The sequence below is a fragment of the Candidatus Cloacimonadota bacterium genome (genome assembly GCA_019429305.1).
Lineage (GTDB): Bacteria > Cloacimonadota > Cloacimonadia > Cloacimonadales > JAJBBL01 > JAHYIR01.
In genome coordinates, this window is the sequence record JAHYIR010000001.1 from 115343 (window position 1) to 173013 (window position 57671).

Annotated in this window: 50 protein-coding genes (2 of these 50 running past the window's edge); 16 read left to right on the forward strand and 34 right to left on the reverse strand. The window is 36.7% G+C overall.

Annotated elements, in window-relative coordinates; all coding sequences use genetic code 11:
* From gyrA to K0B81_00535, 8 genes are all read right to left on the reverse strand, one after another.
* Nucleotides 1–56: the beginning of a DNA gyrase subunit A gene (gyrA, locus tag K0B81_00500; protein ID MBW6515078.1), read on the reverse strand. The gene continues 2536 nt to the left of window position 1, outside the view; the window shows 56 of its 2592 coding nt (coding positions 1–56); it begins with the start codon at nucleotides 54–56; its stop codon lies beyond the left edge, outside the window.
* A 33-nt stretch (nucleotides 57–89) separates the two neighbouring features.
* Complete coding sequence (gene gyrB / locus K0B81_00505) at nucleotides 90–1991, reverse strand: DNA topoisomerase (ATP-hydrolyzing) subunit B (GenBank protein ID MBW6515079.1); 1902 nt, start codon at nucleotides 1989–1991, stop codon at nucleotides 90–92.
* Nucleotides 1992–2043: 52 nt separating this feature from the next.
* Nucleotides 2044–2625 carry a PASTA domain-containing protein gene (locus tag K0B81_00510; GenBank protein ID MBW6515080.1) on the reverse strand — a complete coding sequence of 194 codons (582 nt, stop codon included), beginning with the start codon at nucleotides 2623–2625 and terminating at the stop codon, nucleotides 2044–2046.
* Nucleotides 2626–2631: 6 nt separating this feature from the next.
* Entirely contained in the window at nucleotides 2632–3948 is a 1317-nt protein-coding gene (gene rsmB / locus K0B81_00515) for a 16S rRNA (cytosine(967)-C(5))-methyltransferase RsmB (GenBank protein MBW6515081.1), read from the reverse strand.
* Nucleotides 3948–4577: a Holliday junction branch migration protein RuvA gene (gene ruvA / locus K0B81_00520; GenBank protein MBW6515082.1), complete on the reverse strand. Its 630-nt coding sequence runs from the start codon at nucleotides 4575–4577 to the stop codon at nucleotides 3948–3950. Before ruvA ends, rsmB begins: the two co-directional genes overlap by 1 nt.
* A 3-nt stretch (nucleotides 4578–4580) precedes the next feature.
* Entirely contained in the window at nucleotides 4581–5060 is a 480-nt protein-coding gene (gene ruvC / locus K0B81_00525) for a crossover junction endodeoxyribonuclease RuvC (protein MBW6515083.1), read from the reverse strand.
* Complete coding sequence (locus tag K0B81_00530; protein MBW6515084.1) at nucleotides 5057–5806, reverse strand: YebC/PmpR family DNA-binding transcriptional regulator; 750 nt, start codon at nucleotides 5804–5806, stop codon at nucleotides 5057–5059. The genes ruvC and K0B81_00530 overlap by 4 nt, the downstream gene beginning before the upstream one ends.
* Before the next feature lie 91 nt (nucleotides 5807–5897).
* A complete protein-coding gene (locus K0B81_00535; protein MBW6515085.1) occupies nucleotides 5898–7952 on the reverse strand; it encodes an elongation factor G in 2055 nt (684 codons plus the stop codon).
* Nucleotides 7953–8386: 434 nt separating this feature from the next.
* On the opposite strand from K0B81_00535, the gene K0B81_00540 reads away from it, so the two are divergent.
* The 4 genes from K0B81_00540 (at nucleotide 8387) to K0B81_00555 (ending at nucleotide 10106) form a co-directional block, all read left to right on the forward strand.
* Nucleotides 8387–8821: an Hsp20/alpha crystallin family protein gene (locus tag K0B81_00540; protein ID MBW6515086.1), complete on the forward strand. Its 435-nt coding sequence runs from the start codon at nucleotides 8387–8389 to the stop codon at nucleotides 8819–8821.
* 52 nt (nucleotides 8822–8873) lie between these two features.
* The gene (locus K0B81_00545) at nucleotides 8874–9302 is read left to right on the forward strand and encodes an Hsp20/alpha crystallin family protein (protein MBW6515087.1); all 429 of its coding nucleotides are present in this window, start codon (nucleotides 8874–8876) and stop codon (nucleotides 9300–9302) included.
* A gap of 66 nt (nucleotides 9303–9368) precedes the next feature.
* Nucleotides 9369–9755 carry an Hsp20/alpha crystallin family protein gene (locus tag K0B81_00550; protein MBW6515088.1) on the forward strand — a complete coding sequence of 129 codons (387 nt, stop codon included), beginning with the start codon at nucleotides 9369–9371 and terminating at the stop codon, nucleotides 9753–9755.
* 123 nt (nucleotides 9756–9878) lie between these two features.
* Nucleotides 9879–10106: a NifU family protein gene (locus K0B81_00555; GenBank protein ID MBW6515089.1), complete on the forward strand. Its 228-nt coding sequence runs from the start codon at nucleotides 9879–9881 to the stop codon at nucleotides 10104–10106.
* A gap of 195 nt (nucleotides 10107–10301) precedes the next feature.
* Here the strand turns inward: K0B81_00555 and K0B81_00560 are convergent, their stop codons facing one another.
* From K0B81_00560 to K0B81_00580, 5 genes are read right to left on the reverse strand one after another with little or no spacing between them, the layout of a single operon-like run.
* On the reverse strand, nucleotides 10302–12059 hold the full coding sequence (locus K0B81_00560) for a hypothetical protein (protein ID MBW6515090.1): 1758 nt from the start codon (nucleotides 12057–12059) through the stop codon (nucleotides 10302–10304).
* A 9-nt stretch (nucleotides 12060–12068) separates the two neighbouring features.
* Entirely contained in the window at nucleotides 12069–15317 is a 3249-nt protein-coding gene (locus K0B81_00565; GenBank protein MBW6515091.1) for a hypothetical protein, read from the reverse strand.
* Nucleotides 15318–15342: 25 nt separating this feature from the next.
* On the reverse strand, nucleotides 15343–16308 hold the full coding sequence (locus K0B81_00570) for a TIGR01212 family radical SAM protein (protein MBW6515092.1): 966 nt from the start codon (nucleotides 16306–16308) through the stop codon (nucleotides 15343–15345).
* A complete protein-coding gene (locus K0B81_00575) occupies nucleotides 16308–17405 on the reverse strand; it encodes an NAD(P)-dependent glycerol-3-phosphate dehydrogenase (protein MBW6515093.1) in 1098 nt (365 codons plus the stop codon). The genes K0B81_00570 and K0B81_00575 overlap by 1 nt, the downstream gene beginning before the upstream one ends.
* Complete coding sequence (locus K0B81_00580) at nucleotides 17386–18273, reverse strand: hypothetical protein (GenBank protein ID MBW6515094.1); 888 nt, start codon at nucleotides 18271–18273, stop codon at nucleotides 17386–17388. Before K0B81_00580 ends, K0B81_00575 begins: the two co-directional genes overlap by 20 nt.
* A gap of 211 nt (nucleotides 18274–18484) precedes the next feature.
* Between K0B81_00580 and K0B81_00585 the strand changes: the two genes are divergently transcribed.
* From K0B81_00585 to K0B81_00595, 3 genes are read left to right on the forward strand one after another with little or no spacing between them, the layout of a single operon-like run.
* Entirely contained in the window at nucleotides 18485–19036 is a 552-nt protein-coding gene (locus K0B81_00585; protein MBW6515095.1) for an epoxyqueuosine reductase QueH, read from the forward strand.
* A gap of 35 nt (nucleotides 19037–19071) precedes the next feature.
* Nucleotides 19072–20025, forward strand: a complete 954-nt coding sequence (locus tag K0B81_00590; protein ID MBW6515096.1) for a hypothetical protein — start codon at nucleotides 19072–19074, stop codon at nucleotides 20023–20025.
* Nucleotides 20018–20467, forward strand: coding sequence for a hypothetical protein (locus tag K0B81_00595; protein ID MBW6515097.1), 450 nt, complete (start codon nucleotides 20018–20020; stop codon nucleotides 20465–20467). Before K0B81_00590 ends, K0B81_00595 begins: the two co-directional genes overlap by 8 nt.
* 5 nt (nucleotides 20468–20472) lie before the next feature.
* Here the strand turns inward: K0B81_00595 and K0B81_00600 are convergent, their stop codons facing one another.
* Nucleotides 20473–22224, reverse strand: coding sequence for a SurA N-terminal domain-containing protein (locus K0B81_00600; GenBank protein ID MBW6515098.1), 1752 nt, complete (start codon nucleotides 22222–22224; stop codon nucleotides 20473–20475).
* 283 nt (nucleotides 22225–22507) lie between these two features.
* Between K0B81_00600 and K0B81_00605 the strand changes: the two genes are divergently transcribed.
* Complete coding sequence (locus tag K0B81_00605) at nucleotides 22508–25114, forward strand: T9SS type A sorting domain-containing protein (protein ID MBW6515099.1); 2607 nt, start codon at nucleotides 22508–22510, stop codon at nucleotides 25112–25114.
* 102 nt (nucleotides 25115–25216) lie between these two features.
* Here the strand turns inward: K0B81_00605 and K0B81_00610 are convergent, their stop codons facing one another.
* Both K0B81_00610 and K0B81_00615 read right to left on the reverse strand, forming a co-directional pair.
* Nucleotides 25217–25501, reverse strand: coding sequence for a hypothetical protein (locus K0B81_00610; GenBank protein MBW6515100.1), 285 nt, complete (start codon nucleotides 25499–25501; stop codon nucleotides 25217–25219).
* Between the two features lie 61 nt (nucleotides 25502–25562).
* Complete coding sequence (locus tag K0B81_00615) at nucleotides 25563–25940, reverse strand: GNAT family N-acetyltransferase (protein ID MBW6515101.1); 378 nt, start codon at nucleotides 25938–25940, stop codon at nucleotides 25563–25565.
* Between the two features lie 298 nt (nucleotides 25941–26238).
* Between K0B81_00615 and trxA the strand changes: the two genes are divergently transcribed.
* Nucleotides 26239–26550, forward strand: a complete 312-nt coding sequence (gene trxA / locus K0B81_00620) for a thioredoxin (protein ID MBW6515102.1) — start codon at nucleotides 26239–26241, stop codon at nucleotides 26548–26550.
* 69 nt (nucleotides 26551–26619) lie between these two features.
* On the opposite strand, the gene K0B81_00625 is transcribed toward trxA, so the two are convergent.
* From K0B81_00625 to K0B81_00660, 8 genes are all read right to left on the reverse strand, one after another.
* Nucleotides 26620–27222 carry an IMPACT family protein gene (locus tag K0B81_00625; protein MBW6515103.1) on the reverse strand — a complete coding sequence of 201 codons (603 nt, stop codon included), beginning with the start codon at nucleotides 27220–27222 and terminating at the stop codon, nucleotides 26620–26622.
* 16 nt (nucleotides 27223–27238) lie between these two features.
* On the reverse strand, nucleotides 27239–30655 hold the full coding sequence (locus K0B81_00630) for an FAD-dependent oxidoreductase (protein MBW6515104.1): 3417 nt from the start codon (nucleotides 30653–30655) through the stop codon (nucleotides 27239–27241).
* A gap of 20 nt (nucleotides 30656–30675) precedes the next feature.
* Nucleotides 30676–32445 carry an NADH-quinone oxidoreductase subunit NuoF gene (nuoF, locus tag K0B81_00635; protein MBW6515105.1) on the reverse strand — a complete coding sequence of 590 codons (1770 nt, stop codon included), beginning with the start codon at nucleotides 32443–32445 and terminating at the stop codon, nucleotides 30676–30678.
* 13 nt (nucleotides 32446–32458) lie between these two features.
* Entirely contained in the window at nucleotides 32459–32914 is a 456-nt protein-coding gene (gene nuoE / locus K0B81_00640; GenBank protein MBW6515106.1) for an NADH-quinone oxidoreductase subunit NuoE, read from the reverse strand.
* A gap of 35 nt (nucleotides 32915–32949) precedes the next feature.
* Nucleotides 32950–34848: an ABC-F family ATP-binding cassette domain-containing protein gene (locus K0B81_00645; GenBank protein ID MBW6515107.1), complete on the reverse strand. Its 1899-nt coding sequence runs from the start codon at nucleotides 34846–34848 to the stop codon at nucleotides 32950–32952.
* A 211-nt stretch (nucleotides 34849–35059) separates the two neighbouring features.
* Nucleotides 35060–35695 (reverse strand): radical SAM protein, encoded by a 636-nt coding sequence (locus K0B81_00650; protein MBW6515108.1) that lies wholly within the window; start codon nucleotides 35693–35695, stop codon nucleotides 35060–35062.
* Nucleotides 35692–36909 (reverse strand): amidohydrolase family protein, encoded by a 1218-nt coding sequence (locus tag K0B81_00655; GenBank protein ID MBW6515109.1) that lies wholly within the window; start codon nucleotides 36907–36909, stop codon nucleotides 35692–35694. The genes K0B81_00650 and K0B81_00655 overlap by 4 nt, the downstream gene beginning before the upstream one ends.
* Nucleotides 36910–36915: 6 nt before the next feature.
* A complete protein-coding gene (locus K0B81_00660) occupies nucleotides 36916–38103 on the reverse strand; it encodes an electron transfer flavoprotein subunit alpha (protein MBW6515110.1) in 1188 nt (395 codons plus the stop codon).
* 498 nt (nucleotides 38104–38601) lie between these two features.
* Here K0B81_00660 and K0B81_00665 point away from each other — a divergent pair, with 498 nt between their 5' ends.
* The 4 genes from K0B81_00665 (at nucleotide 38602) to K0B81_00680 (ending at nucleotide 41473) form a co-directional block, all read left to right on the forward strand.
* The gene (locus K0B81_00665) at nucleotides 38602–39207 is read left to right on the forward strand and encodes a GNAT family N-acetyltransferase (protein MBW6515111.1); all 606 of its coding nucleotides are present in this window, start codon (nucleotides 38602–38604) and stop codon (nucleotides 39205–39207) included.
* A 32-nt stretch (nucleotides 39208–39239) separates the two neighbouring features.
* On the forward strand, nucleotides 39240–40358 hold the full coding sequence (locus K0B81_00670) for a DNA polymerase III subunit delta' (protein MBW6515112.1): 1119 nt from the start codon (nucleotides 39240–39242) through the stop codon (nucleotides 40356–40358).
* A 20-nt stretch (nucleotides 40359–40378) separates the two neighbouring features.
* Nucleotides 40379–40711, forward strand: a complete 333-nt coding sequence (locus tag K0B81_00675) for a hypothetical protein (protein ID MBW6515113.1) — start codon at nucleotides 40379–40381, stop codon at nucleotides 40709–40711.
* A gap of 63 nt (nucleotides 40712–40774) precedes the next feature.
* Entirely contained in the window at nucleotides 40775–41473 is a 699-nt protein-coding gene (locus K0B81_00680; protein ID MBW6515114.1) for an outer membrane protein assembly factor, read from the forward strand.
* On the opposite strand, the gene K0B81_00685 is transcribed toward K0B81_00680, so the two are convergent.
* A complete protein-coding gene (locus K0B81_00685) occupies nucleotides 41470–42996 on the reverse strand; it encodes a tetratricopeptide repeat protein (GenBank protein ID MBW6515115.1) in 1527 nt (508 codons plus the stop codon). The genes K0B81_00680 and K0B81_00685 overlap by 4 nt on opposite strands.
* A gap of 641 nt (nucleotides 42997–43637) precedes the next feature.
* Here K0B81_00685 and K0B81_00690 point away from each other — a divergent pair.
* The 3 genes from K0B81_00690 to K0B81_00700 all read left to right on the forward strand — a co-directional run bounded on the left by K0B81_00690 (nucleotide 43638) and on the right by K0B81_00700 (nucleotide 46959).
* Nucleotides 43638–45737, forward strand: a complete 2100-nt coding sequence (locus tag K0B81_00690; GenBank protein ID MBW6515116.1) for a ribonucleoside triphosphate reductase — start codon at nucleotides 43638–43640, stop codon at nucleotides 45735–45737.
* A complete protein-coding gene (locus tag K0B81_00695) occupies nucleotides 45734–46423 on the forward strand; it encodes an anaerobic ribonucleoside-triphosphate reductase activating protein (GenBank protein ID MBW6515117.1) in 690 nt (229 codons plus the stop codon). The genes K0B81_00690 and K0B81_00695 overlap by 4 nt, the downstream gene beginning before the upstream one ends.
* 146 nt (nucleotides 46424–46569) lie before the next feature.
* Nucleotides 46570–46959 (forward strand): YraN family protein, encoded by a 390-nt coding sequence (locus K0B81_00700; GenBank protein ID MBW6515118.1) that lies wholly within the window; start codon nucleotides 46570–46572, stop codon nucleotides 46957–46959.
* An 11-nt stretch (nucleotides 46960–46970) separates the two neighbouring features.
* On the opposite strand, the gene K0B81_00705 is transcribed toward K0B81_00700, so the two are convergent.
* From K0B81_00705 to K0B81_00745, 9 genes are all read right to left on the reverse strand, one after another.
* Nucleotides 46971–47615 carry a hypothetical protein gene (locus tag K0B81_00705; GenBank protein MBW6515119.1) on the reverse strand — a complete coding sequence of 215 codons (645 nt, stop codon included), beginning with the start codon at nucleotides 47613–47615 and terminating at the stop codon, nucleotides 46971–46973.
* 89 nt (nucleotides 47616–47704) lie between these two features.
* A complete protein-coding gene (gene sppA / locus K0B81_00710) occupies nucleotides 47705–49522 on the reverse strand; it encodes a signal peptide peptidase SppA (GenBank protein ID MBW6515120.1) in 1818 nt (605 codons plus the stop codon).
* A 79-nt stretch (nucleotides 49523–49601) separates the two neighbouring features.
* The gene (locus K0B81_00715; GenBank protein ID MBW6515121.1) at nucleotides 49602–50975 is read right to left on the reverse strand and encodes a sigma-54 dependent transcriptional regulator; all 1374 of its coding nucleotides are present in this window, start codon (nucleotides 50973–50975) and stop codon (nucleotides 49602–49604) included.
* Nucleotides 50972–52123 (reverse strand): HAMP domain-containing histidine kinase, encoded by a 1152-nt coding sequence (locus tag K0B81_00720; protein MBW6515122.1) that lies wholly within the window; start codon nucleotides 52121–52123, stop codon nucleotides 50972–50974. The genes K0B81_00715 and K0B81_00720 overlap by 4 nt, the downstream gene beginning before the upstream one ends.
* A complete protein-coding gene (locus tag K0B81_00725; GenBank protein ID MBW6515123.1) occupies nucleotides 52113–52661 on the reverse strand; it encodes a hypothetical protein in 549 nt (182 codons plus the stop codon). Before K0B81_00725 ends, K0B81_00720 begins: the two co-directional genes overlap by 11 nt.
* Before the next feature lie 140 nt (nucleotides 52662–52801).
* Nucleotides 52802–54151 carry a PDZ domain-containing protein gene (locus K0B81_00730; GenBank protein MBW6515124.1) on the reverse strand — a complete coding sequence of 450 codons (1350 nt, stop codon included), beginning with the start codon at nucleotides 54149–54151 and terminating at the stop codon, nucleotides 52802–52804.
* Between the two features lie 280 nt (nucleotides 54152–54431).
* Nucleotides 54432–55841 (reverse strand): PQQ-like beta-propeller repeat protein, encoded by a 1410-nt coding sequence (locus K0B81_00735; protein MBW6515125.1) that lies wholly within the window; start codon nucleotides 55839–55841, stop codon nucleotides 54432–54434.
* 7 nt (nucleotides 55842–55848) lie between these two features.
* A complete protein-coding gene (locus K0B81_00740) occupies nucleotides 55849–56925 on the reverse strand; it encodes a radical SAM protein (protein ID MBW6515126.1) in 1077 nt (358 codons plus the stop codon).
* A gap of 11 nt (nucleotides 56926–56936) precedes the next feature.
* Nucleotides 56937–57671 carry the 3' portion of a glycosyltransferase gene (locus K0B81_00745; GenBank protein ID MBW6515127.1) on the reverse strand. The gene runs 156 nt beyond the window's last position, so the window shows 735 of its 891 coding nt (coding positions 157–891); its start codon lies beyond the right edge, outside the window; it ends in the stop codon at nucleotides 56937–56939.

The following is a 57671-nucleotide window of genomic DNA, read 5'->3' on the forward strand; positions in this document are numbered from 1 at the left end:
CGTTTTAATTCATCTTCTATTTCGATGGATATTATTCTGGATCTGTCAATTGTCATTTATCCTCCATTTTTTTTCAATTCTCGTTTCTATTAGATGATATCAAGATTCTGCACATAATGAGCATTGGTCTGGATAAAGTTTCTTCTCGGCTCCACTTCGTCTCCCATTAGAATAGTGAACATTCTGTCTGCTTCGATAGCATCGTCAATCTTTACTGAAACTAGTATCCTCTTACTGGGGTCTAATGTAGTTTCCCATAGCTGTTCAGGGTTCATTTCTCCCAAACCTTTATATCTTTGGATCGCTACCCCTTTTCTATCAATTTCAGTCAATACTTCATCTCGTTCTTTGTCTGAATAGACATACTTTTTCATCTTTCCTTTGCGGATCATATATAGAGGGGGTTTAGCAATATAAATATGTCCTTTCTCTACTAAAGGTCTCATATAGCGGAAGAAGAACGTCAGTAAAAGGGTTGAGATGTGTGCACCATCAACATCAGCATCCGCCATAATGATGATTCTATTATATCGCAGTTTGGAGATATCAAAGTCATCACCAATACCTGCACCCAGAGCAAGTATTATTGGTTGTATTTTATCATTATTGAGTACTCTGTCTATTCTAGCTTTTTCAGTATTCAGCATTTTACCCCAAAGAGGTAAGACCGCTTGAAATGTCCTGTCACGACCCTGTTTTGCCGAACCACCTGCAGAATCTCCCTCCACCAGCAAAATCTCTGTTTTTTCAGGGTCTCGTGAACTACAGTCGGCAAGCTTACCAGGCAAGTTTCCGCTTTCTAATACGGTCTTACGCCTTGTTAGTTCTCTTGCTTTTCTGGCTGCTTCACGAGATCTAGCTCCAAGAATTGCCTTCATGGCAATACTCTTAGCTTCATTAGGATGTTCTTCAAAATACTCCAGCAGTTTCTCTCCTACAATGGAGTTAATAAGTCCATCGACCTCTGAATTCTGTAATTTGGTTTTGGTCTGGCCTTCAAATTGAGGATTGGGTAACTTAACACTAATAATCGCTGTTAATCCCTCTCTGATATCACTACCCTGTGGGGTGATTTTCTCATTTTTTAAAGCATTAAGATTCTTTATATAGGTATTGACTGCTCTGGTAAGAGCTGTTTTAAAACCACTGAGATGAGTTCCACCTTCTATAGTATTGATATTATTAGCAAAACTAAGAATGTTTTCCTGATAACCGTCATTATATTGTAAAGAAACCTCAAATGCAATTCCGTCTTTTTCACCAAAGATGTAGACAGGGTCTTTAAAGAGATTCTTTTTGCTTTCGTTCAGATAAGTAACAAAAGATACGATTCCACCTTCATATTGAAAATCATGTGATTTCTCACTGTTTTCATCTTTTAACAATATTCTTACTCCTCTGTTAAGGAAAGCTAATTCCCTTAAACGAACAGCTAAATATTCAAAATTGAACTCTACAGTCTCGAAAATAGTAACATCAGGTTTAAAGGTCGTTAATGTACCTGTTTTATTGGTTTTACCTATAATTTCGACATCTTTGGTTGGTATACCGCAAGAATATGTTTGGTGATAAATATTATCATTCTTAAAGACTTTTACCTCCATGAAATCAGAAAGAGCATTTACTACCGAAACGCCTACACCATGCAAACCACCGGATACTTTATATGTTTTATGATCGAACTTTCCTCCAGCGTGGAGAACGGTCATAACAACTTGTAAAGCTGAAACATTCGATTCTTTATGCGTATCTACCGGTATTCCTCTTCCATTATCTTCAATACTGACCGAACCGTCTTTATTGATAGTGACTTCAATTTTATCACAGAATCCGGCTAATGCCTCATCAATGCTGTTATCAACTACTTCATAGACGAGATGATGTAATCCTCTTTCACCTATACCTCCAATATACATGGTCGGTCTTTTGCGGACAGCTTCCAAACCCTTCAGTACTTTAATACTTGTTGCTGTGTAATCCTGTGGAATCATACTTTCTCCTTCCTCTTATCCTCTTTTTAAAAATCTTTATCATAAAATTTCATTATTCGTCTGTACCTTCTAGGATGCTTCTGTAGTGATCTCTCCTTTGAGAAGCATCGGGTAATATCCCTAAACTAATCACGATATCAACACTGCTACCCCGAGGTATAAAATCGTCAGCTATAGGTTGAGAATAGATAATTCGATCTCTAACAACTTCGTTAGAATAACGAAATGTCTTCTCACCAAGCTTTAATCCACTATTTTCCAACCTAATCTTTGCTTCCAGTTCGGTGATGTTATCAAGATAAGGTACTCTGACCAGTTCAGGACCTTTACTAACAACTACTTCTACTGTACGGTTGATTTTCGTAGGTTTATTTGGTGCTGGAGACTGAGAAATAATTCTGTTTTGAGCTATTTCATCATCATGTCTCAACTCTACTTGTTGGACATATAGATTAAGATCCATACAGGTTTTCCTGGCCACATCGAAAGGGAGATTAATTATATCCGGTACAATAACCTCATTTCCAGTTCCTACAACAATTGACATCAGGATATTAACTCCAAAGAAACCGATTATGAATAATAGAACTAAAATGCCTGCTGATATTAATAGAGATTTGATTTTAAATGCCATAATACTCTATCCTTGTTTTTGCATTTTTGCGGCAAAAGCGCCATCAATACTATCCCGTTGAGGGAATGTTTTAAGAAAACCGTTCTCAATAAAGTTAGCCGGGACGGTTTTATGATTGGTTATTAACTTAAAATTTTTGTTTTGTTGGAGAAACTTTTCGACCTGGTTTTCATTCTCTTCATGATTCATAGTACAGGTACTATAGATTAAAAACCCACCTTTTTTCACAAATTGAGCTCCCACTTCCAAGGCATTATCCTGAAGCTTGAGTAATGTTTTCATATCCTGATTATTTTGCCAGCGTAATTCTGCTTTTTTCTGAAAAATTCCCCAACCGGAACAAGGGACATCAAGAAGTACCCTATCATAAGCAGGAGCAATAGGACCAAATTTAAAAGCATCTTCTGTGACGATAATCATGTTAGTTATCTGTAGACGATGAATTGCCTGTTTTATCTTCTTGGATTTTTGCGGGAATTTATCAACAGCAACAACTTCGCCAGTATTATTCATTAACTCGGATATGTAAGTACATTTTCCACCTGGTCCAGCAAAGAGGTCCAATATGTTTTCATCCTCTTGAGGGTCTAATAACTCTACCACCATAGCTGATGAAGCATCTTGTACTGAGTAATAACCCTCTTCGAAAGAAACATCTCTCAAAATATTCTGTCCGAAATCAGTTTGAAAGACATTAGGTGAAGCATTTGTTTGATTAATCTTAATATCTTTTCTTTCAAAATATCTTCTGAATCGTTCTTTATCTGTTGCCATTCTATTGATGCGCAAGGATAGCTTAGGAATATAATTAAAATAGTGGCAGAGCTTCTCTGTTGATTCTTCACCCCAATACTCTATCCATTTTTCAATCAACTCTATAGGATAAGATAGTTCATAGGATATTCTTTCGGTAAAACTGGCAGGATATTCAATATCAGGATTTCGTAAAAATGAACGGAGAACAGCATTAACAAAATCAGCGATTTTAGTATTAAATAATCCCTTCGCTAGCTCAACAGTTTCATCAACTGCAGAATGATCAGGAACAGACTTACAATATAGAGTCTGAAAGAGTCCCAAGTAAAGAAGACTTTTAATTTTCAGATCTGTTTGAGCATACTTGTCCTTATCAGTTAGAGAAGCAGCTATATAATCAAGATTTCTCTGCATTTTAATAGTTCCCTTTACCAGATGATAGAGGAAGTTCCTCTCATTACAGGTCTTGAATCTATTCAATTTCTGCTCTAAGAGACGGTCTGAATGATGATGATCCTTCAAGACCTTATAGATAATATTATATGCTTCTTTCCTTACTAAATCCATTATTTATTCTTCTTCTTACCTGTATAACGATTTTTATATAGATATTGAATCGTCTTTTTTATTAATTCTTCAGAAGTTATTATATCTTGTTCATCTTTTAAAAGCTGTTCCAGGGCAATACTAATATCCGGTTGTTTATATCCGAGTGTTATCAAAGCAGTTTCAGCTTCAATAAGGAGCTTGTCAACACCTTCGACAGCACTGTCAGAAATAGTAAAGATCTGCATGGTTGTTAATTTGTCTTTTAGTTCTAAGATAAGACGTTGAGCAGTCTTTTTACCTAAACCGGGAACGATAGTCAAAGCATTGTCATTCTCTGTACGGATTGATTTTATGAATGTTTGAATAGTCATTGCCGAGAGTACAGAAAGGGCGATTTTAGGTCCTATACCGCTAATAGAGATAAGCAAGCGAAATAGCTCTCTTTCTTCATTAGTATAAAAACCATAGAGTTTCAGATCATCATCTGATACAACCAGATGAACTAAGAGTTTAGTCTCCTCTTGTAATTTACCCAATCTTTCATAAGTACTGAGCGGTATCCTAACATCATAACCGATACCGTTACAATCAAGAACGATCTTCATCGGTGTCTTTTCTGCCAGCTTGCCATTTATAAATGAGAACATCTTCTAATTCCTAAATCTTTCGTTGTTATAGAGAGCATAAGCTACCGCTAAGGCATCTGCTGCATCATCAGGCAGGTTGTCTATCTTGATACCCAGTAATTTTGGCAGCATATACTGCACCTGTTGTTTTGAAGCATTACCATTTCCGGTCACTGCTTTTTTTACCTCACGGGGAGAAAATTCCATGAAAGGTATCTTTTTCTGAGCTATTGCTAAAAGAATCGCACCCCTGACATGACCTAATGTAAATGCTGACTGAATATTCTTGCCGTAGAAAATACTTTCAATACCGACTTTATCAGGTTTATTTTCATCTAACAAAGCTAGGATCTTATCATAGATAACTTCTATTCGTTCCGCTAATGCAGAAGAGGGATTTAGCTTGATTATGTCATAACCGACTGCAATAATCTTTCGTTTCTCTGTCTCCAATATCCCATACCCACAGAATCTACTGCCGGGGTCAATTCCTAAAAAAATCAATTCTCAGCCAACCTGTTTAGTATCTCATCTGATATCTTATAATTAGAATACACTTTCTGGACATCATCTAAATCTTCCAGATGATCTATCAGTTTGATCAGTTTTTCAGCAACATCGTTAGCATCAATTGTTGTTGTTGGAGTACGGGTCAATTCTGCTTCCCTGATTATATAACTATTCTTTTCAAAATAGCTTAAGACAACATGAAAGTCAGGGACACTTGTATATACATAAAGAATACCATCTTCATATTCAGCATCCTCAGCACCGGCATCGAGAGCCACCATGATAGCATCATCCTCATTCATATCAGGAGCTTCTACCTCGATGTATCCTTTCTGATGAAACATCCATGAAACGGCTCCGCTCTCCGCTAAAGAGCCACCATATTTGGTAAAAGTATGTCTTACTTCAGCTACGGTGCGATTCTTGTTATCTGTCATAACCTCAACTAAGATCGCTACCCCGTTATGACCATATCCTTCGTAGGTGTATTCTTCATAGGTTGTACCTGCAATCTCACCCGTTCCTCGTTTGATTGCCTTCTCAATATTATCTTTGGGCATATTAGCGTTACGGGCAGCAGATACTGCAGCACGAAGGCGCGGATTGGTGTTTACATCACCAGAACCATTTCTGGCTGCAGTTATAATTTCTCTCGTCAAACGAGTAAATAATCTTCCCCGTTTTGCATCAGCAGCACCCTTTTTATGTTTGATGGAACTCCACTTATTGTGTCCTGACATATTTTGTCTACTCCTTACTTAAATCATCTACCTTACCTTGATTAATCCGACTTTTTAATCTGGGAAAAACAAGGAAAAACTTTATTGATTGCTATTCACTCTCTTGATATGTTGCTATAACCTTTTCTGCAACCTCATCAGGAAGCTTCTCATAGTGTGAAAACTTTTGATTAAACCTACCTCGACCCTGGGTGAGTGATTTCAAATTAGGGAAGTAGGAAAAAAGTTCTGAAAGCGGAAGATGAGCATTTAGGATCTGTTTCTTACCTTTCTGTTCCATACCGAGGATTTTACCTCGGCGAGTGGAAACATCTCCCATTACATCACCCATATACTCACTAGGAATGATTATCTGAACTTCATGGATTGGTTCCAGGATTATCGGTCTGGCTTCTTTAAACCCCTTTTTCAATGCTTGTGAAGCCGCTAGTTTAAAAGCAAGCTCTGATGAGTCCACATCATGATAGCTACCAAAATAGCAATCTATAAAGATATCTACTACCTGATAACCCGCTATGATCCCTTTCTGCATTGTTTCGACTACACCTTTCTCAACTGCCGGGATATACTTGCTGGGGATGGTACCGCCAACTATCGAGTTTATGAATTCAAATCCCTCTCCACGTTCTTTGGGACCAATTCGGAAATGGACATGGCCATATTGTCCCCTACCACCGGATTGTTTCTTATGCTTATATTGAACATCAGATTTACCCATAATTGTTTCTTTATATGGGATCTTGGGGTCATTTAGTTCAGTCTCTATCTTATAACGATTTTTTAATTTCTTCTGTACCATACCGATCTGTAATTCCCCAATACCAGAAAGGACATTTTCAAGAGTTTCTTTATTCAATTCAAATCTTAGAGTTGGGTCTTCGTCGATCAACTTGGTTAATGCTGACCCTATTTTATCTTCATCACTCTGGTTAACGGCCTTGATTGTCTTCCAGTAGACTGGAGTTGGTAAGGCAGGTTGGATAAAACGACGCTTACTATTTGAATCGGTTATTGTATTAAAACTCCGGGCAACCTTCAGTTTTACTAAAGCACCAATATCTCCTGCTTTAAGCTCTGATGCTTCATTACGGTGTTTGCCCAATAGATAATACATTGAACCGATCTTGTCTTTATTGTCTTTTTCAGGCACGAAAACATCCATACCAGACTTCAAAGTACCTGAAAGAACTCGCACATAACCAATATCACCGGTAACCGGATCAGCTACAGATTTGAAAAGATAAGCTAATAGCGGACCGCTTTCTGAGCAGGTTAACTCCTTCTCTACACTGTTCTCTAAAGCAACTATCTTGTCCTTATCTGCCGGTGAAGGAAGGTAATCAACAAAGCTATCTAATAAAGGTATTATCCCTATCTCTGTCCCAGCTGAACAACAAAACGCCGGTATTAATTGTCCTTGAGCCAATCCTTTGCGCAACCCATCTTGAATCTCTTGATCAGATAAAGCACTACTTTCTAAATATTTATCGAGCAAAGCTTCGTCTGTCTCAGCTATCGCTTCCAGAAGCTGGAGTTTGGCTGTAGAAGCATTATCCTTCATGTTATCAGGGATTTCGACATAGCTTCCTTTTATATAGGCTTTGTTTTTTACTAAATCAATTACACCTTCAAAAGTGTTTTCCTTACCAATGGGAATAACTACCGGTATCGGTGTTATGCCTAAGTTCTCTTTAATTAACTCAAGAGTTTTTTCAAAATCGGCATGCTCATTATCCATGCGGTTGACAATTATTACGGTTGATAAATTTTTTCGATCTGAAAGCTGTTCTAAAGTCTGTTCCAAGCCAACTTCAAAACCACCTGCAGCATTGGCTACGATAGCAACACTATCTGCTGCAGTAGCTCCTGATATCTGCTCTCCAATAAAATCTGCTGTTCCTGGTGTATCTATCAGATTGATCTTATGATTTTTCCAAGTAAAATGAGCTATGCTCAGAGTTAGAGACATACCTTTATTTATCTCTTCAGGGTCAAAATCCATTACTGTATTCCCTTCTTCTACTCTTCCTATTCTACTCGTAGCTTTAGCTTGAAACAACAAGTGCTCAGCTAATGTCGTTTTTCCAGCTCCACTCGCTCCTACAAAAGCGATATTCCGTATCTGTTTCATCTCATTACTTTTCATAATTCCCCCGTTGCAATTTATTATTCAAACTTTAATCAAACAATTAAAACACCTGTTTCTTGTCAATAGAAAGATATGCTTATAAACCCTTTATTTTCTATACTCTCATCATTTTTTTACTTCATTTTTTCGTTCTGAGATTATAGTAGCGTAAATAATTGGCAGACAATGATTTATGACGGTATCTTCTCTGTTGAACTGCTGTGGTTCTTTTTGCTCTTTTTCAGAACAAAAAAAACTGGTTAAAAGAATACTTTTTCAAGTTGAAAAGAAAAGCCAATAGATAATTATTTGCATATTATTCGAAGCTCTTTTAGAATGCAACCCCGGCAATAAATTAGCACTCTATGAAAATGATTGCTAATTTTTTCTTGCTTTTTTTTGAGGACTGATTATTTTATCTATGGAAACAAAATCAAAAGGAGGTAAGAAAAATGAGACTACCAATATTAAGACGAGATGAACGACAAGTTGATAGTCGTCCTATGCGTTCAATGATTGATGATTTCTTGAATAACGCTTTTTTCGAGCCGGAACTTACTGAAACAAAGATGATGGCAATGGATGTCATTGAGCGAGATAACGAATTTGTCTTAACTGCTAATTTACCCGGTATCAAGAAGAATGATATCAGAGTTTTTGTAGAAGGAGACAGTCTAATAATTGAAGCAAAACGAGCCGAAGAGAAAGAAGAGAAGAGCGAGACGATGTATAGATGTGAACGTTATCAGGGTGATTATCGCAGGGTATTTTCAGTTCCTGAGAATTGGGATTACGAGAAGATAAACGCCAAATATGAAGATGGAGTGTTACAACTGACAGTACCCAAAAAGCAGATACAACCTGAAAAAGAGATCACGATCAAATAAAGTGGCATAGAGAATCAACTACATTAACAAATTACTTAACAAGGAGGTTAATATGTTACTTTTAGTTTATCGACCAAGTAGCGAATTATTTCCGCAAATCTCATCTTTGTTGAGCGATTTTATGAATAATGCCTATCCTATGACAACTGAAAGAGAAGGGATAATGATGCCGATGGATTTGTATGAAACAGACAAGGAATTTCTACTTCTGGCAAATTTTCCCGGTTTAAGAAAAGAGGATGTTAAGATATCAGTTGATAAGAACACCCTATCTATAGCTGGTAAAAACCGGGAAAAGGAACAAAAAGTAGAAGGGACTATTTATCGTGATGAACGTTACAAAGGTGATTATCATCGTACGATATCTTTTCATATACCGGTCAACTTTGATGAGATCCAGGCAAAGCTGGAAGACGGTATTTTAAGAATTAGTATTCCGAAAGAAGAAGTAAAGCCCAAAAAAGAGATTTCGATCTCATAACTTATAGTTAAGGAGGTTATTATGGATTTTCTAACGACAAGAACGACAAGAGACCTGTTTCCTTTAATGTCTTCTCTGTTCGATGATTTTTTGAGTAATGCCTTTACAGAGGAACAAACCGAGGCAAACAAAATGATGCCGATGGATGTTTCTGAACGTGTCAAAGAGTTTGTTATTCGAGCAAATATGCCTGGTATTAAAAAGGAAAATATCAAGATTTCTGTTTCCAATAACAATGAGCTTACTATCGAAGGTAAGCAGGAATCGGAGAAATCAGAGAAGAATGAAACAGTCTTTAGATATGAGAGATATAAAGGGAATTATCGCCGTTCGATCAGCTTACCGGAAGTTTGTGATATTGAGAAAGTAGAAGCAAAATTAGAGGATGGTGTTTTGACGCTGTTAATACCAAAAAAGGAACCATCTCCGGTAAAAGAGATCAAGATTGGTTAAATCTCTCATCTAAGCAATAAAGACCGCAGATAAGACTATTTCTTAACTGCGGTCTTTTTATAATTTTCTTTACGAAATCTATTAACTAAAAAATAGTACCAAATAATCATAAATGGAGGAGTCATGATAGAAAAAGAGAAAGTGGAAGAAGTATTGAATCTCGTAAGGCCATCTATTCAATCAGATGGAGGCGATGTAGAACTCGTCAAGATCAGAGAGGATAATGTAATAGAAGTTAAGCTAAAAGGTGCCTGTGGTACATGCCCTATGGCTATCTATACTTTGAAAGCTGGTATTGAGAGAGTTATGAAAGAAAGAATCCCGGAAGTTAAAGAGGTCATTTCTGTATAATCTGTCTCAATAGAGTACAAGAGCATGAAGATTATTGCTTAATTAAATAAGAACAGCCCATTTTAGAAATATTCCCAATAAGACCAGATCAGTAATTTTCCCAATAATTAATAGTATAAGAAGGATAAAAATAAACAAAAATGGGATCTGGGTTAGATTAAAGAAGTTGTTCAATGTAGTGAGGATGAATGTCAATTAATCTGGTCTTCTAACTGTTGCCGGTGGTCGTGAAGTTAGCAACAACCGGAATTTAGGGGAAAAAATATGGGTTGGATTGTCTTTTAGAAAATTGGTCAGTAAATCACGATATTCAAGATGCTCCTTTCTTTTTATCTCCGCAAGTCTTATTAAGGCATATCCGGCAAGAGTGTCGTCTCTGAAATCATGAGAAAAGAGAGTTTCAGCCAGTTCTGTATCACCGGCTTCTAATGCCCATTGTCCGGAAATAAGGATGATCTCCTCATCAATAATGTTGCTATCTATTTCTAACAACTTGTTCAAAGCTTCTCTATCCCTATAGACACTTTTAGTTCTATATGCTTCCAAGAAAATATTTCTCACCGAAGGGTACATCTCGTTAAGTATTACTGTTAAGAAGAGTGCTTCATTAGTCAAATCGCTTCCTGGCATACTGATGATCATCTCTGTTAGAAGTGAATCAGAGGGAGTACTTTCTCTCATTAGGGCAAGCATATACTTATAATAATGACTCATATTGGTAATTTGTGAGCCGGATTGTTCATCCTGCAGAATATTCTGTAAGCGATTGTCTGCTTGTTGATAATTTTCTGACATAATCAGATAATGAACAATCTTCAGATCAACCTCTTTCTGTTCATTACGGTTGAAGGCGAATGTTTTAGCATCTTCGAAATGACGAATGATCTCATCTTGGGATTTTTCAAGCCGGATAGCAATATCGGCTAATAACTCTCTTGCTTGACGGTTTGCTCTTGTTCGAAAGCGTAACTGTCTATCCTGTATTCTTCTGTCTGTTACAATCTCTGTTAATATCTGTTCAGCTTCAGATAACTGATTAACACTGATATAAAGTAGAGCTATCTTAATGCCTACATCGGCTGATTTGATAGGATCTTGAATGGTGTTTCGATATTGTTCATAAGCTTGTCTTGCCAGATCTATTCTTCCGGCAGAGAAGAGCTCATCGGCAAACTGGTTTAATTTTTCCGGCTCTAATCTTTGATATATCTGGAAAGCTTCTTCATAATTCTCGATATGTGCTAAAGACAGGGCATAGAGTTCCAGCATAGTTTCATTATCAGATGAAGATAATGACCTTTCCAGAGTTCTGATCTGATTACTATCTTCGTTGAGAATGTCTTTGATACGATTCGTCACAAAAAAGAGGAAACCACTATTTCGTTCCAAATGTTTAATATATTCTTGAACGGAGTTGTCATATTGCTCCATATTTTCATAGTTTCTTGCCATTTCCAGAGCAAACAGATGATCATCTCTCGTATTTCTGCGTGCTAATTGTAATACTTCAATTGCTGTATCGAATTGTCTTCCTCGTTCATAGATGCTGGCAAAATCACGGTATAAGTTAACTACTCCAGGATTATCCCTTAAGTAATTCAAGCCGAGCTGTCTTGCTTGGTTGGCTTCCCCTTTACGAATAGCCAGAATTATTTGATGTTGAGTTAGAATCTGTGGCGTAAAAAGATTATTATACTGATCAAGAACTCTTGATGCTTCTTCAATTCTGTTTACATTTACTAATGTATTGAAAAAGCCGGAAACTATCTCTTCATCATCGGGGTATCTTTTAAGCAAGTCCTCATAGATACTAATTACTTGAGTAAATTCTCTGCGTGCTTCTAATCTTCTTATTTGATTAAGCATCACTTGCCTATGATCATACTGACCAAAGAGCATAGTAGTGACAATTAAGATAATTGTAAACAAACTGATAATTTTGGTTCTTAACATATCTTTGATTTATTCCCTTTCCAATGCTTTGATATTTATCAAGCGGAGATATTCTCTGATCAATTCTTGATATTCCGGTGGATAGTTTCTGTAATTCTCTTCTAAGAGGGCTCGTTGTCGAAGTCTCTGAAATTCTTGTTGGATATCAGGTGGTAGGGTCCAATCTTCTTCTTCTCTCGTTTCTCCTCGTCTCTGTCGTGAAAATTCTCTCTGATTTATTGATTTCTGAGCATCGAGCATTCTCGATAAGATTCTCTCCTGTTGTCTGATTAACGATTCATCCAATCTGTTTTGTCTTAGCTGTCTGGCAACGGACTCTAATTCTTCGATAAGCTGATTAATCGCATTTGCTTGTCTTTGGGCTTCCGGATTAGTCTCTAATAAACGACGGAGATTCTCAGCGAGTCTTTCTTCATCACGGGCGAGTCTCTGCATCTGCTGTCTCATCTCTTGAGAGTATCCATCGGTACCACCCATCTGGTCTAATAGCTGCTGAGTTATCATGTTCATTGCCATCTGTTCTTGTCCCATCATTTGCATTGCTTGCATCATACTTTCCATACCACCACCAGGACCTTGTTGTGAGTCCATATTGTTCAGGGTTTGCATGAGATTAAAGATCATTAGGTTCATTCCTTTCTGAACATTGTTAAGATGGGTTCTGATGTTTGGATTTCTGGTATTGATGATCTGATTGAACATCTCACGGTATGCAGTCAGGGTCATATCGGCATCCATGATAAACTTGGGTGTAATATAGAGTATTATCTGCGGAGAACTATATAAGAGCTGCAGAGCTATTTGGACAGCATCATATCCGGCTATTAAATCGGGATAGATAGGGAAGGGGTCTTGAGCCAATCTTTGTGTTGTATTTTGATGTTCTTCTGAGAGAGCAAGAAGTCGTCTGATAGTGTCTTGTATTACTGAAGCCATTTCAGACATGCTCCCGGTCATCATTGATTCAGCCATATCACTCAGCTTTTGTGACATCTTCTGCATCTTCTGCAATGCCTGTTGCTGACTAGAAACAGCAGAACTCATCTGTTGATTCTGTAACGATTGCATACTCTCTTCTAAATCTTCCTCGAGGTTATCTGCTTGCATCTGTTCTTGCAATTCACTCAGAGCATCTTTCAGAGCACGATCCTTTTCTTCATCCAACATATCCATCGTCTCTTGCAGTTGATCTTTTAATGCATCGAGTTTATCCTTGATAGTATCCTGTTCTTGAGCAAGTTTGTCTCCATCAGCACCCTCTTGCTGAGTCCTATCTAAAAGCGCTTCCTGCATTTGTTCCATCTCTTGGGATATTGCTAATGCTTTTTGAATACTCTGTTCTTTCTTGATGTTTTCCAAGAGATCGATAGTGTTTTGCAGTTTGCGATCAAATTCTTCCATAGAGAACTTAAGGTTCTCCATTGCTTTGAGAAGATCTTCACGGCTCATTTCTTCCATTGCCTGACGCATTTTTTCCATAGCATCTCTTAGGCGTTCATCTGCAATTTCTTCCATTAAATCTCGGATGCGTTCCATTTTTTCCAGAGTTTCTTGGGAGAGTGAGGGGTTATCTTCAAACTTTTCTAACAATTGTTGATACTCGTCGGCTATCTTATCGATCTGTTGATTTAGATCATCCTGTCGCTGGAGGAACTGTTCTAATTCCTGTCTATCTTCCCAGTCGAATTCTTCGCGCTTCATCATCTCACGCCTTTTTTGTTCAAATTCTTGCTGTAGTTCTCTGGATATTTCAATGCTTCTGCGGAAGGATTCCATCTTCATCTCCTCTTCCCGCTCAATTTCAGCAAAGATCTCTTCAATAGATGGGAAACGGAGTACATAACGCTGACTGGTTGCAGTCTGAGGTGTGGGAGCGTTATCTGATATCTCTACCCAGTAAACTATTCTATCTCCGGGTAACATATATGTACCTGAGAGATCAAGGACATAATCTTGTTCTATTGTATTACCCGCTATTCTCTCACGTAGGGTCTGAACGATTGGTTCATTTTCATTGATATGGTAGTGAAGTTTCAAGTTTTTTAATCCAAAATCATCAGTAGCAAAGAACTTCATTCTCTGCATCATGTTCTGTGTGAAGATCGTATCTCTACCCGGATAGATAATCTTGATCTCCGGTACCTTATCAGGGATAACCGTTATCGGTCTCTCCAAGCGTCTAGATTGGTTTCCTAAGAAGTCGGTTAGAAGAAGATGATAGGTACCACTATTTTGCAGAGTAAAACCACCCTCAAAAACAGTTCTTCCTAATCTTTCCATCGTGATAAGTGAACCGTCAGAGAAAATGAGCAACGCCTCTTCCAAAGGATTATTAGTTTCGATCTCAATAGTTACTCGTGTATTTATCAAACCTCGGATATTACCACTGCTCTGATATTCTGTTTCCGGCTCTAATCCTGAATATGCCGGATAATTATAACGCAGGGTTATATCACGAACAGAAGGTTCTTCAAAAACCTGGACGTAAAAAGTATCAGATACGGCATGGGGTGTAGTTACATAATAGTGAAATGAGAAATCGGGATTACTGAAAGTTTTTTTATTTTGATAGAGGGCTTCTGAACGCCAGATATCATTACTCTTAAAATATAGAGTATGGGTGAGATTCGGTTCGGGATCAATAACTTCTATAGTTAGAGGTGTGTTTCGGAGTATGGAGATATCACCCGGAGAAACAATTACATAATCACGAAATGAGGGCTGGGGCATTTTGTTAGAAGAGAAAAAGTGCCATGAATCGCGATAAGTAGAAGGACTAATCAGTAAGAAGATGAAAGTAATGATAACGCTAATAAGGAATGGAGTAAAGGCATTCTTTAGTTTTGATTTGTCCGGTTCAATTTTTTGTGATTCAGCTCTTTGATTAGCTCCATAATAGATTAGCTCTAAGACATCTTTATCTTTCTCACTACTCTCTTCCCATAACTCAAGAGCGTTTTGATAAGTATCATTTTTATCTTCATTAAAGTTATCTATAAATCTGGCTGCTCGATGTTGGTTGATCAATTGATTATTTGTCTGCAACACAAAGTAGATAATGATCAGTCCTAAGAAGATTTTCAGACTTAATCCAAAGACAAAAAGCTCAAAGAATCGTTCGGTTGTAAAAATATGAAAAACAAAGAATAGATTTACCAGTATAAGGTAGAGAGCAACTAATAGTAACAGATTCTTACTAATTAGTAATTGGTTGTATTTATCTCGGTATTTTTTGATAACTCTTTGAAACTTGTTCATCATTCTATAACAACTTGGTTAATCATCAGTTTAAGGCGATTTTCTGTTTTTCATCTGATGCAAACGAGATAAATGGTCTGTCTGTTGCTATCCCCTGCACAATACTATTCTCATTCAGATAAGCATTTAACTTATTCAGCCACTGTCTCTTAATACCGGGAAAGGGGTTAAGAGCAAGATTGCTTCTGTTAACATTAGAAGTGAACAATCTACTGATTACTTTATCTCCCTTAGTATGTTGCAACAGAGTTCCCAAGAGAGTGATGTATTCATTTAGCTTGGGAATAGTGTTTATGACTTCCTGAGGGAAAGAGGCAAGCTTGGTATCTTTGTAAACCACTAGATTGTGGAACTTTATTTGAGTTATTATATCCTTGTTATTAATATAACGGATAGTAGAGAGCATATCATCTAAAGATTCACCGGGAATACCAAGAATAACATGTACTCCGGTCTCAATCTCATAGTTCTCGCATAACTTGATAGCTCTTTCAAAATCTCTCATACTATGTCCTCTGTTGAGTAAATCCAAACTGCTCTGATGAATGCTCTGTAAACCAATCTCCAAAAAAATATCTCCCTGAAGATCTTTCAACATCTCCATTATTTCTTCATTCAAAAAATCAGGTCTGGTAGAAATGATCAAACCTTTGATTTCACTATGTTTTAACGTATTATCAAAGATTTGTTTCAGTTCTTGCAGATCACCAGCTGTTGAAGTATCATGCTGAAAATAGGCAAGAATTCCAACATCTCCACAACCTTTCTTTACCTTGGGAATTAACAGATCGAGTTGTGATTCAGGATTATTACTATCGCTTTGGATCTGATCTGTATAGGTTTCCGGTAAACAGAAAATACAACCGTCATTATTTTCTCGATGAGGACAAGCTATGCCAGTAGAAAGACCAACCCGAAAAGTTCTGGTTCCATACTGTTGTTTTAAATAAGTACCATAGGTGTTGATCCTTTCTTCCAACCGTTTATTCATCAATCCTCTTCTTTCAATTCTCGTGTCATTAGATCATATATTGCCTGTTGAGGAGATTTATCATTGAATAATACCTGGTATATCTGTTCTGTAATAGGCATTAGAACATTTTTCTGTTTCTTGAGTTGATAGATTGACTTAGTAGTCTTTACACCTTCAGCTACCATAGTCATAGAAGCTAAAATATCTGGGAGCTTTTTGCCTTTTCCTAATTGATAGCCGACGTAACGGTTACGGCTATGAGTACTGAAAGCTGTAGTTATCAAATCTCCAATACCTGATAACCCATTAAATGTATTGGGATCAGCTCCCATCACATCACCTAATCTTCTGATCTCTGCCAGTCCTCTGGTTAACAATGCTCCCTGAGTATTATCTCCTAAACCAAGTCCACTCACAATACCCGAGGCAATGGCAATAATGTTTTTTACCGCACCACCGAGTTCTACTCCAATGATATCATTGCTTCTATATATTCGAAAGAATTCATTACTGATCAGTTCCTGAGTATATGTCAGGCTTTCTTCATTTTCTCCGGCTAAAACTACAGTAGTAGGTATTCTGCGAGCTACTTCTTCGGCATGGCTCGGACCGGAAAGGGAAGAGATTAGATGACCAAATTGAGATGGTATTTGAGATGCTATGACTTCAGACATTCTCAACATACTGTCCTCTTCTATCCCTTTCGCCAAATTCACTATACTTTGCAGAGAGTTAAGATTCTCCAGAAATGGTGCAGTTTGAGCAGCAACACCTCTCATAGTATGTGAAGGAACAGCAAAGATAAGGATATCAGGATTTTTTGTAAATACATCTGACATCTTAGAAGAGATTAAGATTTGGGGGTCTATTTTTATATCCGGTAAGAGTTTTTTATTATAACCGGTCTCTTTGATTTCTTCTACATAGAGCGGATTATATTCCCAAAGAGATACCTCTGTGCCATTATAGACCATTAAAGAGGCAAAAGCTAATCCCCAACTTCCTCCCCCGATTATTACTCCTCGTGGCACTATACCTCCAACGATTTTCTCTGATGATATATAATCTGAATACTTTACATTATTGAAAATAGGATCAATCCTTCTCTGTAACATATTTCAAGGCAAGATTATGTCCGTCCCCTGCAGATACATCGACAAAATTGTTTCCCAGAATAATGCTTGTCTGATCGTGTCTGTTATCACCCCAAGGTTGAACAGTACCGTCTCTCTTAAGAGCTATACTATGATATCTGCCGGCAGAGATTTTTGTAAAACTGCTACTTGAGGGTGTATCACACTGATTATAATCATTATCGCCCCAAGCAATGAGGGTTCCATCCTTTTTCAAAGCCAGACTATGGTACTCTCCTGCTGATATTACCGTGTAGTTATTACCATAAGGAACATCACACTGTCCGACATTATTAAGACCCCAAGCAACAATAGAACCATCTTTCTTTAAGGCAAGACTGTGATATCTACCTGCGGCAATAGCAGTAAAGTCTCTTCCTTCAGGAATATTTAATTGGTTGAAGAAATTAGCTCCCCAAGCTACTATGCTGCCGTCTGCTTTCAAAGCCAGACTATGTCCGTCACCGACAGCTATGGCAACAAAAAGATTTCCATCAGGAACTTCTAATTGTCCATGTCCGTTATCATTTCCCCATGCTACAAGAGTGCTGTCAGCTCTCAGGGCAAGATGATTCTGCCAACCGGCATCTATGGCAATAAAATCATATCCTTGTGGTGTGATATCGAAATTTTCTTCCCCCCACATAACAATACTACCATTTTGCCTCAATGCTAAATTGTTGAGCATGCCGGCAGAGATCTTAATAAAATCATTACCATCAGGCGTTTGTAACTGATTGTGATCATTAGCTCCCCAGGCAATTATTTGCCCCGGCTTTTGACGATCCCTCGAGCAGGAAAAGGTTACAAGCAAGATCAATAATGAAATTAGGTAAATTTTATTCTTCATAACTATTAGTTACTCCTTAAAGGTTTGAAAAATCATTCTATCGATTAGGATAGGGATTATTCATTAATTGAAATCAATCCAACAGCAATATTTTATGTGTCAATGATAATCTGATTTTATTTAACATAGTTTTAATCTAACAGCTATAGATTGATTAATCAGTGTTCTTTTCTCTTGACGGGTTAGTAAAGAGAATTATTTATTTTCTGCTATGGAAAGAGGAAACAAGAACCGTTTATTGATGCATATATGCTGTGCACCATGTTTGATCGCACCTTATACTCATTTGAAGAGGGAAGGCGAGTATGACATAACCGGTTTTTGGTTTAATGACAACATTCATCCCTATCAGGAATATAAGAGAAGACTCGATACTTTTTTAGAATGGAGTGCAAGAGAAGGTTTTAACTATCTAATAGAAAAAGATTATCAACCGGAACCATTTTTTCAAAGAGTATCGGGCAGAGAGAAAGATCGCTGTTATTTTTGCCATTATTACCGATTGAAGAAGACGGCAGAATTAGCTAAGAAAGAAAATTTTGATGCTTTTTCAACTACCCTGCTATATAGTATCTATCAAAAGCACGATCTGATCAGAAAGATAGGGGAAGAAATAGCAAACAATATTGGGATCAGCTTTTATTACCGGGACTTAAGGGAATTTTGGCAAGAGGGGATTACTCTCTCGAAAGGGGAAAACATGTATCGGCAGCCATATTGTGGTTGTCTTTATAGCGAAAAGGAAAGGTATTGTAAAGATTGAATTTTGAATAAATGATATCAAATAGGAAAAGATAGATGAGCAAGTTTAAAGAAATTGATCTGACAAGTCAGAAGAAGTATTCACTCTCAGTCAGAGAGAGCAAAGTGGATAAAAGTCTTTTTTATAGAACAGGTAGAACGAATGAGTTATCATCATTTGTTTCGAGACTCCCCGATATCTTACAAGCAAAGGGTCTAAAAGAGCTTTTAGATAAGTGTTATATTGCTCATAAAGAAGGGAAACCTGTTATCGTTGCTCTGGGCGGACATATAATTAAATGCGGTCTCTCACCTCTACTCAACGAGCTCATTGATCAAAGGATAATATCATGTTTAGCCGGCAATGGGGCAGTAGCAATCCATGATTTTGAATTAGCTTTATCTGGTAAAACTTCGGAAGATGTTGCATCAGCTCTTGAAGATGGAACTTTTGGTATGGCACAGGAAACAGGTGAGCTTATCAACAAGGCAATTACGACAGCTGCCGTTGAAAAACTCGGCTTTGGTGAAGGTTTGGGCATTTTTATTGAGCAATATAAACCACCGAATAAATCGTTATCAATATTAGCGAATGCTTATAATAAAGATATTCCATTTACCGTCCATGTAGCTTTGGGAACTGATATTATTCATCAGCACAAAGAAGCAGATGGAGCAGCAATTGGTGAGTGTACTTTACGTGACTTCCGGATCTTTTGTGAGCAGGTCAAAGGACTAAATGACGGTGGAGTCTTTCTCAATCTTGGCTCAGCAGTGATCATGCCTGAAGTATTCTTGAAAGCAATAACTGTGGTTAGAAATCTCGGCTATTCTTTAAATAACTTTACTACAGCAGTATTTGATATGAATCTTCATTACCGACCCAGAATAAATGTTGTGGAAAGACCGACCTCAAAAGGGGGAAAGGGTTACTATTTCGTTGGTCACCATGAGATAATGATCCCGTTCTTTTTTGCTGTTCTTCAGGAGAGGATACACAAAAATGCGTAAGTTATTGTTGCTAATTGTACTTTTTCTGCTTGCAGCGGGTTTATGGAGCTATGATAGCGGTAAAAAACCTTTTCAGGCGATGTTCCTTTCATTAGCTATTCCCGGTGGTGGACAATTTTATAACGAGTCTTATTATAAAGCTGCAATAGTTTTTGCTTTGGAAGGATATTTCATTGGCAGGGTAGTGTATAATAATAAAAAAGTAGATGATTATTACGACCTTATGAAGATAACTGAAGGTGAAGAGTTTCTGGAAAATGAGAGGTTATATAACCGTTACTATATAAGACGGCAAAATGATCTTTGGTGGTTGGGAACAGTGATCTTTTTCTCTATGGTTGATGCTTTTGTAGATGCCAATCTATATAATTATGAGCAAGAAAGAGAGAAAGTACACATTATATTCGAGAATAGTAAGATCGGGATCGGAATAAATTTCTAAGTTTTTTATCTCAGGCGATTTCGCCAGTCATGGACTTTAGCGTTAGCTTTTTGTTCTTGAAACCATTCATTAAATAGTTCATCACCTCTGTTTTTGATTATTCTTTCTCTAATTAGAGAACGGACTGCCGTCGTCAAGTAATCTGTGTCAGCAGCATCAAGCCGGTGTACTATTCCAAGATAAACGCCATTTTCTCCTACAACAGGTTGAGCAACAGTTCTATTTCTACCTGATGGGAACATAGCTCGTGTCAGGTGGATAGGATCAATTTCGGGGAAATAGGTATTGATTGAGAAGTTATCAAAATGAAGCACTGGAAAACCCTCTTTCTCTGCTTCTTCTATTATTCTATTATAGCCGAATCTTCGTTGATACGATGCAGCTGTCTGTTTTGCTAGTTCAAACTGTCTCTTTTTTTGTAGTAGTACTTGTATATCATCATATACTACCTGTAATGGAAGAAAATCACGACTCTGGTTATCGACTACCTCTACAAGGACGAAAGCTTGTAGTTGGTTATGGGAAATCGGTTCAAAAATAGCACCCGGACGGGCATTAATAGCTCTTTCAATTAAGCCATCACTCTTACCAAGATAAGGGATAAATGGATCTTCAGGTTTGACAATATCCGTTGTATAGATATCTAGATCATACTCATAGGCAGTATTTTCTAATCCGAGTTCTGTAGCTAGTTCTCGTATATTAACAATTCTATTGTATAAAAGCTCCCGGGTTCGTTGTGAAGGACGATGTTTGATGAATATTTCCCGTAGTTTCACCATATTCCGTGTTCTAGCCATTAGTTGATAGATCACCCAGCCATCAGTAACTGCAAATGGTCTGGTAAATTCTTCCAACCGCAATCTTTCCAAATCATTGCGTATTCTTACAGGAAAGTGTTCTAATTCCATAAACGGCATCTCACCTCTATTTACTGAAGTCTGAGAATCGGATAAATTACCGGCTAATATCGGGAAAGGAACATCATCCATTAATTCGGTATAGATAGAATCAATCTTGGTTTTTGTAGCAAGAGAATCTAAAGCACTCGGTTTCAAGGGGAAGATAACATACTTGATTTGCGCATAGGGTTCTGTTAAATAATCAAAGCGATTTTCATTATAGTAATCTCTAATTTCACGGTCGTAAATAACAACATTCTCAAAATGTGAGGGGTATAGACAAATGATCGATGCGTCAGCAGAAGAGTTTAAGGCAAGATATTCGTCACGAATTTCCTGTTCAGGAATATGATAATTAGCAATGACTTTCTCTTTCAGTTTAACACGGGGAACGTAGGTCTCTGCATAGTCCCTAACCAAAATAGATAAATCAACGGGATTATTCGTTAAGAGTGATTCACGATATTTTTCATGGTTAAAAATCCCATCTTCGGTAAACAAGCCAGAATTAATAATCACTGCAGGAATGTTGGTAGTTAAAGTATCAATCACCTCACTATATGATACAGTGATATTAAACTTGCGAAGCTTTTCTTCAAAGATATTTCTTTCGACAATATTGTTAAAGGCTTGATTGCTTAATTGTTCTCTAGTAACAGTGTCAGGAGTAAATCCTGTGGTAACTACATAGTTTTCGAACTGATAACGTTGTGCTATCATGTATTCTTCATAGGTGATAGGCCGGTTGTTTACCATACCTATATAATTACTCGGTCTTCTTGAGCAACCGCTATTGACAATTGCTAAAATAATAGTAGTTATCGTTACTATCAATAAGATTTGGTTTCTTTTCATCTGATTTTCCTTCTATGTAACTCAACCCTCCCATAATATGTTTCTTGTCAACTTATTCTGCTCAAGAATAGCACATAATCAATCTTATATCTTTAGGGAGCATACGAGTCGGCTCTAACCGACTCGTATGCTCCCTAAGGATTACTCATTTTTCGAATAGGAGTTACTCTTTAATGCATTTGTCAAACAAAAAATCAAAAACTACGATTTCAAATGTTTTCTCTGCTTGACAAAAAAACCAAACTATTCATTAATAAAGAGAATCTATCAAGGGAGGCAGATTATGAAAGCTCAACAGCTATTATTCTATTCATTATTAATGTTTTTCTTATTATCCTGCAGTCTTTTTGCTAATGAGAAGACAGTAGAATGGTATGAAGAACAAGGACTAATACCTGAAACATTTAGAGAAGTAACCCAAATTCAAGGTACAAGATCTTTAAGGGAAATTCCGGAAGGGGGGTTAATATTAATACCGGACAGTACTCCTAAACGGGTAATGGCATTTGACCCGCAAACCGGTGATTTAATTGATGCTAATTTTATACCGCCTTATCCCGATTATTTATCAACACCAATCCACATTGTTATGAATGCAGAAGAAACCGGATTTTTAATGACAGACCAGTTAAGGGATTTGGTGCTGAAGTTTAGTTTAGATGGTCTTTATGAAGGGATTTTTGCTCCAATTGGTGGGGTTGATAATACGATATTGGACAATATCCGGGGTATGTTTGTTCGTGATGATGGACATTATCTGGTAACTGTAGCAGCGGGTGGTAATGCTCATGCTATCGCGGAATTTGATTCAAACGGTCAGTATTTGGGAAATTTCATTAACAATGGAGCAGGTGGCTTAAATGGTCCTTGGGACATTATCTACAGACCGGATTTTAATGATTATCTAATTAGTACCAGTGGTAGTAATGCAATTCACCGGTATGATGAAAACGGTGTATCTTTAGGGATGTTTGTGCCTTCGATCAACTTTCCCGAACAGATGCAGTTATTACCGAATGGTAACGTTTTAGTAGCAACCTTCAGTGCACCGAGTGGTGTCTATGAGTTTAATAGTCAAGGTGTACAGGTAGGATTTTATGGACCTGTGACTGCTCTACGTGGTGTTTATGAATTACCTAACGGCAATATACTGGTTACTAATGGCACTGGTGTATATGAGATAAATAGACAGGGAGCTTTAGTTGATACAAAAATTGCCGGAGTCAGTGCTCGCTTTATAACATTTGTAGGTCATGGTGTTGGTCATAGCATTCCTTTTGAGGAGGATTTTGAAACAGGTTCACTTCCAGAAGACTGGCTACAGGAGTATATAGAAGGTACCAATGATTGGACTTTTCAAAACGGAGGTCATTTAGGGTATCCTTCTGATGCATATGAAGGCGATTACAACGCTCTCTTTTATTCGGCTACAGTCGGTCATAGTACAACCCTGATCACTCCGCCGCTATTGATCGGCAACGCTATAAATCCGGTACTTCGGTTCCAGCATGCTCAGGCAGTTTGGGGTACTTCTCAGGACGAGCTTAGTGTTTATTATCGAATTGGTGACGTTGGTGATTGGGTTCTCTTAGAGAGCTATAATATGAATGTACCTCAATGGACGGAGAGGATGATAAGTTTACCGGAAGCAGATGATCTCTTTTATATTGGCTTTGAAGCTATTTCTGGTGGTGGATATGGTGTCTGTATTGATATGGTAGAAGTATTTGACCATGTTTACCCGATCATGGAGGTCACACCTTTGGCTATCAATGTGATTCTCGTTGAGGGAGAAAGCACAACAGAATCACTTACGATCAGCAATGTCGGAACAGCAGATTTAGAGTATGAGATAACATTTCAAGAACCGGCTGCATGGTTGACTGTTACTGCACCGACAGGAACAGTTTTACCTAATGAATCTGTTAATGTAGATCTGGAGATTGATACTATTGATCTTACAGGTGGTGAAAACTATAGCGCAACTTTGATAGTTACCGATAATTACTTTGGTATGGAGATCAATGTCACGATAAGCTTATATGTAGAAGAATTGATTCTCAATCCACCTCTCAATCTCTCTGCTGAGATAGGGATGTTTTTTATTGAACTTTCTTGGGACGAACCGATATCTAATAATCGCAATTTACTCGGGTATAATCTATATAGGCAGGATAGTCCTGAGGGTAATTTCGAACAGATAAATACCGTAATTATTGCTCAAGAGTATTATCTTGATGATGAACTACAACCCAGTATATACTCCTACTATGTAACGGCTGTTTATACCCAGGGAGAATCAGATCCTTCTGATGTTCTGGAAGTTTTATTACCAGAGCAGGTTGCACTCCCGACAATTGAGCCAGAACCGGGAGTTTACAACGAAACGATATACCTTGAACTTTTCTGCGATACTGAAGAAGCTAATATCCACTACACATTCTTAGATGAGGTTCCCGATGAAGATTCTTCACTCTATGAAGTGCCGATTTATCTGGATCAATCAGCAACAATAACAGCTCGAGCTTTTAAAGATGGTCTGTTTCCAAGTCCTCTTCTCATTGCTGAATATACTATAGTGGTTTCTGCTGATGATGTGACAAACTTAGCACCAGTAACGAATCTTTACGCTGCGTATCCCAATCCATTCAATCCCAATACAACAATAACTTTCTCACTCGCTGAACCATCACAAGTGAAGATTGAGATCTTTAATATTCATGGTCAAAAGGTGAAAGCACTGATTAATGAAACGAGGAATTCAGGTCTTCATACACTCCATTGGGATGGTAGTAACGAGGAAGGAAAATCGGTGAGAAGCGGTATATATTTCTATAGAATGACCGTGAACGATTTCGTATCAACCAGAAAGATGATGCTTATTCAATAGAGAGATAGGTCTCAGTAGTAACAAGAGCTGTTAAGATAATTAAGGGACATAGGACTAAATCTCTATGTCCCTTTTATTCTATTGTGCATTTTATAGTTGATTCTATCTTCTTTTTCTACGGGTTAAGGCAAAACCGCCAAAACCACCGAGTATTGCGATATAGAAGCCAAAGTCATACCACCAACCTACGTTGTTGGTCTCGTATATACGCACACTGGGGTTAAAGATGTGCCAGATCAAAGATACCGGAGCTATCCAGCCATGCCAGATTCCCCAAAGAAAACCTGCTCTTTTAGTTTCATGATGACCCGAAACTCCGGGAGCACAAGCAGACAAGATCAATGCAATAATCAATAACAAGCACAACATAACAACAAACTTTTTCATAATCTACCTCCTCTTAGATATTAAAGATTTGTTATTTGAAAAATAAATTGGTCAATGAGAATTATTTGGGGATCCACATCGCTGAAATATTATCCTGGAAACCGCACTTAGCGTAAAAGTCTCGATTACCTTCAGTAAAAGTTAAAAAGAAGTAAGTTCCTTGAAATCTTTCGATCAATCGTTTCATCATCTCCTTTGCAATACCTCGCTTCTGATATTCGGGCATAACTACGACATCAAATATGCTTGTATAATAATGATTATCCGAAATAGCTCGAGCAAAAGCGATCAGCTTGTCGTTATCATACGCTGTAATGTACCATGAATTTTGAAATGCATTAACGATATTATCCAAAGATTTATTCCAGCCAACACTTTCAAAAACCTGCATAATTTCTTTAGCAGTAACTTTATTGTTCTCTAAGTATTCAATAGCCATCGAATCTCCCTTCTTTTTTGTCTCATTAAGGTGAATATATTTTACAAGAGAAACAGCTATACCAGAAGTTTCGGTCAAGAAATATTCAGGAGAAAATATCCTAGATACAAATCATTAGAGCATCTTTAGTTAGGATTTATAATGCTATATTAGTTGTAGCAAAGGTTTCATAGTTGTTTTAGATAAGAGTTTTCAGATCAAAATTTGAAATGATCTCTGATATTTTTTGGAAAAATTGTTGCTAGTAGAAGAGAAGTAATTATCTTTTAAGCATAAGAAAAAAAAAGCTGGAGGAAAAATGGCAGTATTAGAGTTAAACAAAGATAATTTTGAACAAGAAATTGGTTCTGGAGTAGCGTTAGTAGATTTCTGGGCACCTTGGTGTGGCCCGTGCCGTATTATCGGTCCTGTTGTAGAAGAAATTGCAGAAGAGATGCAAGATATAAAAGTAGGCAAAATCAATATCGACAATAATCAAGATTTGGCAGTACAGTTCAATGTAATGAGTATTCCGACTATTATTATTTTCAAAGACGGCAAACCAATGAGTTCTTCAGTTGGAGTCGTTTCCAAAAAAGCACTGATAGAAAAGATCCAAGCAGTTCTATAAAAAGGATATCTCAAGCATACAAAAATTTCAAAGGGATAGGATTTTCTATCCCTTTTTTGCTGTGTAGATTTATAATTCTGTTTTAAGTAAGCGATATTTTAAGAGACCGGCGTCTTGATTGCTTTGCAGGAATTCCTTTAATCCGCTATTGGCAATGGTATTTGCGTAGATTGTAACTTCTTCCTGATAATCTGCTGAAATTATTTCGGCACTCAATTCATTTATAGCGTGCTTTATCTTATCAGCATGAGCATAGTCGGTTTTGATTTCCCAATAATCTTTGAGGATCATCTCTTTCAGAGTTGCTTTGTTAATCGTTTCTTCTGCTATATGACGGTAAGCATCTATCAACCCTCTGATCCCTAATTTTACTCCTCCGAAGTAACGAGTTACAACAAGAACAACATTCGATAGTTCATGTTTGTGAATAGCTCCCATAATAGGTTTTCCAGCTGTTCCCGAAGGTTCTCCGGCATCGGAACAGTGACTCAACTCTCCATTGAGACCAGTTCTATATGCCCAGCAATTATGAGTTGCCTCTCGATATCTGGAAGCGATACTGTTAATAAGAGTTTTTGCCTCTTCTGGCGTTGTACACTTCAGCAGATTACCTATAAAATGAGATTTTTTAATATGCTCTTCGTATTCGACTTCTTTTTCTATCGTAAACATCGGATGCTAAACTATTTTATATGGCAGCAACATCTTCTTCAGTAAAATCATCATGGCAGCTCTCTTGAATCTTATTCAGATATTTCCATTGAGCTACATTAGCTTGTATGATCTGTTGACCTGTTGTTTGGATTTTTTCGATAAATTCCTTTAAATCGTCACAATTGAAAGCTTTCTTTTCTGGAAGAGAATTTAGATGCCTTTCTGCTCTATTTAACCAGATAGTTGGTTCAATCCTTTCCAATGAAATCAAACCAGCTTCATAGAGTATCTGTAATAGTGATGGGAAAACTAATGATTGAGTCGGATTATTAAAATGTCTTATAGTACTATCATCAGAGATAACAGAACCTTCAAATTCCAGATATGTTGGTTTTGGAAGGATGAGATTTGCTCGATAATCCTTATCAAAGTGACTGTCAACAGCTACTACAAAGCAAGAATTATTGAATTCAATTTTCGTATCTAATAACTCTCCATAAACGAAGAGGAAATCATTATCATCAATTGGAGCAAGCTCATTGATCTGGAAAGTCCGGAAACCGTTGATATTATTCCAGTCGGAAGTTTCCAAAATCCCTGAACCTTTTTTAAAATTGCATACTACTAAAGCAGAATCCCAGATTTTCTTCATAACCTTTTCTGGTATCTTGTTTCTATTATAGATAAAGATAGTTTTTTCCGAGTTTTGTAATTCAGGATTGGCTTTAGGAAAATTGATACTAAAATTCTCCAGACCTTTAATAAGGTCTTCTTCCTGATAAAGGTCATCAGCAAACTGGTTGAATCTGTTATCAAAGTTAATTATTAAGGTGAGTTTCTTCCCGTTCCTTTGCTGATAGCGACAAATAGTTCGCAAAGTATGGCTTATCTCTCCGATAATAACTATGTGGTCTGTTTCCTCCAGATCTTGATAATTTAGATTATTCTTCCACTCGGTTAAAATATTATCAGTAAAGAGTCTTTTGAAAGATTTGGAAGAAAGAATTGCATTACTTTTTTCTGCCAGTTCCTTCATTAACAGTAACTCTTCGTTAGTGTTGTGAGGAGATACGAGAAAAGCCCTGTTTTTTGACTCATTATATCGCTCCTTAATTATTGCCGCTGCAGTTGACCATGTTATGGTTTGCCAGCCATTATCAGTCTTTAATAGAGGTTCTGTAACTCTTTGTGGAGCAGAAAATGCCTGCCAACCGAATCTGCCATAGAAACAGAGGTTACGTTTATTAAAGTCAAGTTTTTCAGGATGAGTTATATACGATATGTTACCCATACTTAGGTGAATACCAGTACTACATCCTGTTCCGCAGATCCCACAGCTCTGGTTTACAACCTGATCTTCCAGAGGATAATGCTTCATAAGCTGGTTCTTTTCAGTTAAAGCACCAACGGGACATACTGTTATACATTTACCACAAGCTTCACAACTAGTTTTTGTTAGAGAATCAGCAAATTCAGGAGCTACGAGTGTAGTAAATCCCCGATAGATATAACCGAGAACTCCGGCACCTTGAACTTCAGCACAAATGCGTACACAACGACCACATTTGATACATTTGTTAGGATCTCTTAGAATGAAGGGATGTGTTTCATCTATCGGATGTTGATTCTTGTCACCGAAGAAGAGAGCATTATCAACCCCATACTCGGTGGCAAAATCTCTTAATTGGCATCTATAATTAACCATACATCCGCATTCTAAACAACGATCTGCTTCATCTAACGCCTGTTCATCTAAAAATCCTAATTCAACCTCTGAAAAGTTCTTACTTCTCTCTTCCGGATGTAGTTCGGGCATCTTACATCTCGAAACTTTTGGGTACAATTTATACAGCTTATCTTCCATTCTGGAGAGCTTTTCAGCTCTCAAAGAAGTGAATGGTTCCTTATCTATAATTGAATCATCAATTATACCTTGTTGTAGATATTTATCAATATTTTCTGCAGCTCTACGACCGTCTGCTATGGCCTCAATCGCTGTAGCAGGTCCCAGACGAAAATCACCACCGGCGAAGACATTCCTCAATCCTGTATAAAGAATTTTCTCATCAACATCGGCTGTTGACCAACGGGATAGAGGTAATATTTTGCCATCTACCTGATTAACTTTCTCAGCAAAGAGGTCAATATCGGGTATTTGCGAAATAGCAGCAATTACAGTATCATATTCTTCATTAAAATACTCTCCAGTGGGCTCTGGTCTTCTTCTACCGCTGGAATCGGGATCTCCTAACTTCATTTTTTCCATTACTATTTCACGGATACCATTTTCATCTCCGAGGTATTCGACAGGGTTAGTCAGAAAATGAAATTTGATACCTTCTTCTTCTGCAGCATCGACTTCATAAGCTTCGGCAGGCATCTCTTTACGTGTTCGACGATAGACAATTGTTACTTCGGCACCTAATCTTCGGGCAGTCCGGGCGCAATCAATTGCAGTATTGCCGCCTCCGACAACTGCAACTTTCTTACCTGTTTTAACTTCTTTACCTAACATAAAGTCTTTTAAGTAATCTACACCTAAATAGCATCCGGGAAGATCGCTTCCTTTGACATTCATCGGGACTGCTTTCTGCGCTCCCAAAGCGAGATAAACAGCATCATAGTTATTGCTCAAGTCTGAGAGATTGATATCTCTCCCGAGTTCCACACCTGTTTTGATTAGCATACCGTTACTACACATTAATTCAATCTCTCTTCGTAGTATCTCTTTGGGAAGTCGATATTCGGGGATGCCGTATCTTAACCAACCACCTGCTTCAGGAGAAGCTTCAAAGACGGTGACTTCATAACCTTTGTTACTCAAATAGTATCCACAAGTCAGTCCGGAAGGACCAGCACCGACGATGGCAATTTTCTTGTCTTTATCTTCTTCTTTAGGAGGGACATAAGACCAGACATCATTTAGATCAATGTCAGCAGCATAACGTTTTAATTGACGGATAGCGATTGGATCCTCTACCAAGGTACGACGACATTCCTTTTCACAGAAAGCAGGACAAACTCTCCCGATAGATAGTGGAAGTGGAAGAGTTTCTTTAATTACTTTTACAGCTTCATGTTGTTGATTGTTGGCAATCAAAGCTAAATAAGATTGAACATCTACATGGTCAGGACAAGCAATTTTACATGGTGCTTCACAATCCGCATAATGATCCGAGAGGAGAAGTTCCAGAGCCATTTTACGGGCTTGATAAATATCTTCAGAATCGGTGATTATTTCCATACAATCTAATATTTCTGTACCACAAGAAGTAACAAACCCTCTTCTATCTTTAACTTTAACGGCACAAACCCAACAGGAACCGAATGGTTTCAACTCTTCATCATGACACAAAGTTGGGATATCTATACCCTTTTCTCGGGCTACATCTAAGATAGTTTTACCTTTTTCTGTTATGACTTCTTTACCGTTGAGAATAACCTTTATCATCTTTTAAATCTCCTCAATCATCATTTTTTGATTATAGCGGCAAATTTACATGAATCGAGACAAACACCGCATTTGATACATTTTTCTATATCTATTTGATGTACTTTCTTCACCTCGCCACTGATGGCATCAACAGGGCATTTACGAGCACAAACTGTACAACCGATACATTTATCAGGTATGATCTCATAACTGATAAGGTTAAGGCATACTCCAGCAGGACATTTTTTCTCTTCAATATGTGCCAAATATTCATCTTTAAAATAGCGAATGGTTGTTAATACAGGGTTAGGAGCAGTTTGTCCCAATCCACAAAGTGAGCTGTTAATGATATTAACTGCCAGATCTTCGAGTAACTGTAAATCTTCTACTACCCCTTCTCCATCGCATATCTTGGTCAGAATCTCTAACATGCGTTTCGTTCCTACTCTGCAAAAAGTACATTTTCCACACGATTCATTTTGGGTGAAGTTAAGGAAAAACCTTGCTACATCTACCATACAAGTAGATTCATCCATCACAACCATACCACCAGAACCCATTATTGCACCGGTTTTATTAATGGAATCGTAATCTACCAAGGTATCAAGTAAGGAAGCCGGCACACAACCACCTGATGGTCCACCTAACTGTACAGCTTTGAATGGTTTATCTGTTTTCATACCTCCACCGACTTCATAGATCACCTCTTTTAAAGTCATACCCATCGGAACTTCTATTAGTCCACTGTTCTTGATCTTTCCGGCAAGTGCAAAGACCTTTGTTCCCTTGCTCTTTTCGGTACCATAAGCAGCAAAAGCTTCTCCTCCGTTAATAATAATCCAAGGTACATTGGCATAGGTTTCCACATTATTGATATTGGTTGGTTTTCCCCAAAGACCGGATTGAGCAGGGAAGGGGGGTCTTATATTCGGCATTCCTCTTTTCCCCTCTATTGAAGCCATCAATGCAGTCTCTTCACCACAAACAAAAGCCCCGGCACCCTCCTTAATATGAATTTGGAAATTGAAAGCTTTCCCCATTATATTGTTGCCGAGACACCCCTTTTCTTCAGCATCTTGGATAGCTATTCTCAAATGTTTTATTGCCAGAGGGTATTCAGCACGTACATAAATATAACCTTCGTCAGCTCCAATTGCATAAGCAGCTATAAGCATTCCTTCCAGAATGCTGTGCGGATCTCCCTCCAGAATGCTTCTGTCCATAAAGGCACCTGGATCACCTTCATCAGCATTACAAATAACATATTTCTTTGTTCCTGGAGATTGTCGGGCGAATTGCCATTTTAATCCCGTTGGGAAACCGGCACCACCTCTACCACGTAACCCTGATTTTTTTATTTCTCCGATCACTTCTTCACAACTCATCTCATTGAGAACTTTCTCCAATCCTTTATAACCATCACGAGCTAAATAATCGTCTATAGATACAGGATCAATGATCCCAGCATTACGAAGCACTATTCTTTTTTGTTTAGCAAAATTGTTGTCTTCCATACCTGTCTTTTGAGAATTAAGGACAGTTTGCCCAGGTAGTTCCTGAGAATTCAGGAAGGATTCAATTAGATCTGCTACTTTCTGTGGTTCTACACTACCATATAGTACGTTTTTATCATCAGTAATAAATTCAACAAGAGGTTCCATAGAGCAATAACCGATACATCCAGTTCTCTTAAGTTCTATAGTTCCATTTTGAACTGCCTGATTTTTTTTAAATTCTTCATATACGGCATCAGCACCAGCAGCTAAACCACAGCTAGCCAGACCGACTTTTACTGTTAACTTGCTCAAGATTTCCTCCTTCTTAATATGTAGCTATGATCTCTGCTATCTTGTCGGGATTAAGCTTACCATAGGTAGTTTTATCGATCATAATTACCGGTGCCAAACTGCAACATCCAAGACAGGCGACTTCGAAAACAGTGAATTTCTGGTCTTTGGTCGTATCTTCATCACCGGTGAGTTTTAGTTCATTTTTAATGGCATTCATAATAGTATTAGCTCCGGATACATGACAGGCAGTTCCTTTGCAAACCCTGATTGTATGTTTTCCTTGTGGTTTAAGCCGAAACATGGTATAGAAGGTTGCCACACCATAGATATCGGCTGCTCCTATCCCTGTCTTTTCTGCTACATACTGCATTGTTTCTCGGGATAGGTATCCTTCTGACTCTTGTACGTCTTGAAGCAGTGGAATTAATGCTCCCTTGCCGGTACCATACTTATCAATTATCGAATCAATTGTTTCCCAATTCTTCATAATTTCTCCTTTTTATAAATCATGACAACATACAATCAATTATTACTATGAGAAGATAACTTTTCCCACCTTTCCAGATATTCAAGATATTTCTTTTCAATCATGTATAATTCATCGGAAATTTTCTTGAATTCTTCAGCTTTTAACTTATTGGATTCAGTTGCTATTTTTGAATCCAGGTCTGCTTTCCTTTTCTCTAAATCTGAAATATTCGTTTCTAATTGTTGCAATTCCCTGACTACTTTGAAAGATGGTTTATTGCTTTTTTTTTCAGGGCGAGAAAGCATTCTTTTCTTTAAACTTTTTCTTACAGTATCGAGATTCTCTTCGGCAAAGTACTTTTTCACTAAAAGGTAATCTGAGTAATTGCCGGCAAATTTACGGATTTTGACCCCATCAAAGATAAAGAGATAATCTATTGTCCTGTCGAGGAAGAAACGATCATGAGAAACAACAAGTAAGCAACCTTCAAAAGAATCGAGATAATCTTCCAATATCTCCAGTGTCCTAATATCGAGATCATTTGTCGGCTCATCTAGAATGATGAAATTAGCACCAAAGATCAGTGATTTTAAGAGTTGTAATCTTTTCTTCTCTCCTCCGGAGAGGGTTGAGAGTTTTCGTTGTTGTTCTTTACCTGTGAAGTTAAATCGCTCTAAAACTTCACTGACATGCCGAACTTTACCATCTGAGGTTCTGATATTTTCACATACACTTTTAATGTATCCAGTAACAGTCATATCTGCAGGTAAATCCTCTTGCTGCTGTTCAAAAACAGCGAAATGAGTATTGATACCTTTTTTGATATTGCCACTATCCGTTCGTAGTTCACCGGTTAAGATTTTTAACAGGGTTGTTTTTCCAGTGCCGTTGTTGCCAATAATACCAATTCTCTCATGTTTTTGAAAGATATGTGAAAAGTCTTCAAAGAGAGGAAGATCATAACTCTTCGAAATATTACCGATCTCTAATATCGTTTTACCAAGTCGATGAGAAGGGAAGGTTAATTCAATATCCTTATCATCAGTAAGATAAGATTTGTCCAATAGTTCCATAACCCTATCGACATGATCCTTTGGTTTGGAAGTTCTAGCTTTTGCACCTCTGGCTAACCATTTTAATTCCTTTTTGAGTTGTGATGCTCTTCGTGACTCCTTTCTAACTCTATCCTGTATCTGTAACTCTTTTTGTTGCAAATAGAATGAGTAGGTTCCCTTATAACTATGTATATTTGAATCTTCGATTTCAATAATTCTGGTACTAACACTATCCAAAAAATACCGATCATGAGTGACAAAGATTACTGTTCCTTGATAGTTTATCAGATGATCCTGTAACCATTCGATAATATCAGTATCCAAATGATTTGTCGGCTCATCCAATAAGAGTAGATCCGGATTATAAGTCAGTACTCTTGCCAAATCGAGTTTCCTCAATTGACCACCGGAGAGGATGTTTGCCTTGATATCATATCTGGTAAAACCGAGTTTGTTTAGTATTGCCAAAGCATGGTATTCTACCGACCATGCCCCTTTTCTCTCGATCTCTGAGTATAGTTTCTGCTGTTTGATTAGAAGGTCATTTTCAAATTGGTATGCTAACTGCTCGGAGAGTTTATGATACTCTCGTAGTAGTACAAAATCAGGATTGTCACTGTGGTAAATATGTTCAAAGAGAGTACTTTTAAGATTGATCAAAGGTTCTTGAGGAAGATAATCTATCGTTAAGTTCTTTTTTCTAGTGAAAGTACCACTATCGGGTAAGTCCAAGCCGGCAATAAGGTGTAAGAGGGTGGTTTTACCACTACCGTTGTTTCCTATGAGGCCGATTCTTTCTCCAGAAGATATTCCCAATGTAACATCCCTTAGTATGAAACGCTCTGTATAGCGTTTGCTGATATCCACTCCGGATAAGATACTCTCTTTACTATTCAATGTTGCATCCTAACGATTATAATATGTATGCACAAAAGATTGTCTATCACTATGTTGTCTATAAAAAAATGAAAATTGTCCTATTTTTCTCCACCCAGTGGTGATTAATTACTCACTTAACTAGTTTTAATGGCTTCCAAGTAGCTGATAAGCCGTTATAGATATTGCAAAAATGACAATATAAGGAATATTTGTACCGTAGTCCTATACCTTATTTTGCTTCCTCTCCATGCCAGATATACTTATGAAGTTGTAATTGTAGTCGTACAGGTAATCTATCTTTCAGTATCCAATTAGCCAATAAATGGGGTTGTAATCTGTCCGGTACAGGGGAGAAGAGGATCGGAAGATTTGAAATTGAGTTTTCAGCTAAAAACTCTTTGGCAAAGATATAATCTTCATAATTACTCAGAACGAACTTTAACTCATCCTGAAGAGTGAGGAATTGGATATTAGTCAATAAGAAAGGGTCCTTACATCCGCTTCCAGGACACTTTACATCAACAATTTTGGTGACGAAAAACGGGACTTTTTCTAAGGAGATAGAACCATTGGTTTCCAATAAGATTTTGTACCCTTGTTTGTTCAATAGATCAAAAAGACGGTAGATTTCTGTTTGAAGTAGGGGTTCTCCGCCTGTTATCTCGACCAAATTGATAGGTCTAAACTCTGAAATTTTTTCTACAATATCTTCTGTTGAGAGTGAAAATGCTTTTTCATAACTATAAAAAGTATCACAATAAGAACAGCGAAGATTACAACCGGCAAGGCGAATAAATATACAGGGTAGTCCGGCAAAGGTTGATTCTCCTTGAATACTACAGAAAATTTCCGAGAGATCGATCATTTTTGAAAGGGGAGATAAGGCAGTTCTTTTTTATATCCGAGAATATGATTTATCTCATCCATTATCTTTTCCGGATGCCCAATAACAAAACGCTCTTCTTGATTATTAGAGAAGAAATAATAATCCTCATCATTTATATCAAAGTGATTGAGAAGCTCTCGCGAACCGTAGATGGGTAATCCCTCATACAGCAACAATAGAATATCATGATAATTAACTCTCATCAAATTATCAAAGGGGTCTGCATCCTTAGCTTTGATCAATAATATGCTGTTTTTAGCTTTGTTTGATAAGTGCGAAAAATCAGAGGGAAGTAAAAGAGCTTTAGCAGCATTCTCGGTAATCATTTTATAATAAGTTTTTGGCTCGATATGAGGATATTTATTATAACTATATTGGATCTCATGCAGAAGGTTTATTGAACCTGACAGGGTTGAATCTGTTCCGATAGTAACATTAACTCCATGCTTTAGACAAGCATCTATATTAAGAGTTTTGCCGATGAGATTAAGATTGGAAAAAGCACACCAACAAATAGAAGTTCCGGTTTCAGCACACTCCTTAATCTCTTTTTCAGTCAGTGATATACCGTGAATTAATAATGTATTTGGTTGCAAGAGACCTAGCTCTTTTAAAAGCTCAAATTCTTTGCCGGTCTCTTTGTCTAAACCTTCACCTAGATGGACAATAAACGGTTCTTTACCTTTTGTTGCTTTCCATTCCTTAACTGGATCATCATCCCCCCAAAAATTTCCTAATGATAGTGAATGGCACTGTCGATAATTCTTTATGACTTTTATAGGGAAGAGGGAATAGTAGCTATTTTTCTGGCGTGGTGCATGGTCTTGGACTGTCGAGACACCAGAGAGTAAATTTTTATATGCACCTAACTGAGCTAGTAGTCTTCCTCTCCCATGCATAAAATTCATTGGGAGGGCATTCATGAATATTTTGTCCCGTTCTTTAACGGAACTAGAATCTCTCATTTCGTTTACCCAGATTTGCGCATTAGGGTAGAGATCATTGTCTCTGGCTGGTGGATACCAATTACCGATCAAATGATCATGAGAATTGATAAAGGGTTTATAAGCAAAGCACTTTTTTAGGATAATACTGCTGACAGTATCGTTTAAGAGAGAACTTTTTATCTCAATAGTTGTATCTTTTTCTGCAAGTTCAGAATGATAAATTACTGTATCAACAGTGATTTTCATGCATTTTTACTCTTTTGATTGTAGTCTTTTTGTTAGTTTCGGAAGGATCTCAAATAGATCTCCAACAATTCCCACATCAGCAATTTTGAAAATCGGAGCATTAGTATCCTTGTTTATAGCGATGATATAGTCAGAGGATTGCATACCTGCTAAATGCTGTACTGCACCAGATATTCCAACTGCTATATAAATCCTTGGTTTAATAGTTTTGCCTGTTTGACCAACTTGATGGGGATAAGATACCCATTCTGCATCTACAGCAGCCCTTGAAGCACCTACCGCAGCATCAAGAACTTGAGCCAAATCCTCAATTAAAATAAAATTCTTCTTTTCTTTCAAACCTCTGCCACCGGAAACGACAAAATTAGCTTCCGTAAGGTTCAAAGTTTGGGTAAAATCTTTCTGAAAACTAACAAACTGGGCTTTACTATCATAGTTTTCAAAGGCAATAGTTTCGCTAATGATCGTGCCAGAGCGTTCCTTGTCTTCTGCTAAAGGGGTCATAACTTTATGTCTGACAGTGGCCATTTGTGGACGATGATTAGGTGTTAAGATAGTAGCCATGATATTACCACCAAAAGCTGGACGAGTTTGCAGAAGGTTTCCGGTCTCCTCATCTATAGCAAGTCCAGTACAATCAGCAGTTAAACCTGTCTTTAGTTCCACTGCTACTCGAGGAATAAAAGATCTACCGATTACAGTTGCACCAGCTAAGATTATCTCCGGTTTATACTTTTGGGCTATTTCAACAAATGCTTTAGTATATGACTGATCGATAAAATTATGGAGTTCCGGATCATCAACAACTATAACCTTGTCAGCTCCAAAAGCGATCAATTCTTCGGTTAGATGCTCTACTTGATAGCCAAGTAAGATAGCAGTCAATTCACACTCACGAGTAGCAGCAAGTTCACTACCCTTGCCCAATAATTCGAAGACAACAGGAGCTAATATACCATCACGTTGCTCAGCATAGACCCAAACACCTTGATAATCTTCTTTGTTAACAACTTCTTGTTGTTCTTTGCGAATAAAAATGGCTTCAAATGGACAAGCACTGACACAGGCACCACATAAAGTGCATTTATCAGCGATAATTTCAGCAGTTTTATCTTCAATTATTATCGCATCATAAGCACACGACTTTAAACACAAATTACATCCTACACACTTGTTTGCTATTACTTCAATCATTAAAACTCCACCTTCGTTATCTATCTTGTTATATCTTTAAACCCTTTCCTATTAGAGAGTTAATTTTTTAATTGTGATTTAAGTCAAGTCGTTTCATAAAAGATAGTTGTTTGTCAACTATTTTGTTCAATGTTGAATATTCTGAGGACTTATATCAATAGCTTTATCTCTTTGTATTCATTCGAGTAAAAACAAATTCTTCTTGTTAGAAGAGAATGGCAAAATTCAGTTTTATCTAAACTAAATCATTAGGAGCCCTACGACTCGGATATGGCCGACTCGTGGGGCTCCTATAAGATTCTACTTAAATTATCAAAGGTTCATGTTATTAAAATGACTCTAAATCTCGTAAGTAAAATCATAGAGGGAGTGAGAAACGCTTTTTAAACTATTCTGTGTATTGTGTTAATAGATGAGCCTGCCGGAAAATTTTCATTTACATTTTGATTGTTCAGAATAGTTTGGAAAAAAAAAGATTGAGAAACGGAGGTTGAGGTGATGAGATATTATAAAAAATTAGTTGGATCAAAGTGTTATCTTTCTCCAATATCACCTGATGATGCAGAGTTATTTACTGAATGGCTAAATGATATTGAGTTAACGAAATATTTAGCAATCATTCGTAATTCATATACAGTCTCAAAAGAGAAAGAGATCTTGGAAGAGATGGCTAAAAATGATCATGCATATGTGATAGTTGATATTGAAATAAATAAGCCAATTGGAATAGTAAGTATTTTTAGGTTTGACCATATTAACAATACTTGTGAATTGGGGTTGTTCATTGGAGATAAAGACTACTGGAATCTTGGATATGGTGAAGAAGCAACCCGTTTATTGTTAGATTTTGCTTTCACTATTCTCAACATTAACAATGTTATGTTATTGGTAATTGATTTCAATGTTCGGGCTATCAAGTGCTATGAAAAAATTGGTTTTAAAGAAATTGGACGAAGAAGACAAGCTTATCATATTGCCGGTAGGAAATATGATATTGTTTATATGGATATCCTGAATGAAGAGTTTGATAGTACATATCTTAAGCAAATGTTTTCAGATGAATATGAGGCCTCACAGAAACCGAAAAAGATAGAAATGGTGTAAAAAATTTTAGTAACGACTTAATATCACTCTGTATGTTTGAACGAATCCAAGGTCAAGATAGTACTTTAGAGGTACTCAAAAGAGCAGTAAAATTAGAGAAAATAGCTCAAAGCTATCTTTTTTATGGACCGGAAGGGGTTGGTAAATTTACATCAGCCCTCTACTTTGGGATGGCAGTCAATTGTCTCTCTGAATTAGGTGAAAAACCTTGTGGAAAATGCTCTTCCTGCGTTAAGCTTCTTCAATTCAGTCATCCTGATTTCCTATATCTTTTCCCAACCCCTAACTATGATATGAGTCCCGAAGGTGAGATCAAAGATAATAAAATGCTTAGAGAATATGAGAGTTTTCTGGAAAATAAACGGGAGAAACCATGGAAGGAGTACTTTTTTAGTGGCAATATTGGGTTAAGACTTGATAGTGTAAGAATGCTACAACACCGGATAAATCTATCCCGAAATGAAGCTAAGTATAAGATCTTCATAATAGAAAGAGCAGAGATGATGAATATGAGCTCTGCTAATGCCTTTCTAAAAACCCTCGAAGAGCCCCCGGATGATGTAATGATCATCCTGATCTCTGCAAAACCGGAATCTCTCTTACCGACAATAATTTCTCGCTGTCAGAAAGTAAGTTTTCAAAAACTATCCAGACAAGTCATTGAAAAGGAATTACTAGATAATAGAGGTTGTGAACTGATCATTGCCAAAACAATTGCTAGAATAGCTGACGGTAATATGGAAAAAGCACTCTGTCTAATTGAAGAACAAAAAACAGAATCTAGACAGAGTGTTTTAACTCTCATCAGTTTGATAGTTAATGGTGATGATCTAGGTTTCATGAGTTATATAGAAAAATATAAGACTCTTAAAAATGTCAGTGAGTTAATAGATGTAATCCGTAATCTGGTTATCTGGTTAACTGATGTTGCCTGTTTCTATACCTGTCCTGATGAGATAGTAAACATTGATAGATTGGAGCTGATAGAGCAAATAGCAGCCACCAATTCTCTTATTGAAGAGCAGATAACTGAGATCATAAGATTCTTAGAGACAATGATTAAGCGTCTAGAAGGTAATGTCAATCCTCATCTTGTGGGAATTGAAATCTATTTACAGCTCAAACAGTATATGAAGCCGGTTGGCAATTAGCCATTTTTTTTCAGTAAAAAGTGATAAAAAGCTTTTTAATAGTAATAATAGTAGCTTTATTAATAACCATCCTGTTTTGTAATCCAACAGAAGATGAGATAATATCCTCCAAAAAGACTGAAAGAGCAGTATTACCCTATGTTCTGTATACTTCAGAAACTGGTTTCATGATTGGCATTTTAGGTAGTATGAGTCTGTACAATGTTTTCCAAGATGGAAATAACTGGATAATTTTAGGAACTGCTCAATATACACAGAAGAAACAGACAGCAATGAATCTGCTCCCGATCTATGAAACAAAAGATAAGACTTTTCAGACCAATTTGGATTTTGGTTATAAATATTGGCCTTAAGACTTCTATGGCATAGGTATAGATACTACGGAGAGTTCAAAGGAAGAATTTGTTTCCAAGGAATTGGAGATAGATTGGAATATTCGCCATCAACTTTATATGAAATGGAGTGGTGGTATGCTCTTTAATTATGCAAGTTATGCACTTGAATTGAATGAAGATACACTATTATTGTCTGATGGTACTATTAAAGGTAGTAAAGGTGGGCAGCTTATAGGATTTGGTTTTACAATAGCCAGAGATAATAGGAACAGCCATTTCTTCACTACTGCAGGTGAGTTTTATGAGTTAAGAACAGTTTATTATGATAAAAAACTTAGTAGTGATTTTAATTTCAAAGAGTATTCCTTAGATTTGAGAAGATACTATTCTTTATCAGAGAAACAATCTATATCGTTTCAATACTATTCCGGTATTCAAACTACTGGAGTACCGTTTCAAAAAATGTTCCAGTTAGGTGATTTTCTAAGGGCTTATCAAACCTCCAGATACTTGGACAGATGCATAACAACACTCCGTTCAGAATATCGGATATTTCCTTGGGACAATAAAAGGAAAAAGAGAATCGGTTTTGTGCTCTTTACAGAAGCTGGAACTGTCTTAGACAAGTTCAAAGATTGGAGATGGGATAAAAAAAAGTTTTCTTATGGCGTTGGTACAAGGTTTAGATTAATTGAAGGGGAGGGGATGTTATTAAGGTTTGATTTTGGCGTATCAAAAGAATCTATTAATATTCTCTTTGTTGCTATGGAAGCTTTTTAATCTGGATTATTCTCTTTTTCTTCTTTGAACACTACGAATGGTTTATCGCCGGGATACGTTCCAAAATCTATGTCTTTTGAATTCTGAAACTTCTTCAAAATATTGTTGACTCTCTCAACACCCAGTTTGATGTTTTGCATATATGTCTTTTGTTTTTCCGAGATCTCTTTATCTTTCAAACTCTCCTGCAAGAGTTCCAAATTACCGACTATGATCATCAATGGCTGATTTACTTCATGACTTGCTGTGATAGCCATAGCAAGAGCTGCCGTGGTTTTTGCAATCTTTAACCTATTTTCAGTTTTCTCCTGAACTTTTTTTAATTCATGATTTAGTTCTACATTGGCGAATTTTAAAGTCTCCTGCTCGGCATGAATCTCTTCGCTGATTTTGATATATTGTTTGTAATATTCGTAAGCTTCTTTATAGTCATTTATATGATGGTAATAGTCTGACAATACTTTAAAAGTATCCTTTCTCAATTCTTTATTGTCTATCTGCTCCAGCAAAGAAATAGCTTCATTAACTGCTTCGGTTGTAGCTTCTTTTAATTCTAATCTTATATACACAGTTATAAGATTGAGTAGTGAATTCAGTCGTTCACCTATTGTGACAACTTTCACATTCTCATTAGCAATTTTGGGGCTTTCTGCTGCTATTTGCCTGATCCTCATGGCTTCATCATAACACTTTTTGGCTTCTTCATATTGCTTCAAGTTTCGATATATCATCCCCAAATTATTTAAGACTTCATACATCAAATTTTTGTCTACTGTTTTGCTGACGTTTTCATGAGCTGCTTTGAGATATTCCAAAGCTCTATCATACTGATAACGTCGCCAATACAAGAGTCCCAGATTGATTTGATTATAGATGATGCCGTCTATGTTCTCTAATTCGGTGTAGATAGTGAGCGATTTAAGAAAATAATCTAACGCCAGATCAAAAGAAGATGTTTTGTTATAAATTTGGCCAATATTAATTAGAGTCGATGCTGTCCAAAGACGTTCAGTATTTTTTTCAGACCAATCAAGAAGTAAAGCAAAGTAATCTTTTGCAGTCTTAAAATCGCCCTGTAAAAAATATATTGAGGCAATTTTATTTAATAGAGACCCATGGTATTGAGGATCAGGATCCATATTCTTGATGATATCCAGAGCATTAAGGTATTTTTCTATAGCACGATCATAATTCTTTTCGGCTTGAAAAATATCGCCATAGAGAATGAGTACTTCAGCTTTCCTATTTTGCAGATTAGCATCCGAGAAAGATTCCGCTTTAGCAATGAAGTCAAAGGCGTCATTGAATTGATTTAACTGCATTTGACCTTCAGCTAATAAGATTAGACAATCCAATTCTTCGTCGCTCATACTCTTATCTTGAGCTGTAATTAATGCAGTTTTAGCATAGAGAATTGCTTTGGAAGGATCGGTAATAATAGCAGAACGCGCTTCTGAGATTATGTCTCTAATTTCTTCGGAAATTGATCTTAAAGAATTTGTTTCTCTCTCATCTCTATCCATACTCAAATCCTTGCGATGCTGTCTTTTGTTTTCAAGTTAGTTCACTCTCTCTTTATTATATAAAAAACTTTGACTACTAATCCATCTACCTTACCTAAAAAAACGCTCAGAATTTGTCAATGTTTTTTTATCTTTCTTTTACATATGAACCGTAAAATTTTCTACTCTGAGATATAACTGTCTTTGAATCAATATGTTGCTGAATAACACAAGCTATAATTTTTTTCCTGATCTTCTGAAGTTAAGTTATTATTGTGATTCTCAATTACCAGGCAAAGAGATGTCAGATTGAGATAAATAGAAAAGATAGTGATAATCCAGATGATTAACCAAGCAAAAGCAAGAGAAAATTTTCCTGATAACGAAAAAGAAAGCCAATAATCTAAGATCAAATCAACTCAGGCAAAGGTTTTGGGGTTTAGGGCAAAGAGTACGTCTATATCATAGAAGAAAGAAAATAAAGTATGATTGAATGAAACTGCTTGACATAAGTTAACTACTTGAATTCTTATACACCTAATAATTCAAAAAGAAAAATCACAACTTGAGAATAAAGTTCATAATTAATTAGATATTAGAGAGTTAGGATGTCACATTCTTGTTCTGACTCTTAAATAAATTTTTCATACCAAGAGGTGAGTATGTTCACTAAGATACGGAAACGTAACGGCAAATATGTAGATTTTGAGCTGGAGAAGATTACTGAAGCTATATATAAAGCAGGTCAAGCAACAAGAGAGTTCGATGAAGAGATCGCCAAAAAGCTTACTTTTAGGGTTTTGAATTTAGCACAACAAATATTGCACGACGAAGGTCCATCAGTAGAAGAGATTCAGGATATAGTAGAAGAAGTGCTATTAACCTCACCCTATAAGAAAACCGCCAAATCATACATCCTCTATCGTGATCAGCATTCACAGATGCGAGAGATCGTCTCTAACGCCAGAGTAAATATGATTGATGATTATATAGATAAGATCGACTGGCAAGTGCAAGAAAATAGCAACATGTCATATTCTCTACAGGGCTTGAATAACTATTTGGCATCAGAAGTCAGCAAAGCATATTGGTTGAATAAAATATATCCGCCTGAGATTCGCAATGCTCATCAGGAAGGAGATTTTCATATCCACGATCTCGGTATAATATCTGTGTACTGTGTTGGTTGGGATCTAATGGACTTACTTCTAACAGGATTCACCGGAGTTGAAGGAAAAGTTGAAAGTAAACCGGCAAAACACTTTCGGGCGGTATTGGGACAATTAGTTAATTTTTTCTATACCTTGCAAGGTGAAGCAGCCGGAGCCCAAGCATTTTCTAACTTCGATACTCTACTTGCTCCATTTATTAGATATGATAATTTGGAGTATAAGGAAGTCAAACAGGCAATGCAGGAGTTTATTTTTAATATCAATGTGCCAACTAGGGTAGGATTTCAGACTCCTTTCACTAATATATCTATGGATTTAATAGTTCCGGCAAATTATGCTGATACTCCAGTTGTTATTGGGGGGAAGCAGCAAAAAGAAACCTACAGTGATTTTCAATATGAGATGGATCTGTTGAACAGGGCATTTTTGGAAGTCATGACAGAAGGAGATGCCAAGGGCCGTGTGTTTACTTTTCCAATACCAACATATAGCATAACTAAGGATTTTAACTGGGAAAATGAGAATCTCCAACAATTATGGGCTGTAACCGCAAAATACGGGATTCCCTATTTTTCTAATTTTGTTAATTCAGAACTGAAACCTGAAGATGCTCGGTCTATGTGTTGCCGATTAAGATTAGACACCAGAACCCTGACAGCCAGAGGGGGAGGGCTGTTTGGGGCTAATCCACTAACCGGTTCAATAGGTGTTGTGACAATAAATTTACCAAGAATTGGTTATTTATCTGATAATGAAGCAGAGTTTTTTGCATATTTAGATACTCAGCTGGAAAGAGCAAAGAAATCTTTGGAAATAAAAAGAAAGATTCTGGAAAAACTGACCGATAATGGTCTCTATCCCTATTCGAAATTCTATCTGAGAATGATTAAAGAGAGATTTGATTCCTATTGGAAAAATCACTTCTCTACTATCGGTATAGTAGGAATGAATGAAGCTTCTATCAATCTTAACGGAGAAAATCTCGCTACTGAAACAGGACAGAATTTTGCTGTTAAAGTAATGGATTATATCCGTGACCGACTTATTGAATTTCAAGAGGAAACTGGCAATTATTATAACTTGGAAGCTACACCAGCTGAAAGTACCTCCTACCGTCTGGCTAGGTTAGATAAACATTTATACAAAGATATTGTTTTTGCTAATGGTAAAGCAATTTCTAATATTCAGGAACCTTATTATACTAATTCGACTCAATTACCAGTTAACTACTCTGACGATATTTTCGAAGTTCTCGATAAACAGGATCCCATACAAATCAAATATACGGGAGGAACAGTCCTACATATTTATGGTGGAGAAAAAATTGATGATCCTAATGTTGTTAAAAAACTAGTCAGCAAAATATGTCAAAACTATCACTTACCTTACTTCACCTTTACTCCTACCTTCAGTATTTGTCCTAACCATGGATATCTAAACGGTGAAGTAGCTATCTGTCCTCAATGTGAAGCAAAAACAGAGATTTATTCCAGAGTTACTGGGTATTTAAGGCCGGTATCTCAATGGAATGCAGGAAAACAGGAAGAATATAAGAATCGTGTTAATTTCAAGATAAAAAAAGTGATATGATTATTGGTGGTTTACAGAAAACTTCCTTGATAGATTATCCGGGAATGATCTCGGCAGTCATCTTTACACAGGGCTGTAATTTCCGCTGCCCTTATTGTCATAATCCAGAATTGGTAGATCCTAATAGATTCCATGAAGTATTACCAGAGCTGGAGGTGCTTGAATTTCTGGAAAGGAGAAAAGGTTTGTTAGACGGAGTGGTCATTACCGGCGGAGAACCGACAATCCATAATGATCTACCTGATTTTCTATATAAAATCAAACAACTGGGTTATCTGATAAAATTAGACACAAACGGTACCAATCCTAATTTGTTAACTCAGCTTTTAGATGATAACCTCATAGATTATATAGCGATGGATATCAAAGCACCGCTGGAAAAGTATTATATGGCTGCTGGAGTAAACTGTGATTCTCATAACTTGTTATCATCACTCAAGATCCTGAGTGAATCTCAGAAAGTTGTAGAGTTTAGGACAACTGCAGTCAACACTATCCATGATGAAGAGGATATCATAGAGATTAGTAAGATGATACCCTTTGGAAGGCGATTCATCCTTCAAAGATTTGAACCCAATAAGACTTTGGACTCAACATACTTGAATAAAGCTGCCTTACCGGAAAAAGCTCTCAATAACCTAAAAGAAAGATTTCAAAACAAAACATTTAAATATGCTGTCAGGTGATACGGTAACACTATTAGTGTCCTTTCTGTAAATAAAAAGTTTTAATTGAATTAACTTACAAAAGGATCACTAATTTATCGGTCGTTTCAAAACGGAATGATGTTTTAGTCAAATCTTCCAAAAAACTGGTCTAATGCATAAAAATCATGAAAGAATTATCTAAAGAAATCTGGAAATGTGCCGAAGAGATAAGTTGTTCTTTTCTTGAAAGAAATGGTTTTTTAATCATTTGCAGAAACTATAGCTGTGAGTTTGGAGAGATTGATATCGTTGCAGAAAAAGACCAAGTAATAGTCTTTGCTGAGGTCAGATCAAGAAGTAGTGATTTACAGTCCGCATTCTCTAGCGTATCAGTTCGGAAAAGACTGAAAATTATCAGGACAGCAATTCATTTTCTGCAAGACAATAGAGATTATGAAGGGCTTTGTATGCGTTTCGATGTTATTGGGATCTTATATAACGAACGATCTAACCTCTTTCAAATAAAGCATTTAGAAGATGCCTTCAGAGTTGATGAACTGGATGAATATCTCTGAACATAATATGACTAATCAATCTGTTCTATCGGATACTCATTACTCAGGGTTTCATAAATACCATTAATCTTAATTATATCATCATCTGTATTAGTTTTCCCGTCAAATATATCAATAGAATGGAGATGCTTAACAAAGAATCTCTGTTCGAAATAAGTATAATTATTCCCCCAATTGTTGACGATTTTGATATCCCAAAATCCTTCAGCTAAGTTCCAGCGAGCTGAATCTTCAGGCATGATAACGCTCTCAAGCTTATTACTACCCCATAACTGCGAAGTACTCGGTGAAATATAAACTTCAGTAACAATCGATGAAGACTCATTGCTGATTCTCAAGCCGGCAGCATCATAGTCAATGCTCTTATAAACTCTCGAGCCCGCACTGAGCAAGGCAGTGTATTGCTGTGGAAAGAGAAATAGTTTTTCATTTATTTGAACTGTTACATATTGCTTGTCAACCGAAAAAGCTTTACGATTCAAACTCCACTTTCTTTCCAGTGTTTGATATGCAGGTAATTGATATGTGATGTTGTCTATTCGGATTTCAGTTGTACTGGCAGTATTATTATAAAAGATCATAACAGCATCTTCAGCACAAGAAGCAATTAATAAGGTAAACAAGAGTATAATAGTATAGATTAGTCCTTTATTCATATACAGCTCCTCTTTCCTTTCGATTGAAAACCACGATCTGAGCTATCAAGATCAATACAATTCTTCTTGATCTACCGAAAGGTATTTACCTAATCAACGTATAAGAGAGGAGAAAGCATCTGAACGGGATCATTTTTTATCGCCGTGTATATCTTACGAAGATCTTCTAATCTCTCGTCTGTAATGACATTACTTGTTATAATGCTCAGTATTATGCTCCTGTCAAATCTTCTTTCCAATAACAACTCCCAAAGAGTTTTTGTTTCAGGAAGATAAACTGTTTGGTAGTCAATCATATTGGCAAGTTCTGCAGCTTTTTCTACTGCTTGATCCAAATTCCCGATGTCATCTATTAAATTATTAGCAAGTGCTCTCTTACTACTCCAAATCATGCCTTGTGCAACTTTTTCTACTTCTTCTGAAGTCATATTTCTACCTGTAGATACTCGTTCCTTGAATTCTTCATAGGTAGAGTCTAAGCTCCTCTGTAATGCCAAGATGTCTGAAGGATTAGGTCTTTCCCATGTATTCATGAAATTTGTATATTTTCCTCGATACATCGTTTGAGGATTTACCCCAATTTTTTGACCAGTCTGATGTAAATTTGGGATCATCGCTGCTACACCTATTGAGCCGGTTATGGTATAAGGATCTGCCATTATGTAATCTCCCGGAGCTGCTATATAGTATCCCCCAGAGGCAGCAATATCGCTCATAGAGACTACTAATGGTTTGGTACTTTTCAGCTTGATCAATTGTTGATAGATCTTATCAGACTCTAAGGCACTGCCACCGGGGCTTTTTATGCGCAGAACTATTGCTTTTATTGATGGGTCTTTTTCTATATCCGCGATGATGTTCTTAACCTTGCCGGCAGAAATAATGTTCTGTCCGAAACTTGAACTCGGAATAGTAATTGAGCCCTGTAGATAAACTACTGCTACTTTATTAGAGTGACCTGTTCGTGAGCTAGTTCTGGTTCTATATCTGCTTATTCTCATCACCTTATCTTCACTAATACCCAGCATATCCAACATATCATCACGGGAAGCTAAAAAGTCAACAATATCCATTTCTAAAGCATAATCTTGATTGATCAGGAATTCAGGTCTATCTTCATAAATTTCTCGTATGATATTGAAATCAAGGTTTCGCAGAGAAGATATGTCTGTTAAAAGCTGACTGTATAGATCATCTAATAAAAGAGTTAGACTCTGTCGCATTTGTGGAGACATTTCCCTGCGGCTAAATTCTTCTCCGGCACCTTTAAACTCACCGGAATGTAATATAGTCCACTCTACACCTAATTTATCAAAAAGGTCTTTCATGTAAAGAGAGGAAACACCAACACCGCTTAAATATATTCCTGAGGAAGCCGATGGGTGTAGAAATATCTCTGTGGAGACAGAAGCGAGATAATAATCTCTATTTGCTGCCATCTCAAGGTAGGCATAAACTGGCTTACCTTTCGCTTTAAAATTTTCTAAAGCGATAGTTATTTCATTAAGAGTCGAATAACCGGCAGCAACAAAACGGGGTTCTAAAATGATGCCCTTGATGTTTGGATCATTGGCTGCTTTATTGATCCGATCAATAATATCTCTAGCGGACAGAGTTGTTGTAAAAGAAAATAGATCTTGATCTATCTCGCGATATTCTTCCAATGCTCCTACAATTCGAAGATTTAAGTAGGTACCAGTTGGAATAGGTTCAATTTTACTGCGCCCAAGCATAATTATACCGGACAGTGCGACTAATAAAAAGATGATAATCAATATAACAGCTGATAAACAACCGAAAGCAAACCATTTCTGTTTTATATAACCTTTATTTTCAATTGGACGGTAGCGTGTCTCTTGAGTTTTTTTTGCTTCTTTTATGGGATCATTTATATCATAATTATCCATTCTTCCTCCCTGATTCTGTAGTTAAATTCATCATTTATATGACTAATCTTTAGTAAAGATTTTTTCTCTTAAATATTTTTTAAGAGAAACTTATGTTAAGTTCTTTGAGTTTTCTGGAAAGATTACTCTGGTGGATTCCCAGAGCATGTGAAGTTTGAGTAATGTTGTAATTATGTTTCTTTAACTGTTCTGTTAAGTACTTAATCTCGAATTCTCTCTTTTTTTCTTGGAAATAAACCGTCTCTTTCCAGAAAGATAATTCGGAATGCTGCTCAGAAATGTTATTATGATATGGATCTTTAAGATTATATCTGGCAAGAAGCTGAGGAGTGATTTCTTGGTTATCGATCAAGATATAGAATCTTTCTATAAGATTTTTTAACTCTCTTACATTACCGGGATAAAGCCATGATTGCATCTCCAGGATAGCTTCGTCTGTAAAAGTTTTCAACGGTACTTTCATCTCAGAATGGAACATTTTGGAAAAATGCTCTATCAAAACGGGTATATCTTCCGGATGTGAACGAAGAGGAGGGCTGATGATCGGGATCACATTTAATCTAAAAAAGAGATCCTCTCTAAAATGACCGGTTTTTACCATTTCCTCGAGATTTTTATGAGTTGCTGCTATGACTCTTGTGTCTATCTTTTCCTTCTTATTACTTCCAACCTTTTCGAATTCTCCTTCTTGAATAACGCGAAGTATTTTTGCCTGGGCAGATAAACTCATATCACCTATTTCATCAAGAAAAAGAGTACCACCGTCTGCTTCAGCGAGTTTACCTTTCTTGCTCTTGACGGCTCCTGTAAAGGCACCTTTTTCAAAACCGAATAGTTCACTCTCAACAAGCTCGTTGGGAATCGCTGCTGAATTGAATTTGATGAATGGATTATTGCTCCGATGGCTCTGATTATGGATAGCATAGGCAATGAGTTCTTTGCCAGTACCACTTTCACCCCTGATCAGAACCTTTGAGTTAGTTGGTGCTACACGATCTATTACCTTTTTTAACTCTTTGAGCTCTGCACTTTTACCTATTAACTTGAAATTTTCTGAAAAATTCGATTTCAATCTTTCATTTTCTTGAGAAATACTTCTGAATTCATAGGCTTTGCGCACTGTGAGTTTAACCTTGGGTAAACTTAGCGGTTTTTCTAAAAAGTCAAATGCCCCAAGTTTTATGGCTTTCACTGCTTCACTGATACCACTGTGTCCCGAGATCATTATTACTTGTATCCCGGAATCGATATTCTTGATCTTCTCTAATACTTCCAAACCACCTATATGCGGCATGGACACATCAAGAAGGACAATATCCGGAATCTGATTGGTTATGTATTCCAGACTTTTGAGGGGATCTTGCAGGGCATGACAATTGTATCCTTCATCCTCTAAAATATTTTGCAAGGAGACACAAATATTCTGTTCATCATCGACTATTAAGATATTCATTTATACTCCTCGATAATAATCTCAAAAGTCGTTCCTTGATTTAACTTACTTTTTACTCTGATATGAGCTGAATTTGCATCGCAAAGACGCTTAACTACTGCTAAACCCAATCCAGTACCTCGCTTCTTACGAGAAAAGTAAGGATCGAAAATATGAGAAATATCATCAGGGTCAATACCTTGTCCGTAATCCTTTATTTCAACAACCAAGAAATTATTACTCTTCTTGAGACTGACAACTATCTCTTCTTCAGAAGAGCTGGCATCAGCAGCATTTTGTAGAATGTTAGTGATTATCTGATAGAAATGTGTCTGATCAAATTGAATTTTCGTGTTCTTGGTCAAATTCAGCTGTATGTTATAATTATGTATATAAGGTTCGACAGTTTTTTCAATCTCTGTTGCAGGATCAAATACAGTTAAGTTAGGTGTAGATATTTTAGCAAAATTGGAGAAAGACTGGACAAGCTCTCGTAAATTATTTACTTCCTGATTGATTATTCTTATAGCTTCCGGAAAGATCTCTTTCAACTTTTCACAGTCTTCGTATTTTTCTTCCAATCGTTGAATTGATAGCTGAATTGGAGTTAAAGGGTTCTTAATTTCATGAGCAAGCATACGAGATAGTTCTTTCCAAATCATCTCTTTTTCAGCTTGTAAGAGTTTTTTCTGGGTATTATCCAATTCATGTGACATATCGTTAAATGATTGCTGTAAGAGACGCATCTCTTTAATACCTGAGGTAGGAAGATACACAGAAAAATCTCCTTCTCTGATCCGTGCTGTTGCTAATTGCAAATCCTTTAAAGGTTTGGTGATCCGGTAAAATACCAGAACGAAAGCGATGATAGATGCGATCATTAATAGTATTAGAAATAAAGTAGAATATACCTGTGTCTCATTTCTGATCAAGTCTATCGCCATTAAGGATTCTCTGATATTAACTGCTAATTGCCTTGCTTGCAAACTATCTTCTTGTGTCTTAAAGCTTAGTTCAGCAAGAACTTCATCAATGTGAAAATTTTTATAGGCTTTATCGATCTCCTTCTGTTGACTATTAAAAAAAACATTAAGAATCATAAGACTACTCAAATATAGAAAGAGAAAGAGAAAAATAACGATGACTCTTAAGTTGAGATTAACTTTCATATAGCTCCACCTTGTATTCGAAAACTATCTTAGGGGTCTTATAATTCCATAGCATCATCAAGTCAAATTCTCTTTCCAAGGATTCGAGAGTAACTCTTTCCATAGATGCCGATAATTCGAACTTATATGTTCCTCCTATTCCCCAATGATCATAAAAGATATCTACTTCCGAGATTATTGTTCTTAGATCATCACATGAAACAGTAAAAGTGAAATTATTAGAAACTTCTGCCTCGATCCGAAAAAAACGCTCCATTGGGTCATATATGACAGTATTTCTATATTCAATAGAGTCTAAAAGAATACCATCTCTTGATACGATAAGATAGTAGTTAATATTGATTGGGCTGCCAGAACGGAATATCTGCTCAAAATCATTATCGAAGGCATATAACAGAGAGGTTCTTATTCTGACAATCTGATTATCATGACCAATAAACACATCAGAAAAGCGTGCATTATTCCCTTCATAAGAAGAGAACAGGAGCATTGTCATGGATACTACACTAGACAGAATCCTACCCGCAAAGCTCAACATAATCCCTCTTCAATATTAGTTGTAAAATTATTTGTTTGATTAACCGACCAAATGTCAAGTTTTTTGATTTTTCATAGATAAACCCGGGCTGTGAACAGCCCGGGTTTTTTCATTTATTCTAATCTCTTTTAGGGAGGAGTTTAGAAACCAAACCATGGACCGACAGAGATTGTCAAACCATCAAAAGATGTATTGGGTGATCCTTTTACTTCGTAAACATCGCCAGTATCATCGACATTCCAACCATTATGATATGAATATGATAAGATGTAACCGACTTCACCCCGAATTGAAAGCCATGAATTTAAACGATAGTATAACTCAGCTTTTGGTTGCAGAAAGATATAGCTTTTGTAAAGGTTGAGATAGTTATTCAAAGTATCATTTATCTGTGTTGATAGGTCATCCCAGTTGTAGTTCCCATCATTTTGAGAAACCTCAATTCTTGTTGTACCCCATCCGAGCATTGATCCTACTGAAGTTATCAGCTTGCGAGTTACAGGAATACGCTGTTCTAAAGTTATACCACCGAAACCGGTACTGTATCTCATTCTACGAATAACATTCTCATCAGGTACATTTATTCTTCTATCAAATGAGTATCCTGCACCCATACCACCAAGGAACAATCCTTTGCCAACATTGATCTTTGCACCACCACCATTAAGGAATTGGCCTTTGTCATCTATTTCTGCAAAACCCAAAGAGGTGATCATTTTATTGATGTCATCAACTTCTGGAGTGTACCATAGTGGGATCCAACCACCACCAAATGAACCAACTGAGATCTTTGGTTTACGAACTACTTGTTCTCCCGGAATACCTGTATCTATACGATCATGGCGAGAACCGAAAGTGAAATCCATGTCCATTTCCTGTCTGTTACGGAAAATTTTCATTCTGACCGTATCACCTATGTTATATGATCCGATAATATTGGTGAATATCCTGCGATTTGAAATTCTCTGCCCGTCTACTTCCATAATGATATCATCCGGCAGAATACGCTGAGCTCTAGCTGGGCTATTGGGAACGACACTAGTAATTAAAACACCATAAAACTTATTGTATCCCATCTCGGCAGCTTGACTTAATGTAAGGTCTTCAGTGACAACACCCATATAAGCTGAATCGCTGCGTTGACGATCTAGTTCAATAGTAACTATTCTACTACCTGTTCCAGTATCTAGATCACGAGTTACTTCTTCAACCTTTTTCATTGCCTCTTTAATTTTTTGATCAATTTCCTCCATATCAATATCAGAAACATTTTCTGTTACTATAATCTTCTTTTCGATTATGAATTCTCCACTATCTTCTGTTTTCTGATCTGATTTGTTTTCAGCAAAAAGTACTTCATAGAGCTCATGATAGGGATACTCTATTACTTGGGCATAATGACTTAGAACTTGGTTTTCTATGTTCATGAGAGCATGTAAACCAACTGTTCCTAAAAACAATGTTACTGTTAAGATTATTAAATGTTTCATAATTCCTCCTTGTTATTTCAGGTCCTTTCAAGGTTATTGTATTTGCAATACATGTACCAAAAATTCATCCTATAACTTCGTTGTTGTTACTAATGTATCTAATAGCTTGGATTCTATGGAGATAGGTTGAATATTTTTTGCAGATTTTATTATGAAGTTACAAAGAGGAAAGGATTTCTATAAAACATTATATCAAAATGATATAACTATTGATGCAATCATATCATGATGATGACAAACTAGTTGATTTAATTCTAACTTGGTATAGGAATTGAATTTTTTAGTATCTAATTTCGATTCTTACTTTATACAGTTTGTTACCTTTAACCATATAAACAGATCTTTCAATAAAATCGAAATCACTTACATAGTTGATAGTTTCATCACTTGAATAGTGGGTTAGGGTATCACCATTCAGTATATTGATCAAGGTCAAACTGTTATAATATGGAATGAGAATAATGCTGTTATTCAATCTTCTATCCATTTCGAGAGAGATTTGCACCGGCTGATATGGCGGTGCAGGAGAATAGATTGGTAACTGTGAATCATCACCTTTAGTCCATACCAAATCACCGTTATCTCTCTTTAGACAGTAACTGATATTATCTGCAGTCATCACCAACATTAGATTAGAGTCGAGAATTTCTATTGAAACAACATTGTGGTTGAGATTAGTTTTCCAAGTATTTCTTTTAGTTCTTTTATCGTAAGCATATAAAACATCATTAGATACAAGGTAAATATTACGTAAACAAAAGTAGGGTTTGAGAGTAATGGGATATGAAAGTGTGCTTTCCCAATCGACAGTTAGTTCAATATTATGTTGTGGAACAAGAAGAATACCATAATCCAGGGGAAGGATTTCTTGTAGTTTGAGAATATCAATGTTACGAAGGGTAAGTTGAAATTGCTCTCTTGTTATGTGTAAACGATCATCAACTACATCTCTTCCCATGAATAAATAGTAGATCGAAAAGATCAGCATTAATAACATTAATACTACCGGGATGCGAAACTTTTTAGCTTTGTACCATGGTTTTCTAATATCCCGTTTTCGTTCTTCAAAAGATATCATCCAATAAGGAAAAGGTTCTCTCTTATATTCATTTGAAACCTTATCGGCTAGTTCATAGAATCCTGTTTCTTTTAGGTTTAGAGTTTTTGCCTTATCAGCCGGTAGAGTAACAAAAATTGAGTTTATCGGCAACTCTTGAACTACCGGTTTAACTTCGATATCTTTTCCCAAAACACCAAGTAGACCAAGATTCTCTTTAGTTTTAACGTGGAAATGATCCCAGTTCTTTCCTAATTCATCTAAACCGGATTGAGTAATTACCCCAGCAAGAAATCTGCCACCTGACACGAAACAAATGTTATTATCTTCAATGATGGCTAAGAAGATAGAAACACCGACCTCTTGTTCCTGAAAATTTCTGAAATGAGCAAAAAGTTCCCAGTTAAGGTTGAGGAAAAACTCCTTGAGAAGAGCAGGTAATTCTTCCCAAAGAATATTCTGAAAGTCAATTTTAACCAGGCTCTGTAATATGATTGAATTAATTTTTTCGTGAGATGAACTCTCTTCTCTGTAGTGAGTTAGGAGAACGATACTTCTATCCTGTCTCTGAAAGTAATCGGAGAAAAAGAGATTGGTCTTGTTCTTCTCAGCGTGCAATATTTTCACATTCATTATCTACCTACCATTTGATATAACTTCTGATAAACACTCTCCAGAGGGAAGGAATATTGAGCAGCAGATTTGTATATGAACTATTTGCTAATGGGCAATAGCATCTCTTTTGTCTGATTTCTTTGCGTTCTATTTTAGCATTTTTTGAGAACCAGATCGAACTGAAGTTATAGTCCTTTTTTCGTAGATTTCCTATTGGTTTGGCTTTGGTGCAACACATCCAAACATCACCATTTGGAGCTATATGACACGATGCAATTCCTGCATAACATGGTATGACCTGTTTCTTATCGCGTAAGATTTTCTTAACCAAATTATAGTATTCGATACGAAAAGATTGGGTAATCCGACTCATACCTTTGAATTTATTGTTCTTGATCCGATGAAGCAGAAAATCTATAGCAGCACGATATTCTAAAGCACTCGGTGTGATATCTTTACCTATATTAGCTAATTCGTGCCTTTCTTCAGCAATTTCAGTAATGTAAGAATCGGGAGCTAATTGCATCAGATAAGATGCTATTACGGGGAAATTCTCAACATTATACTTTGATATCACAGTATGGATCCCAACAATTAAATTTTTATACTTAAGTTTCTTCAGTGCTTTGAAAGTATTAATAACTCTATTAAAATTACCCTTAACATTTCTAATTCTGTCGTGTTCTTCATCAATACCATCTATAGATAGATTGATAATGATCTGAGTTCGTGGTAGGGATTTGCATATCTGTCTAACCATGTAGAGAATTCGTGGTGTCAGGATACCGTTTGTTGGAATATTGATTATCCTTGGACGGCAATACTTATCCAAAGCAATAACAATATCCACAAGGTCTTTTCTTAAAAACGGTTCACCACCACTTATTGTAACCCAATATGGAGCTTTGCCGATTTTTTTGAATATCTTTTTGTATTCGGAAACATTCATCTGCTCCGACTTGACATTATAAATAAAACAGGTCTGACAGCGGGAATTGCATTTGTTTGTGACGCTAATTGTATAATTTATCGGTAGTAATCTTGGGAAACCAAGGATACGATAGATTCTGTAAATGATCAATTTTATAAGTAAGATTAACATCTCATATCCTCTTAATTTACTTTTTTAGTCGAGTTAATTATATCCCACTTAAAGGGATTCTTTTTCAAAATAGTTAAGTCATACCAACCAAGAAACCGAGACCAAATCTCTAAAATGACGATAAGAATAACAAAATGTAGTTTCCAAGGGTTTCTCTTTATCTCATCCCAAAGTACGGAAAGAAGTAATTGTGGTTGGTTGGTACTGACATGATAAGAGTTTCGTCTTTTCAGCCAAAGATGTCCAGCAGCTATTCTTCTACGCTGTTTTATGAAATCCATGATACTCTCAGGGCCTTTATTATATACGATTGCTTCCGGTACATAGAACAGTTTAAATCCATTCTCTGTGATAATAGCTTCAATACTAGCTTCATCAACAGCACTGTCCTCAGGAATTGAGGTCATTATATTACGAAATGCTACCATTTCCCCCAGTTTGGGAGATTGTAATGCTATCAAATGATGAAGTTGCCACTGAAGGTGAACCCAATAACCGACAAAACTATCGGTTTTGTTTACAGGTATAGGATGTGCTCCGGTCATACCGATACTACTATCAATAAAGGGTTCAATCATTTTTTCTATGGTTATTTCCTCTGGAATTACATCTCCACTACTGATCAATATGAGATCTTCTTTTGCTTCTTTTAAAAAAGTATTTATAGCAGCCGATTTGCCTCTCCGCTCTTTTTCCGTGATTAGTTTAACTATCGGATTTATTCCGGAATATCTCTTCACTATATC

Excerpts from the sequence above, each read along its gene's own strand:
- K0B81_00530 (MBW6515084.1), bottom strand. The coding sequence starts at position 5,806 with ATGTCAGGACACAATAAGTGGAGTTCCATCAAACATAAAAAGGGTGCT.
- K0B81_00655 (MBW6515109.1), bottom strand. The coding sequence starts at position 36,909 with ATGAAAATCACTGTTGATACAGTAATTTATCATTCTGAACTTGCAGAA.
- K0B81_00715 (MBW6515121.1), bottom strand. The coding sequence starts at position 50,975 with ATGAATATCTTAATAGTCGATGATGAACAGAATATTTGTGTCTCCTTG.
- K0B81_00535 (MBW6515085.1), bottom strand. The coding sequence starts at position 7,952 with ATGAAAAGTAATGAGATGAAACAGATACGGAATATCGCTTTTGTAGGA.
- K0B81_00585 (MBW6515095.1), top strand. The coding sequence starts at position 18,485 with ATGGAAAGAGGAAACAAGAACCGTTTATTGATGCATATATGCTGTGCA.
- sppA (MBW6515120.1), bottom strand. The coding sequence starts at position 49,522 with ATGGATAATTATGATATAAATGATCCCATAAAAGAAGCAAAAAAAACT.
- K0B81_00725 (MBW6515123.1), bottom strand. The coding sequence starts at position 52,661 with ATGTTGAGCTTTGCGGGTAGGATTCTGTCTAGTGTAGTATCCATGACA.
- K0B81_00735 (MBW6515125.1), bottom strand. The coding sequence starts at position 55,841 with ATGAATGTGAAAATATTGCACGCTGAGAAGAACAAGACCAATCTCTTT.
- K0B81_00670 (MBW6515112.1), top strand. The coding sequence starts at position 39,240 with ATGTTTGAACGAATCCAAGGTCAAGATAGTACTTTAGAGGTACTCAAA.
- K0B81_00550 (MBW6515088.1), top strand. The coding sequence starts at position 9,369 with ATGTCTTCTCTGTTCGATGATTTTTTGAGTAATGCCTTTACAGAGGAA.
- K0B81_00565 (MBW6515091.1), bottom strand. The coding sequence starts at position 15,317 with ATGAACAAGTTTCAAAGAGTTATCAAAAAATACCGAGATAAATACAAC.
- K0B81_00600 (MBW6515098.1), bottom strand. The coding sequence starts at position 22,224 with ATGAAAAGAAACCAAATCTTATTGATAGTAACGATAACTACTATTATT.
- K0B81_00660 (MBW6515110.1), bottom strand. The coding sequence starts at position 38,103 with ATGATTGAAGTAATAGCAAACAAGTGTGTAGGATGTAATTTGTGTTTA.
- K0B81_00740 (MBW6515126.1), bottom strand. The coding sequence starts at position 56,925 with ATGTTAATCTTACTTATAAAATTGATCATTTACAGAATCTATCGTATC.
- K0B81_00590 (MBW6515096.1), top strand. The coding sequence starts at position 19,072 with ATGAGCAAGTTTAAAGAAATTGATCTGACAAGTCAGAAGAAGTATTCA.
- K0B81_00690 (MBW6515116.1), top strand. The coding sequence starts at position 43,638 with ATGTTCACTAAGATACGGAAACGTAACGGCAAATATGTAGATTTTGAG.
- K0B81_00615 (MBW6515101.1), bottom strand. The coding sequence starts at position 25,940 with ATGGCTATTGAATACTTAGAGAACAATAAAGTTACTGCTAAAGAAATT.
- K0B81_00625 (MBW6515103.1), bottom strand. The coding sequence starts at position 27,222 with ATGTTTACGATAGAAAAAGAAGTCGAATACGAAGAGCATATTAAAAAA.
- K0B81_00685 (MBW6515115.1), bottom strand. The coding sequence starts at position 42,996 with ATGGATAGAGATGAGAGAGAAACAAATTCTTTAAGATCAATTTCCGAA.
- K0B81_00595 (MBW6515097.1), top strand. The coding sequence starts at position 20,018 with ATGCGTAAGTTATTGTTGCTAATTGTACTTTTTCTGCTTGCAGCGGGT.
- K0B81_00705 (MBW6515119.1), bottom strand. The coding sequence starts at position 47,615 with ATGAATAAAGGACTAATCTATACTATTATACTCTTGTTTACCTTATTA.
- K0B81_00510 (MBW6515080.1), bottom strand. The coding sequence starts at position 2,625 with ATGGCATTTAAAATCAAATCTCTATTAATATCAGCAGGCATTTTAGTT.
- K0B81_00730 (MBW6515124.1), bottom strand. The coding sequence starts at position 54,151 with ATGAAACATTTAATAATCTTAACAGTAACATTGTTTTTAGGAACAGTT.
- K0B81_00650 (MBW6515108.1), bottom strand. The coding sequence starts at position 35,695 with ATGATCGATCTCTCGGAAATTTTCTGTAGTATTCAAGGAGAATCAACC.
- K0B81_00545 (MBW6515087.1), top strand. The coding sequence starts at position 8,874 with ATGTTACTTTTAGTTTATCGACCAAGTAGCGAATTATTTCCGCAAATC.
- K0B81_00605 (MBW6515099.1), top strand. The coding sequence starts at position 22,508 with ATGAAAGCTCAACAGCTATTATTCTATTCATTATTAATGTTTTTCTTA.
- K0B81_00560 (MBW6515090.1), bottom strand. The coding sequence starts at position 12,059 with ATGTTAAGAACCAAAATTATCAGTTTGTTTACAATTATCTTAATTGTC.
- K0B81_00575 (MBW6515093.1), bottom strand. The coding sequence starts at position 17,405 with ATGTTACAGAGAAGGATTGATCCTATTTTCAATAATGTAAAGTATTCA.
- rsmB (MBW6515081.1), bottom strand. The coding sequence starts at position 3,948 with ATGGATTTAGTAAGGAAAGAAGCATATAATATTATCTATAAGGTCTTG.
- K0B81_00720 (MBW6515122.1), bottom strand. The coding sequence starts at position 52,123 with ATGAAAGTTAATCTCAACTTAAGAGTCATCGTTATTTTTCTCTTTCTC.
- K0B81_00610 (MBW6515100.1), bottom strand. The coding sequence starts at position 25,501 with ATGAAAAAGTTTGTTGTTATGTTGTGCTTGTTATTGATTATTGCATTG.
- gyrB (MBW6515079.1), bottom strand. The coding sequence starts at position 1,991 with ATGATTCCACAGGATTACACAGCAACAAGTATTAAAGTACTGAAGGGT.
- K0B81_00555 (MBW6515089.1), top strand. The coding sequence starts at position 9,879 with ATGATAGAAAAAGAGAAAGTGGAAGAAGTATTGAATCTCGTAAGGCCA.
- K0B81_00540 (MBW6515086.1), top strand. The coding sequence starts at position 8,387 with ATGAGACTACCAATATTAAGACGAGATGAACGACAAGTTGATAGTCGT.
- K0B81_00665 (MBW6515111.1), top strand. The coding sequence starts at position 38,602 with ATGAGATATTATAAAAAATTAGTTGGATCAAAGTGTTATCTTTCTCCA.
- K0B81_00570 (MBW6515092.1), bottom strand. The coding sequence starts at position 16,308 with ATGAATAAACGGTTGGAAGAAAGGATCAACACCTATGGTACTTATTTA.
- K0B81_00695 (MBW6515117.1), top strand. The coding sequence starts at position 45,734 with ATGATTATTGGTGGTTTACAGAAAACTTCCTTGATAGATTATCCGGGA.
- trxA (MBW6515102.1), top strand. The coding sequence starts at position 26,239 with ATGGCAGTATTAGAGTTAAACAAAGATAATTTTGAACAAGAAATTGGT.
- ruvA (MBW6515082.1), bottom strand. The coding sequence starts at position 4,577 with ATGTTCTCATTTATAAATGGCAAGCTGGCAGAAAAGACACCGATGAAG.
- K0B81_00580 (MBW6515094.1), bottom strand. The coding sequence starts at position 18,273 with ATGAAGAATAAAATTTACCTAATTTCATTATTGATCTTGCTTGTAACC.
- K0B81_00700 (MBW6515118.1), top strand. The coding sequence starts at position 46,570 with ATGAAAGAATTATCTAAAGAAATCTGGAAATGTGCCGAAGAGATAAGT.
- K0B81_00630 (MBW6515104.1), bottom strand. The coding sequence starts at position 30,655 with ATGATAAAGGTTATTCTCAACGGTAAAGAAGTCATAACAGAAAAAGGT.
- nuoE (MBW6515106.1), bottom strand. The coding sequence starts at position 32,914 with ATGAAGAATTGGGAAACAATTGATTCGATAATTGATAAGTATGGTACC.